Origin of the sequence: Janthinobacterium sp. OK676 (assembly GCF_900103595.1) — a bacterium.
Taxonomy (GTDB): Bacteria; Pseudomonadota; Gammaproteobacteria; order Burkholderiales; family Burkholderiaceae_D; genus Janthinobacterium.
The window spans coordinates 213,579-256,151 of record NZ_FNHA01000009.1 but is presented as its reverse complement, the minus strand read 5'-3'; the positions used below and the strand labels follow the sequence as shown (position 1 = coordinate 256,151).

38 protein-coding genes are annotated in these 42,573 nt (G+C 62.4%); 18 read left to right on the top strand and 20 right to left on the bottom strand.

Features of this window, described 5'->3' with window-relative positions; translation table 11 throughout:
• Nucleotides 1-141 precede the first annotated feature (141 nt).
• Genes BLU39_RS18765 through BLU39_RS18755 form a run of 3 tightly spaced genes read right to left on the bottom strand, consistent with a single transcriptional unit; the run spans nucleotide 142 to nucleotide 5,230 of the window.
• On the bottom strand, nucleotides 142-870 hold the full coding sequence (locus BLU39_RS18765; RefSeq protein ID WP_092715663.1) for an LbetaH domain-containing protein: 729 nt from the start codon (nucleotides 868-870) through the stop codon (nucleotides 142-144).
• On the bottom strand, nucleotides 870-2,024 hold the full coding sequence (locus BLU39_RS18760) for a DegT/DnrJ/EryC1/StrS family aminotransferase (RefSeq protein ID WP_092715661.1): 1,155 nt from the start codon (nucleotides 2,022-2,024) through the stop codon (nucleotides 870-872). The genes BLU39_RS18765 and BLU39_RS18760 overlap by 1 nt, the downstream gene beginning before the upstream one ends.
• On the bottom strand, nucleotides 2,021-5,230 hold the full coding sequence (locus tag BLU39_RS18755; protein WP_092715659.1) for a tetratricopeptide repeat protein: 3,210 nt from the start codon (nucleotides 5,228-5,230) through the stop codon (nucleotides 2,021-2,023). Before BLU39_RS18755 ends, BLU39_RS18760 begins: the two co-directional genes overlap by 4 nt.
• Nucleotides 5,231-5,503: 273 nt before the next feature.
• Here BLU39_RS18755 and BLU39_RS18750 point away from each other — a divergent pair, with 273 nt between their 5' ends.
• The gene (locus BLU39_RS18750) at nucleotides 5,504-6,166 is read left to right on the top strand and encodes an acetyltransferase (protein WP_092715657.1); all 663 of its coding nucleotides are present in this window, start codon (nucleotides 5,504-5,506) and stop codon (nucleotides 6,164-6,166) included.
• 56 nt (nucleotides 6,167-6,222) lie between these two features.
• On the opposite strand, the gene BLU39_RS18745 is transcribed toward BLU39_RS18750, so the two are convergent.
• Nucleotides 6,223-7,899 (bottom strand): electron transfer flavoprotein-ubiquinone oxidoreductase, encoded by a 1,677-nt coding sequence (locus BLU39_RS18745; RefSeq protein WP_175539358.1) that lies wholly within the window; start codon nucleotides 7,897-7,899, stop codon nucleotides 6,223-6,225.
• 251 nt (nucleotides 7,900-8,150) lie between these two features.
• Between BLU39_RS18745 and BLU39_RS18740 the strand changes: the two genes are divergently transcribed.
• Entirely contained in the window at nucleotides 8,151-8,927 is a 777-nt protein-coding gene (locus BLU39_RS18740) for an SDR family oxidoreductase (protein WP_034752351.1), read from the top strand.
• Here BLU39_RS18740 and BLU39_RS18735 read toward each other — a convergent pair.
• Nucleotides 8,924-9,490 carry a PAS and helix-turn-helix domain-containing protein gene (locus tag BLU39_RS18735; RefSeq protein WP_034752350.1) on the bottom strand — a complete coding sequence of 189 codons (567 nt, stop codon included), beginning with the start codon at nucleotides 9,488-9,490 and terminating at the stop codon, nucleotides 8,924-8,926. The genes BLU39_RS18740 and BLU39_RS18735 overlap by 4 nt on opposite strands.
• A 147-nt stretch (nucleotides 9,491-9,637) precedes the next feature.
• Here BLU39_RS18735 and BLU39_RS18730 point away from each other — a divergent pair, with 147 nt between their 5' ends.
• Both BLU39_RS18730 and BLU39_RS18725 read left to right on the top strand, forming a co-directional pair.
• A complete protein-coding gene (locus BLU39_RS18730; protein WP_092715653.1) occupies nucleotides 9,638-10,336 on the top strand; it encodes a CoA transferase subunit A in 699 nt (232 codons plus the stop codon).
• A 21-nt stretch (nucleotides 10,337-10,357) separates the two neighbouring features.
• Entirely contained in the window at nucleotides 10,358-11,008 is a 651-nt protein-coding gene (locus BLU39_RS18725) for a CoA transferase subunit B (RefSeq protein ID WP_092715651.1), read from the top strand.
• Nucleotides 11,009-11,059: 51 nt separating this feature from the next.
• Here the strand turns inward: BLU39_RS18725 and BLU39_RS18720 are convergent, their stop codons facing one another.
• On the bottom strand, nucleotides 11,060-11,470 hold the full coding sequence (locus tag BLU39_RS18720; protein ID WP_092715649.1) for a DoxX family protein: 411 nt from the start codon (nucleotides 11,468-11,470) through the stop codon (nucleotides 11,060-11,062).
• A gap of 236 nt (nucleotides 11,471-11,706) precedes the next feature.
• Nucleotides 11,707-13,044: a dicarboxylate/amino acid:cation symporter gene (locus tag BLU39_RS18715; RefSeq protein WP_254789010.1), complete on the bottom strand. Its 1,338-nt coding sequence runs from the start codon at nucleotides 13,042-13,044 to the stop codon at nucleotides 11,707-11,709.
• 259 nt (nucleotides 13,045-13,303) lie between these two features.
• On the opposite strand from BLU39_RS18715, the gene BLU39_RS18710 reads away from it, so the two are divergent.
• From BLU39_RS18710 to BLU39_RS18700, 3 genes are read left to right on the top strand one after another with little or no spacing between them, the layout of a single operon-like run.
• Nucleotides 13,304-14,185: an alpha/beta fold hydrolase gene (locus BLU39_RS18710; protein WP_092715645.1), complete on the top strand. Its 882-nt coding sequence runs from the start codon at nucleotides 13,304-13,306 to the stop codon at nucleotides 14,183-14,185.
• A gap of 47 nt (nucleotides 14,186-14,232) precedes the next feature.
• Nucleotides 14,233-14,583 (top strand): RidA family protein, encoded by a 351-nt coding sequence (locus BLU39_RS18705; protein WP_092715643.1) that lies wholly within the window; start codon nucleotides 14,233-14,235, stop codon nucleotides 14,581-14,583.
• A gap of 40 nt (nucleotides 14,584-14,623) precedes the next feature.
• Complete coding sequence (locus BLU39_RS18700) at nucleotides 14,624-16,876, top strand: RelA/SpoT family protein (RefSeq protein WP_092715641.1); 2,253 nt, start codon at nucleotides 14,624-14,626, stop codon at nucleotides 16,874-16,876.
• A gap of 75 nt (nucleotides 16,877-16,951) precedes the next feature.
• On the opposite strand, the gene BLU39_RS18695 is transcribed toward BLU39_RS18700, so the two are convergent.
• From BLU39_RS18695 to BLU39_RS18685, 3 genes are all read right to left on the bottom strand, one after another.
• Nucleotides 16,952-17,902, bottom strand: coding sequence for a cation diffusion facilitator family transporter (locus BLU39_RS18695; RefSeq protein WP_092715639.1), 951 nt, complete (start codon nucleotides 17,900-17,902; stop codon nucleotides 16,952-16,954).
• 117 nt (nucleotides 17,903-18,019) lie between these two features.
• Nucleotides 18,020-18,895: a pirin family protein gene (locus tag BLU39_RS18690; protein WP_092715637.1), complete on the bottom strand. Its 876-nt coding sequence runs from the start codon at nucleotides 18,893-18,895 to the stop codon at nucleotides 18,020-18,022.
• Between the two features lie 57 nt (nucleotides 18,896-18,952).
• Nucleotides 18,953-19,552: an FMN-dependent NADH-azoreductase gene (locus BLU39_RS18685; protein ID WP_092715635.1), complete on the bottom strand. Its 600-nt coding sequence runs from the start codon at nucleotides 19,550-19,552 to the stop codon at nucleotides 18,953-18,955.
• Between the two features lie 115 nt (nucleotides 19,553-19,667).
• Between BLU39_RS18685 and BLU39_RS18680 the strand changes: the two genes are divergently transcribed.
• Nucleotides 19,668-20,573: a LysR family transcriptional regulator gene (locus BLU39_RS18680; protein ID WP_092715633.1), complete on the top strand. Its 906-nt coding sequence runs from the start codon at nucleotides 19,668-19,670 to the stop codon at nucleotides 20,571-20,573.
• Nucleotides 20,574-20,589: 16 nt separating this feature from the next.
• Here the strand turns inward: BLU39_RS18680 and asd are convergent, their stop codons facing one another.
• Nucleotides 20,590-21,438 (bottom strand): archaetidylserine decarboxylase, encoded by an 849-nt coding sequence (asd, locus tag BLU39_RS18675; protein ID WP_092715631.1) that lies wholly within the window; start codon nucleotides 21,436-21,438, stop codon nucleotides 20,590-20,592.
• A 285-nt stretch (nucleotides 21,439-21,723) separates the two neighbouring features.
• On the opposite strand from asd, the gene BLU39_RS18670 reads away from it, so the two are divergent.
• The 6 genes from BLU39_RS18670 (at nucleotide 21,724) to BLU39_RS18645 (ending at nucleotide 28,916) form a co-directional block, all read left to right on the top strand.
• Nucleotides 21,724-23,910: a TonB-dependent receptor plug domain-containing protein gene (locus BLU39_RS18670; RefSeq protein ID WP_254789009.1), complete on the top strand. Its 2,187-nt coding sequence runs from the start codon at nucleotides 21,724-21,726 to the stop codon at nucleotides 23,908-23,910.
• A 119-nt stretch (nucleotides 23,911-24,029) separates the two neighbouring features.
• Nucleotides 24,030-25,268, top strand: coding sequence for a DEAD/DEAH box helicase (locus tag BLU39_RS18665; RefSeq protein WP_092715781.1), 1,239 nt, complete (start codon nucleotides 24,030-24,032; stop codon nucleotides 25,266-25,268).
• Between the two features lie 55 nt (nucleotides 25,269-25,323).
• A complete protein-coding gene (locus tag BLU39_RS18660; protein ID WP_092715629.1) occupies nucleotides 25,324-25,941 on the top strand; it encodes an LON peptidase substrate-binding domain-containing protein in 618 nt (205 codons plus the stop codon).
• Between the two features lie 142 nt (nucleotides 25,942-26,083).
• Nucleotides 26,084-26,827 carry a DNA-binding protein gene (locus tag BLU39_RS18655; protein ID WP_092715627.1) on the top strand — a complete coding sequence of 248 codons (744 nt, stop codon included), beginning with the start codon at nucleotides 26,084-26,086 and terminating at the stop codon, nucleotides 26,825-26,827.
• A 96-nt stretch (nucleotides 26,828-26,923) separates the two neighbouring features.
• Nucleotides 26,924-27,916 (top strand): chemotaxis protein CheB, encoded by a 993-nt coding sequence (locus BLU39_RS18650; RefSeq protein ID WP_092715625.1) that lies wholly within the window; start codon nucleotides 26,924-26,926, stop codon nucleotides 27,914-27,916.
• A 52-nt stretch (nucleotides 27,917-27,968) separates the two neighbouring features.
• Nucleotides 27,969-28,916: a cupin-like domain-containing protein gene (locus tag BLU39_RS18645; protein WP_092715623.1), complete on the top strand. Its 948-nt coding sequence runs from the start codon at nucleotides 27,969-27,971 to the stop codon at nucleotides 28,914-28,916.
• Here the strand turns inward: BLU39_RS18645 and BLU39_RS18640 are convergent.
• A complete protein-coding gene (locus BLU39_RS18640; RefSeq protein ID WP_092715621.1) occupies nucleotides 28,913-29,824 on the bottom strand; it encodes a DMT family transporter in 912 nt (303 codons plus the stop codon). The genes BLU39_RS18645 and BLU39_RS18640 overlap by 4 nt on opposite strands.
• Nucleotides 29,825-29,875: 51 nt before the next feature.
• On the opposite strand from BLU39_RS18640, the gene BLU39_RS18635 reads away from it, so the two are divergent.
• Nucleotides 29,876-30,433, top strand: a complete 558-nt coding sequence (locus tag BLU39_RS18635; RefSeq protein WP_092715619.1) for a helix-turn-helix domain-containing protein — start codon at nucleotides 29,876-29,878, stop codon at nucleotides 30,431-30,433.
• Between the two features lie 119 nt (nucleotides 30,434-30,552).
• On the opposite strand, the gene BLU39_RS18630 is transcribed toward BLU39_RS18635, so the two are convergent.
• The 3 genes from BLU39_RS18630 to trpS all read right to left on the bottom strand — a co-directional run bounded on the left by BLU39_RS18630 (nucleotide 30,553) and on the right by trpS (nucleotide 34,671).
• Nucleotides 30,553-31,806 carry a voltage-gated chloride channel family protein gene (locus tag BLU39_RS18630; RefSeq protein ID WP_092715617.1) on the bottom strand — a complete coding sequence of 418 codons (1,254 nt, stop codon included), beginning with the start codon at nucleotides 31,804-31,806 and terminating at the stop codon, nucleotides 30,553-30,555.
• A 35-nt stretch (nucleotides 31,807-31,841) separates the two neighbouring features.
• Nucleotides 31,842-33,431: a pyridoxal-dependent decarboxylase gene (locus BLU39_RS18625; RefSeq protein WP_092715615.1), complete on the bottom strand. Its 1,590-nt coding sequence runs from the start codon at nucleotides 33,429-33,431 to the stop codon at nucleotides 31,842-31,844.
• A 163-nt stretch (nucleotides 33,432-33,594) separates the two neighbouring features.
• Complete coding sequence (gene trpS / locus BLU39_RS18620; protein ID WP_175539357.1) at nucleotides 33,595-34,671, bottom strand: tryptophan--tRNA ligase; 1,077 nt, start codon at nucleotides 34,669-34,671, stop codon at nucleotides 33,595-33,597.
• A gap of 316 nt (nucleotides 34,672-34,987) precedes the next feature.
• On the opposite strand from trpS, the gene BLU39_RS18615 reads away from it, so the two are divergent.
• A complete protein-coding gene (locus tag BLU39_RS18615) occupies nucleotides 34,988-36,940 on the top strand; it encodes a CocE/NonD family hydrolase (RefSeq protein ID WP_092715613.1) in 1,953 nt (650 codons plus the stop codon).
• On the opposite strand, the gene BLU39_RS18610 is transcribed toward BLU39_RS18615, so the two are convergent.
• The 4 genes from BLU39_RS18610 to BLU39_RS18595 all read right to left on the bottom strand — a co-directional run bounded on the left by BLU39_RS18610 (nucleotide 36,937) and on the right by BLU39_RS18595 (nucleotide 40,771).
• The gene (locus BLU39_RS18610) at nucleotides 36,937-37,791 is read right to left on the bottom strand and encodes a DMT family transporter (RefSeq protein ID WP_092715611.1); all 855 of its coding nucleotides are present in this window, start codon (nucleotides 37,789-37,791) and stop codon (nucleotides 36,937-36,939) included. The genes BLU39_RS18615 and BLU39_RS18610 overlap by 4 nt on opposite strands.
• Nucleotides 37,792-37,798: 7 nt before the next feature.
• Complete coding sequence (locus BLU39_RS18605; protein ID WP_092715609.1) at nucleotides 37,799-38,620, bottom strand: substrate-binding periplasmic protein; 822 nt, start codon at nucleotides 38,618-38,620, stop codon at nucleotides 37,799-37,801.
• A gap of 100 nt (nucleotides 38,621-38,720) precedes the next feature.
• Nucleotides 38,721-40,001 carry a TCR/Tet family MFS transporter gene (locus BLU39_RS18600; protein ID WP_092715607.1) on the bottom strand — a complete coding sequence of 427 codons (1,281 nt, stop codon included), beginning with the start codon at nucleotides 39,999-40,001 and terminating at the stop codon, nucleotides 38,721-38,723.
• Between the two features lie 119 nt (nucleotides 40,002-40,120).
• A complete protein-coding gene (locus tag BLU39_RS18595) occupies nucleotides 40,121-40,771 on the bottom strand; it encodes an HD domain-containing protein (RefSeq protein ID WP_092715605.1) in 651 nt (216 codons plus the stop codon).
• Between the two features lie 322 nt (nucleotides 40,772-41,093).
• On the opposite strand from BLU39_RS18595, the gene BLU39_RS18590 reads away from it, so the two are divergent.
• Nucleotides 41,094-41,585, top strand: coding sequence for a chemotaxis protein CheW (locus BLU39_RS18590; protein WP_034752308.1), 492 nt, complete (start codon nucleotides 41,094-41,096; stop codon nucleotides 41,583-41,585).
• Here the strand turns inward: BLU39_RS18590 and BLU39_RS28300 are convergent.
• Nucleotides 41,574-41,801: a hypothetical protein gene (locus tag BLU39_RS28300; protein ID WP_139178366.1), complete on the bottom strand. Its 228-nt coding sequence runs from the start codon at nucleotides 41,799-41,801 to the stop codon at nucleotides 41,574-41,576. The genes BLU39_RS18590 and BLU39_RS28300 overlap by 12 nt on opposite strands.
• 22 nt (nucleotides 41,802-41,823) lie before the next feature.
• Here BLU39_RS28300 and BLU39_RS18585 point away from each other — a divergent pair.
• Nucleotides 41,824-42,573: MCP four helix bundle domain-containing protein (locus BLU39_RS18585; RefSeq protein WP_139178372.1), on the top strand; the 750-nt coding region annotated here is incomplete at its 3' end.

Genomic DNA, 42,573 nt, shown 5'->3' with positions numbered 1-42,573 from the left:
CTCAGCATGGTGTCATTCCTAATTGGGTGGTTACGGTGAGGAGCGACGGTTTATCTGCTCCTACCTGTACAAGACGACCATTCCTTTTGCTTTATTAAATGCCGTGTGGAAATTTATTTTTTGTCTGAGTGGCAAGCTAGTTCAGTCCGCCACGCCGCCATGTTCCGCTTCCCATTGTCTGCGGCTGCTTTTCAGGATGTCGATGACCAGCAAGGCCTTCACTTCGTCGGCGCACAAATCTTCCAGAAACATGGCGTTATTGTTGCGTACCCATTCCAGCGGCATTTCCCACCATGCCAGCTCCAGCAGCGCGGCACGGACTTTTTCCGTGAAGCGGTAACGGATCAGGCGCGCCGGCGAGCCCGCATAAATGCCATAGGGTTCCGAACGGAAATTTGGAGGCAGCAGCGAGCGGGCGCCGATGATGCAGCCGTTTTCGATCACGCTGCCGCCCAGTACCATCACTTCGTCGCCGATCCACACGTCGTTCTTGATCACCGTGTCGGCATACTGTGGCGGATGCGCATTTTTCAATCCGCCGCCGAGGATCGACAGCATGTACGTCGAGATCGTGCGCATCTCGTGCTGGCCATTGAGGATGAAACTCAGGCGCGAGCCTCCGGCCACATAACGTCCCACGCACAGGCTTTGCTGTCCGCTGTCATATTTCACGAGCGAGCCGACGCCGAAACAGGAAGCGCGCCCGATGTAGAAGTGGCCGTTTTCCGGTTCCTGGTCCAGCCAGTCGCGGAAAAATTGATGGGGCAGGGTGCTGATGGCGCCATCCGCGTAGCTTAGTACCGTGAATTGCGCCGACCAGGCATGGTTCTCCGCCACGCCAGAGAAATTGGTTTCGGTGGAAATATGCATCAGGCGATGTTCCGTATCAATTCTTGTTGCAGCGCTGGGGCGGCGATCATGGCGATAATGGTGTCCACGGTTGCCATCTCCAGATCCGGGTAGATGGGCAGGCAGATCACTTGCGATGACGCCAGCCGCGCCACGGGCAGGTTGGCGTGCGCCGCGGACGGCATGCCGCGGTACATGGGGAAGTCGCTGATGAGCGGGTAAAAATAGCGGCGCGCATAGATATCCTGGTCGCGCAGCAGCTGGAACAGGGCGTCGCGCGACAGCGGGTAGCCTGGGCCGACCAGGATGGGAAAATACGCATTGTTGGCGGCTTCGGCATCCCCTTGCTGCACGCAGGTAATGCCATTGATGCCGGCCAGCTGCTGGCGGTAATGGGCATCGATCGCCTTGCGTTTCTGGCGCGCGCCGTCGATGCCCTTGAGTTGCAGCAAGCCGAAGGCGGCATTGATCTCGCTCATCTTGCCATTGATGCCGGCGGCCACGACCGTGACTTCATCGACGAAGCCGAAGTTTTTCAGATGGTCGATGCGTTGCTTGGTCTTGGCGTCGGGACAGACGATGGCGCCGCCTTCGAAGGTGTTGAAGATCTTGGTGGCATGAAAGCTGATCACGGAAAGGTCGCCGTGATTGAGCACGCTGCCGCCCCGATGGCGCACGCCGAACGCATGCGCCGCATCGTAGATCACCTTCAGGTTGTAGTTGTCGGCAATTTTCTCGATGGCTTCGATGTCGCATGGCCGGCCATAGCAATGCACGGGCATGATGGCGGTGGTCTGCGGCGTGATGGCCGCCTCGATTTTGCCCGGGTCGAGGTTCAGGCTGTGCGGCTCGATGTCGGCAAAGACGGGCTTGATGTTGTTCCACAGCAGCGAATGGGCGGTGGCGACAAACGAATACGGCGTCGTGATCACTTCGCCATTGATGCGCAGCGCCTGCAGGGCCGTCATCAAGGCCAAGGTGCCATTGGCGAACAGGCAGATGTGTTTCACGCCCAGGTAGTCGCACAGCGCCTGTTCCAGTTGCTGGTGAAACGGGCCGCCATTGGTCAGGATCTTGTTGTTCCAGATCGTCTCCAGGTACGGCAGGAAATCTTCCAGCGGCGGCAGCAGCGGCTGGGTCACATAGACTGGTTTGTTTTTTTGAGCGCTCATCATAATCCGATCGGCGGGTTGGGCACGGCCACGGGTGCTTCGAATGAGACGGGCGGCAAGCCTTCGCACCAGCGCTGCCAGACGATGCGCAAGCCGTTTTCCAAACCTTCCGTGATCAGCTTGGGTTTGCCCAGGACGGAGCGTTCCAGGCGGTGCCGCATGCTGAAGCGGTAGGCGCCCAGCAACATGGGGTTGGCTGCCATGGCCACGCTCTTGCGCACGAGATCGTCTTCGTCGGTAGCGATGAAGTCATCGAGTTCGACCTGGCGCATGATCATGTTGCCTGCGCGGCTAGGCATGGTCGGGCCGGCCGTCGTGAGCGTGGGCACGCCCATCCACAGCGCATGCAGGGTCGTCGTGCTGCCGCAATACGGGAAGGCATCGAGGCAGATGTCGATGCGGTGATGGATGGCCATGAATTGGGCCATGCCTGTGCGTCCTTCGAAGGTCAGGCGCTCCGGTGCAATGCCTTCTTCCGCAAACCAGGCCGCCAGTTGCGGCGGCGCTTCCGATTTCGGCATGGCCGCCACGATCATTTTGGCATCGGGGATGGCGCGCAGCACCCGGGCCCAGCGCGCGATGACCTGGCGATTGATTTTATTGGTGCGGTTGAAGCTGCCAAACGTGATGTAGCCGTTTGTCAATATGGGTGCGGGCTGAATGCTGGGTGCCACCTTGGAAGGCAGGAATGGCACGCAGGCGGGGAGCAGCAACAGTTTCTCGGAGAACTGGTCGCCCAATGCATCCGGTGGCGTAAAGAACTTATCGCCCAGATAGTAATCGATCGATTGCAGCCCTGTCGTGAGGGGATAGCCGATCCAGCTTGCCTGGACAGGGGCGGGCCTGGCGGCAAACATGAGCAGCCGATTCTTGCCCGTGTGGCCGGACAAATCGATCAGGATGTCGATGCCATCGTCGCGTATCATCTGGCCCAGGTCCGGATCGGACAGGTGCTCTACCTGGCGCCAGTGGGGAATGACTTCCCGCAGGCGTTCCGTGATATCGTCGTTTTGCGGATTGTTGTGGTAGGCATACAGTGACAACTTTGCGCCATCGGCGATATTTTCCAGTATCGGAATGAGGAAGTGCGGCACCGGATGGTTGTGCAGGTCGCCCGATACAAAGCCGACTTTCAAGGTGCGCAGCGGGTCGCGGATGTTGCTGTGCCCCGCATGTCCTTGCGCGATATGCGTTTCAAAGGTGGCGCTGAAGCGTTGATGCTCCGCAAAGAGTTGCTTGGGATTGATGTCGGTGCTATGCGACAACAGGAACAGGTAGTTGCTGAACAGGGTTTCCCACAGCGGGCAGACGGCCAGGCCCTTGCGGCAGGCTTCGATCGCTTCTTCTATCCTGCCGATATTGCTGAACGTGGCGCTGATGTTGACGTAGGCGTCGCGATAGTCGGGATTGATTTCCACCGTCTTGTGATAGCACTCCAGCGCCAGCAGGGGCTCGTTCATGAGTACGTAGCAATTGCCGAGTGCGAAGTGCGCGCGCTCAAATGCCGGATCGATAGCGAGTGCGGCCAGATAAGTCTGCTTTGCGTGTTCCAGCTGCTTCTGCGCTTGCCGCGTCGAGCCCAGGTTGCACAGCGCCGAGATGTTTTTCGGTTCCAGTTCGAGCGCGCGCTCATAGGCCACAGTGGCAGCATCGTATTGTTCCAGCTCTTGCAGGGCAACGCCCAGGTGGTTATGCGTTTCGCTGTCGCTGGAATCGATTTCGAGGGTGCGGCGGTATGCCTCCACGGCCAGGGGATAGCGCTTGATGGTGCTGTAGTAATCGGCCAGCTGCCTGTGGTTCGCGGCATTGTCCGGGGCCAGGTCGATGGCTTGCTGGAAATACTTGAGGGCATTGTCGCGGTCTTCGGCGGCGCCGTAGGCGATCGCGAGCTGGCCGCATGCTTGCGCATCGTCCGGCTGCAGGCGCTGCACTCTGGCGCAGTACTCGATGGCTGCCGTGTAATTCTTCTGTTTGCATTGAAGCAATCCCAGATTGCTCAGCGCCTGGGTGAAATCGCCATCGAGCGCGATTGCCTGTTCGTAGGCGGCGATGGCTTGCTCCGCCTGGCCCAGCGACTGGAGGGCGCGTGCCAGGTTGTTGTGCAGCCTGGCGTCGTCGGGATGCAATTCGATGGCGCGCCGGTAGCTGGCCACGGCGCCCGCGTAGTCCTGGGCCTCATGCAGCGCCGCAGCCAAGTTGGCATGCGCCGCCGTGGTGTGGGGCGCCAGCTGCAGCACGGCGCGGTAGCTGACAATGGCCGCTTGCCATTGCTTCAGGTCTAGCTGCGCGTTGCCCAGATTCAGATAAATTTCCGCGTCGCCCGGCAGCAGGGCCAGCGCGCTTTGATAGCAGGCGATGGCTTCCGCGCTGCGCTGCATGGCTTGCAGTGTATTGCCGAGATTGAAATGGCCTTTGGCGTAATCGGGACGCAGCGCCAGGGCTCGCCTGTATGCCTGTTCGGCCTGTTCCAGCTTGCCTTGCGCCTGCAGTGCCGCCGCCAGGTTGCCGTGCGCCTCGACAAAGTCCGGATTCAATTCCAGTGCGCGGGAATAGCTGTCGATTGCCTGGTCGTACATGCCCCGTTCTTGCCATGCCGTGCCCAGGTTGCCATGCGCTTCGGCATCGTTTGGCGCCAATTGCACGGTTTTTTGCAGTGCCTCGAAGGCATCCTTGCCCTGTAATTGCAAGGCGGTGCCCAGCACGCTCCAGGCAAAATCGGAATCGGGATAGCGCTGCGTCAGGGCGCGGCTGGCCGCTTCGAGTTCCGCATGGTGGCCGGCCTGATACAGCTCAATGACGTGGTGGGTTTCCTGCGCTGTTGGCGTGCTGGCGATGGCCGTCTCGATACGGCTGCGCAAGTTTTGCGACTGTTCGTTGTCGAGACCGCGCGCGATGGCCGCCGTGACGATCTCCAGCGCCTGTTCGCGTTCGCCCGCCTTGAGCAAGCCATCCGCATACGACAGCCAGAACTGGCCTTCATCGGGATTGACCGACAGCGCCTTGTGCAGGTATGGCAAGCCCGCCTGGTATTGCCCCACCTGTCCCGCCAATAAACCCATGTTGTGGTTGGCGATGGCGTGATACGGCTGCGCCTGCAAAATCGCCAGGTAAAGCGCTTCCGCCTCGGCATAACGGCCAGCCTGGTGTTCGGTGATTGCCTGCTGCAATTCGGCGTCGAGGGGCACTGCGGGAAGGGCGTTTGCGTTCATGGGCGGGCGGAAGTTGAAGTATTTAGCAGAGGGAATTGTAACTGGTGGAAGTGCTTCTGAGAAACTTTCCAGGTGGAATTTATCCAGGAATGCTGTCGCAATGCAAACTTGGTGTTGCTGGCAGGTCAAAGCGTGGGGAAAAGTGGCTGTTTTAAAAACCTTGCCGCCGGCTGGACGGGATATCTAGCGCCGGGCTGCTGGTATGATGCCTGGGATTGGCGCCGTCCTTGCGGGATGGCCGCTGCCCGGTATCGTTCACTTTTCAGATCAGATATGCAAAACATTTTAATCATTGGCTCATCCGGCCACGCGAAGGTCGTCATCGACGTCGTCGAACGGCAGGGGCTCTTTCGTATCGCCGGCTTGATCGATGCGTTCCGGACTGTGGGCGAGGAAACCTCGGGTTATCGCGTCCTGGGCGCCGAGTCCGATCTGCCGGCCTTGGTGGAACAGCTGGCCGTGGGCGGGGTACTTGTAGCCATCGGCGACAACTTCGTGCGGGCAAGCGTGACAGCCCGCGTGGCGGCGCTGTGCCCGCAACTGCCATTCGTCAGCGCCGTGCATCCGCAGGCAAGTGTCGCCAGGACCGTGCGCATCGGGGCGGGCAGCGTGGTGATGGCGGGGGCGGTGATCAATCCCGGCAGCGAGGTCGGGCACGGTTGTATCGTCAATACGCGTGCCTCGCTCGATCACGATTCCGTGATGGAAGCATTTTCCAGCTTGGCGCCTGCTGCCGCGACGGGCGGCGGCTGCTTCATCGGCACGTGCAGCGCCCTGGGGATGGGCGCCTTGCTGCTGCAGCGCGTGCGCATAGGCAGTCACTGCGTGGTCGGTGCCGGTGCCGTCGTGACACGGCCCGTGGCCGACCTGTGCGTCAGTTATGGTACGCCGGCAAAAACGATACGCAGCCGGGTGGCCAGCGACAAGTATCTGTAAGGGGATGGCCGCCGCTGCGGAGCAGCGCTACCGCTGCGGCATGCCCCCAAACGGGATTACATATTCGGATAGTTCGGCCCGCCGCCGCCTTCCGGCGTGACCCACACGATGTTCTGCGTCGGGTCCTTGATGTCGCAGGTCTTGCAGTGCACGCAGTTCTGCGCATTGATCTGCAGGCGTTCGGCGCCGTCGTCGTTCTTCACGAACTCGTACACGCCGGCGGGACAGTAACGCGCTTCCGGACCCGCATACGTGGCCAGGTTGACGTCGACGGGCACGCTGGCGTTCTTTAACGTCAGGTGGATGGGCTGGTCTTCCGCGTGGTTCGTGTTCGAGATGAACACGGACGACATCTTGTCGAAGGTCAGCTTGCCATCGGGTTTCGGATACACGATGGGTTTCGACTGTGCCGCCGGTTTCAGGCATTCGTGGTCGCCGTGCGAGTGGTGCAGGGTCCACGGCGCCTTGCCGCGGAAGATCAGCTGGTCGATGCCCGTCATCAGGCTGCCCAGGTACAGGCCTTTCGACAGCCATGGCTTGACGTTGCGCGCCACGTGCAGTTCTTCATGCAGCCAGGATTGTTCGAAGGCGACAGGGTAGCTCGTCAGTTCGTCGTGCTGGCGCTGTTCGCCCAGCGCGCCGAAGGCCGCGTCCGCCGCCAGCATGCCGCTCTTGATGGCCGCGTGGCTGCCCTTGATGCGGCTCATGTTCAAAAAGCCCGCATCGCAGCCGATCAGCGCGCCGCCGGCAAACACCAGTTTCGGCAACGATTGCAGGCCGCCGGCCGCGATCGCGCGCGCGCCGTACGAGATGCGCTTGCCGCCTTCGAAGAACTTGCGGATTTCCGGATGCGTCTTATAGCGCTGGAATTCCTCGTACGGCGACAGGTAGGGGTTTTCGTAGTTCAGCCCAACCACGTAGCCGACCATCACCTGGTTGTTTTCCAAGTGGTACAGGAAGGAGCCGCCATAGGTTTTCGTGTCCAGCGGCCAGCCGCTCGAGTGGATCACCAGGCCCGGCTTGTGCTGGGCCGGGTCGATTTCCCACAATTCCTTGATGCCGATGCCGTACGATTGCGGGTCCTTGCCGGCGTTCAAGTCATACTTGGCCATCAATTGCTTGCCCAGGTGGCCGCGCGCGCCTTCGGCGAACAGGGTGTACTTGGCGTGCAATTCCATGCCCAGCTGGAAGTCGGGACCCGGTTCGCCGTCGCGCTTGACGCCCATGTTGCCGGTCGCCACGCCTTTCACGGAGCCGTCGTCGTTATAGAGGATTTCCGCGGCAGGGAAGCCCGGGAAGATTTCCACGCCCAGGTTTTCCGCCTGCTGGCCCATCCAGCGCACCACATTGCCCAGCGAGACGATGTAGTTGCCATGGTTTTCAAAGCAGGCCGGCACGGCGAAGCCTGGGGTTTTATACGCCTTCGTTTCGGTCAGGAACAGGATGCGGTCTTCCGTCACTTCCGTGTTCAGGGGCGCGCCCAGTTCTTTCCAGTTCGGGATCAGTTCCGTGAGCGCTTTCGGGTCCATGATGGCGCCCGACAGGATGTGCGCACCCAGTTCGCCGCCTTTTTCCAGCACGCAGACGGACACTTCCTGGCTCTTTTCAGCGGCCAGCTGCTTCAGGCGGATCGCGGCCGCCAGGCCTGCGGGGCCGCCGCCCACGATGACCACGTCATACTCCATGGTCTCGCGCGGTCCGTACTGTTCAACTAAGTTATTAGGCTGTGTCATGGTCTCGATTGTTAGTCACTAAATGGGTGGGGGATGAATCTTCGAATAAATTTAAGCACGAGTGTGCTTGTTTTTGGCGAGGATTGCAACTTTGGCGCCATTTTGCGTGACATTGCCCCTCGCCGCAATCTAAATCCGGCCATTTTGTGTAATGATGGCGTTTACCTTGGCTCAAGCGTGGCGCAGGGTATTTTGCCCCTGTGCCAGTGGCACGGCGTAAAGTGTTATCTAAAATAAAACAGGAGTAGCTCGTGGGCATAGAAGTCAATTTCGAGGGCAAGATTGCCCTGATTACCGGCGCATCGAGCGGCCTCGGCGCGCGCTTTGCGAAAGTGCTGGCACAGGCCGGCGCGCAGGTCGTGCTGGCGTCGCGCCGCACCGAACGCCTGAAGGAATTGCGGGCCGAAATCGAAGCCGATGGCGGCGCCGCGCACGTGGTGTCGCTCGACGTGACCGACTTCGCCAGCATCAAGTCGGCCATCGCGCATGCGGAAACAGAAGCGGGCCCCATCGATATCCTCGTCAACAATTCCGGTGTCTCTACCACGCAACGCCTGGTCGACGTCACGCCCGAAGATTACTCGTTCGTGATGGACACCAATCTGCGCGGATCGTTCTTCGTGGCCCAGCAAACGGCCAAGCGCATGATCGCGCGCGCCAAGGGCGACCCGAAAAAACAGCACCGCATCATCAATATCGCCTCGATGGCGGGCTTGCAGGTGCTGCCGCAGATCGGCGTGTATTGCATGAGCAAGGCGGGCATGGTGCACATGACGCGCGCCATGGCCGTGGAGTGGGGCAAGTACGGCATCAACACGAACGCCATCTGCCCCGGCTATATTTCCACGGAAATCAATGAAGATTACTTTGCCACCGAGCAGGGCAAGAAGCTGATCGAAATGCTGCCGAATAAACGTCCGGGCAAGCCGGAAGACCTCGACGGCCTGCTGTTGCTGCTGGCGGGCGAGGATTCGCATTTCATCAACGGCGCCATCATCTCCGCAGACGGTGGCATGAGTACCTTCTAGCGCTGCAGCTGCAGCCCCACCAGCTTGTGCACGAGCTCCGACGATGTCGATGCGGCGAACTTGCGCATCAGCTTGGCGCGGTGCATTTCCACCGTGCGGGGGCTGAGGTCGATCTGGCGGGCGATGACCTTGCTGGTCTTGCCTTCCACTAGCAGGGCGGCGATTTCGCGCTCGCGCGGCGTCAGCTCGGCCGTCACGGGACGTTTCTCGCTGACATCCTCGAACGTCCAGATGCCCGGCCCCAGCGGTTCCTGCGGCAGCATGGCGTGGCCCGTGACGTGGCACCAGAACAATTCACCATTACTGCGGCGCATGATGCGCTCGTCCGAATAGCGTCCCCTGGCGTTCATGATGGGGATGATGCGGTCACCGGTGCGCAGGAATTCGTCGTGCGTGGGGTAGAGTACTTCGAAGGACTGGTCGTCGAGCTGGGCGCGCGCATAGCCGAACATGGCCGCCAGCGCTTCGTTGCAGCTGCGCATGATACGGTTTTCCGACATGCACATGCCCACGGGCGCGTGCAGGAAGATGCTTTCATAATCGATGGCTGACGCGGCGTTCATCTGATACGTATCACTCTCACAGGGGGATTGCCGGCACGGCGCCGGTAGTTCTACGGTATTGTACTTTCCACTCGCGTATTTTATGCTGAGTCGCTGCCTGAGTCATGGACTCAAGACCTAAGCTTAACAAAAGATAGAGGGACACCCATGAATAAAGTTTATCCTGACGCCGCCTCGGCGCTGGCCGGTATCGTCCAAGATGGCCAGACCATCGCCGTCGGCGGCTTCGGCCTGTGCGGCATCCCCGAAGCCCTGATCGGCGCCTTGCGCGATTCGGGCGTGACGGGCCTGACGGCCATTTCCAACAATGCAGGCGTGGACGGCTTCGGCCTGGGCCAGTTGCTCACCACGCGCCAGATCAAGAAAATGATCGCTTCCTACGTGGGTGAAAACAAGGAATTCGCGCGCCAGTACCTGGCTGGCGAACTGGAACTGGAATTCACGCCGCAAGGCACCCTGGCCGAGAAACTGCGCGCCGGCGGCGCCGGCATTCCTGCCTTCTTCACCAAGACGGGCGTGGGCACCATCGTTGCCGATGGTAAGGAAATCCGCGAATTCGATGGCGAGCAATATGTGATGGAACGCAGCCTCGTGGCCGATGTGGCGCTGGTCAAAGCCTACATGGCCGACCGCGCGGGCAATTTGGTCTATCGCAAGACGGCGCGCAATTTCAATCCGAACGTGGCCATGGCCGGCAAGATCACCATCGTCGAAGTGGAAAAACTGGTGGAAGTGGGCGAGATCGACCCGGACCAGGTCCACACGCCGAGCATCTTCGTGCACCGCATCGTGGTCAATGCGAATCCGGAAAAACGCATCGAGCAGCGCACCGTGCGCGCCGATTAAATACAAGATTGGGAGACGATAATGGCTTGGACTAGAGATGAGATGGCCGCGCGCGCGGCGAAAGAATTGCAGGATGGCTTTTATGTGAACCTGGGCATCGGCTTGCCGACCCTGGTGGCGAACTATGTGCCGGAGAACATCGAAGTATTCCTGCAGTCGGAAAACGGGTTATTGGGCATCGGCCCGTTCCCCACGGAAGATGAAGTCGACGCCGACCTGATCAACGCCGGCAAGCAGACGGTGACGGCCTTGCCCGGCGCCGCCTACTTCAGCTCGGCTGATTCGTTTGGCATGATTCGTGGTGGCAAGATCAACCTGGCCATCCTGGGCGCCATGCAAGTGTCGGAAAAGGGCGACCTGGCGAACTGGATGATCCCAGGCAAGATGGTCAAGGGCATGGGCGGCGCGATGGACCTCGTCGCCGGCGTCAAGCGCGTTGTCGTGCTGATGGAACACGTGGCCACGGCCAAGGATGGCACGACGTCGCACAAGCTGTTGAAACAGTGCGACTTGCCGCTGACGGGCGTGGGCGTGGTCGACGTCATCATCAGCGACCTGGGCGTGATCGACGTGACGGAAAACGGCTTGAAGCTGGTGGAACTGGCGCCGGGCGTGACCAAGGAGCAGGTGCAGGCGGCCACGGGCGCGGAACTGGACGTTTCCGCCGTGTAAGCAACGGATATTGCTAGTGAAGCGGGGCGGACAGCGATGTCCGCCCTTTTTTTATGCGCTCGCCTTGCCGCGCAATGCGTCCAGGCTGTAGGCGCCGGCGCCCGCTACCGCGAAGTACAGGAAGGTGAAGCAATACATGACGGCCATTTCGCCGCCGTTCAGGATGGGCAAAAAACCGGCTGGCGCGTGCGCCATGAAATAGGCGGCCGCCATCTGGCCCGACAGGACGAAGGCGACGGGGCGGGTGAACAGGCCGACCAGCAGCAAGGTGCCGCCCACCAGCTCGATGATGCCGGCCGCGCCCATCACGGAAAACAGTTGCAGGCCGTCGAACATGGCCACGTGCGGCGCGCCGAACAGCTTGGCCGTGCCGTGTTGCAGGAAGAGAAAGCCGAGGATGATGCGCAGCAGGCCCAGCAGGCGTGGGCTCCAGGTGGCGTAAAAGGCGGGCGAGAGGGACATGAGTGCTCCATTCAAAAGTGAAGATGGTTCGGTGTCAGGCTTGCATTAACGCAATGTCATTATGCGGGAGCCTGGCGGCGAAAAGTAAGCAGTACTGTAATGGTTTTTCATTCATTGATCATCGTGATAAATATTGATGCATGATTTACTGTGTGTTGATGATGCGATATGGCCCGCGCACAATAAAAAAAGCCCTGCGGATCGCTCTGCGGGGCTTCCAATGGAAAGAGTAGGGCTTATTTGACGATATTGACGCTTGGTGCAACGTAGGCGTCTTCCGTCGGGTGGGTCGGATGGGCCAGCTCGCTGTGCAGCTTGTCCATGTCCAGTTCCTTTTCCCATTTCGACACGACGATGGTGGCCACGCCGTTGCCGACGAAATTGGTCAGCGCGCGGCATTCGCTCATGAAGCGGTCGATGCCCAGGATCAGCGCCATGCCGGCCACGGGGATCGTCGGCACCACGGCCAGGGTCGCGGCCAGCGTGATGAAGCCGGCGCCCGTGATGCCGGACGCGCCTTTCGAGGTCAGCATCGCCACACCCAGGATGGTCAGCTCCTGCCAGATGGTCAGGTCGGTATTCGTTGCTTGCGCAACGAACAGGGCAGCCATGGTCATGTAGATGTTGGTGCCGTCCAGGTTGAACGAGTAGCCGGTAGGCACGACCAGGCCGACGACTGGCTTGGAGCAGCCCAAGCGCTCGAGTTTCTTCATCAGGGCCGGCAGGGCCGATTCCGACGAGCTCGTGCCCAGCACGATCAGCAGTTCTTCCTTGATGTACAGCAAGAAGCGGCCGATGGAGAAGCCCGTGTACTTGGCGATGGCGCCCAGCACGACGAAGACGAACAGGAAGCAGGTCAGGTAGAACGAGCCCATCAGCTTGGCCAGCGGGATCAGCGATGCCAGGCCGTATTTACCGATGGTAAAGGCCATCGCGCCGAACGCGCCGACGGGAGCGACTTTCATGATGATGTTGACCATGCCGAAGATGGCATGCGACAGCTCGTCGATCAGCTTGGTGACGGGACGGCCGCGCTCGCCCAGCAGGGACAGCGAAAAGCCGAACAGGATGGCGATCAGCAGTACTTGCAGGATGTCGCCCTTGGCGAAGGCGTCGACGAAGGTTTTCGGGATGATGTTCATCAGGAAGTCGATGGTCGACAGGCCTTCGGCATGCGTGTATTGCGCGATCGACTTGGCGTCCAGGTGGGCCGGATCGGCGTTGAAGCCGGCGCCCGGTTTGAGGATGTTAGCAACCAGCAAGCCGATGGCCAGCGCGAAGGTGGAGACCACTTCGAAGTACAGCAGCGCCTTGCCGCCCACTCGGCCGATTTTCTTGACGTCCTGCATGCCCGCGATGCCGGAGACCACGGTACAGAAAATCACCGGGGCGATGATCATCTTGATCAGTTTGATAAAGCCGTCGCCCAGCGGTTTCATGTCGACGGCGTTCGAAGGGTAGAACACCCCCAGCAGCACGCCGGCGACGATGGCGAACAGCACCTGTACGTACAGGATTTTATAGAATGGTTTTTTCACGAGTGGTCTCCTCTTGCGGGTTGATGCTGCGATCATCCGCCCATTGCCGGGCCGGCTCAATTGTGGATAACCGCAGATATGCATTTTCGCTATATCGGGTATTGCGCCATGGCGGGCGTGCCAGTAATGTGCTGCGGCGCAGCATTTCAGCCGCGCGCTTGGAGCATTGCCCGCGCTGCGCTACACTGCCGTAGCGTCGCGCGCGAGGCAGCCGGCAAATCGCCGGTTTCTTTGTTTTTTACTACCAAATAACGACGCCGGGCAAAACCGTAGCTCCGGTGTTATAAGGAATGGCATGATCGAAGCGAGCATCAAATCCGTGCAGTGCATTTCCCCCGCAGGCTTGCATACCATGTCCTACAAGGAGTGGGGCGCTGCCGATAATCCGAACGTGCTCGTCTGCGCCCATGGCGTCACGCGCGTGGCGGACGACTTCGACAACCTGGCGCGCGCCATGGCCAGCGATTACCGCGTGATCTGCCCCGACGTGGTGGGGCGCGGGCGCTCGGGCTGGCTGGCCAATCCCCAGTTCTACCGCGTGCCGCAATATGTGAGCGACATGGTGACCTTGCTGGCGCGCGTGCTGGCCAATGGCGAGCGCCAGACGGTGGACTGGTTCGGCACCTCGATGGGCGGCTTGATCGGCCTGGGCCTGGCTTCGTTGCCGCACAGCCCGATCAGCAAGCTGGTCCTGAACGATATCGGCCCGACCCTGGCGCCCGAAGCCTTGCAGCGCATCGGCGACTACATCGGCCAGGACTTGCGTTTCGAAACGTTCGAGCAGGGCGCCAAGTTTGTGCGCGACGTGTCCGCCAGCTTCGGCCCGCATACGGATGCGGAATGGCATAAACTGGCGGTCGATGTGTTGCGGCAAGACAAGGATGGCCGTTGGCGCCGCCACTATGATATGGGGCTGGCCATGCCGTTCCGCTCGGCCACGCCGGAATCGGCGGCCAGCGACGAAGCCATGCTGTGGGCCGCGTACGATGCCGTGCGCTGCCCCACTTTGCTGGTGCGCGGGTCGGAATCCGATCTGCTGTCGCACGCGACGGCCACGCTGATGCTGGGCCGCGGCCCGAAAGCGGAACTGGTGGAAATCGCCGGCGTGGGCCACGCGCCCACTTTCGTCCACGACGACCAGATCGCCATCGCCCGCAAGTTTTTGCTGGGCAAGTAACACAAGTAATACGCTGTACAGATTTTGAAACAACCGAAAGAAGAAGCATGGAAATTACACGACTGCACGTAGGCAAACGCCTCTCCGAAGTAGCTATACACAACAGCACCATCTACCTGGCTGGCCAGATCGCGGAAGACACGACGCAAGGCATCGTCGGCCAGACGCGCGAAGTGCTGGGCCACGTCGACCGTCTGCTGATGGAAGCGGGCAGCGACAAGACTTGCATCCTGTCGTGCCAGATCTACATCGCCGACATGAAAGACTTTGCCGGCATGAATGAAGTGTGGGATGACTGGGTCGCCTCGGGCCACACGCCGCCGCGCGCCACGGTGGAAGCGAAACTGGCCAATCCGGCATGCCTGGTTGAAATCGTCATCATCGCTGCAGAACGTTAAGTTATCACGCTGTTCAGTCATTCAGTTTATAAGGTAATACATGGTTTCCATCTCGGCCCCGAATAGCGCCACATCGGAACAACTGGTAGAGGGCTTGAGTGCGCCGGACAGCGCGCGCGTGCTGGATGCGCTCGCGTATGCCACCGAAGCGTATGGCGACAAGCAGACCTTCGCGGGCCGCTCCGCGCTGGAGTTCGCCATCGGCGTGGCCACCACCCTGGCCTTCCTGCGCAGCGATGCGGAAACGCGCATTGCCGGCCTGATGTTCGAGCTGACCCTGCTGGAACCGGACACGGCGGCCGACATCGAACCGCGCTTCGGCAAGCAGGTGTGCGACCTGGCAACAGGCGTGCGCCAGCTGATCCGCCTGCGCGCGCTGACCCAGGCGCAGCATGGCGGCACGGCCGGACGGGGCAAGAATGCGGCGCAGCAAGCCGTGGCCCAGGTGGAAACCTTGCGCAAGATGCTGCTGGCGATGGCGTCCGACATGCGTGTCGTGCTGGTGCGCCTGGCGTCCTGCGTGACGACCTTGCGCTACTTCGCCGACTTGAAGCTGTACAACGACATGACCTACGAGTACGGCAAGGAAACCCTGGACCTGTACGCACCGCTGGCCAACCGCCTCGGTATCTGGCAGCTGAAGTGGGAACTGGAAGACTTGTCGTTCCGCTTCATCGAGCCGGAAGCGTATAAACGCATCGCCAAGATGCTGGAAGAAAAGCGCATGATGCGCGAGGGTTTCGTTGCCTCGGCGATTTTGCGCCTGCAGACGGAGCTGGCGTCGGCCGGTATCCAGGCGGAAGTGTTTGGCCGCCCGAAACACATTTACAGCATCTGGAACAAGATGCGCGGCAAGGAGCTGGACTTTACGGCCCTGTACGACGTGCGCGCCTTCCGCGTCATCGTTGCTGACGTGAAAACCTGCTACACGGTGCTGGGCGTGGTCCACAATATCTGGACCCCCATCCCGAAAGAATTCGACGATTACATTTCGCGGCCGAAACCGAACGGTTACCAGTCGCTGCACACGGTGGTGACGGCCGAGGATGGCCGGCCGCTGGAAGTGCAAATCCGCACGAATGAAATGCACAGCTTTGCCGAATACGGCGTGGCCGCGCACTGGCGCTACAAGGAAGAGGGCGGCTCGAATTTTGCCGGCCAAAAATACGACGAAAAGATCGCCTGGCTGCGCCAGCTGCTGGCCTGGAAAACCGAGGTGGCCGACGCCGTCGTGGGCCAGGAAGAAATCCAGCGCGAATGGGTGGAAAAGCTCAAATCGGCCACCCTGGACGACCGCATCTTCGTCATGACGCCGCAGGCGCGCGTGCTGGAATTGCCCGTGGGCGCCACGCCAGTCGATTTTGCCTACCACCTGCACACGGACGTGGGCCACCGCTGCCGCGGCGCCAAGGTCGACGGCATCATGGTGCCCCTGAATACGCAATTGAAAAACGGCCAGACCTGCGAAATCATCACGGCCAAGGGCGCGCCGGGCACGGCCGGACCGTCGCGCGACTGGCTCAGCGCCGGCTACGCCGTCAGCACGCGCACGCGCTCGAAAATCCGCGCCTGGTTCCACGCCATTGACATGCAGGAAACCCTCGCCCACGGCCGCGCGCTGGTGGAAAAGTCCTTGCAGCGCGAAGGCAAGACGGCCGTCAACCTGGAAGCCTTGGCGCAAAAGCTGGGCTTTGCGAAAGTCGACGAGCTGTTCCTGTCGGTAGGCAAGGATGAATTCAGCCTGCGCCACGTGGAGCAGGCCCTGCACGACAATGGCGAAGTGGTGGTGCCGGAAGACGCCGTGCTGGTCGGCAAAAGCCGCGCGTCCAGCGTGGAGCAGGGCGCCAAGTCCGGCGTGCTGGTGGTGGGGACGGAAGGCTTGATGACGGTCTTGGCCAAGTGCTGCAAGCCGGCGCCGCCGGACAGCATCGTCGGTTTCGTCACGCGTGGCAAGGGCGTTTCCATCCACCGCGCCACCTGCAAGAATTTCGAGGAAATGCGCGCCAAGGCGCCCGAGCGCGTGATCTTCACGGAATGGGGCAGCACGGGCGGGCACGACACTGTGTACCCGGTCGACATCTTCATCCTGGCCGGCGACCGCCAGGGTTTGCTGCGCGACATCTCCGAAATCTTTTCGCGCGAAAAGATCAACGTCATCGGCGTCAATACCCAAAGCGCCAAGGGCCAGGCCCGCATGACCTTTACGGCCGAGATCAGCTCGACGGCGCAGTTGTTGAAGGCGCTGAATGTGATCAAGGATGTGAGCGGGGTACTTGAGGCAAGACGCAGTTAGACTTGTTGAACCCCAAGTGCAGAGGCTGGGGTCAGACCCTTAGGGTCTGACCCCGGTATTTGCCGTTGGGTTCAATTAATGCGTCTTGTCACCCGCATGCAACCCCGCCATCGCCGCCGTCTCCGGCTGCAAGGTAATATGATCGATACCATGCTTACTCAGTAACATTTTCTTGATCGCCCGCAAGACCTTCGGCCAGTGGTCGAGGTGCTCGATTTCCACGTGACCGATCAGGGCCGGCTGGCCGGGCGACATGTCCCACACGTGCAGGTCGTGCACGGCAATCACGCCGTCCACTTGTTCCACGTCCGTGCCCACCTCGATGTAGTCGATGTGCATCGGTACGCCTTCCATCAGGAAATGGTAGGACTCGCGCAGCACGCCAAACGTCGACTTTAAAATCAGCAGCGACACGAGCACGGACAGCAGCGGGTCGATCTGCATCCAGCCCGTGAAGTAAATGACGGCGCCTGCGATGATGGCGGCGACCGAGCCGAGCAGGTCGCCCATCACGTGCACGAGGGCGGCGCGCGTGTTGACGCTTTGCTTGTCTTTCGATAATACCCACGCCACTACCACGTTGATGGCCAGGCCGATGAAGGCGACGATGAAGACCATACCTCCCTTGACCGGTTGCGGAGCGGAAAAGCGCAGCACGGCTTCGTAGCAGATCCAGCCCACCACGCACAGCATGGCCAGGCCGTTGACGAAGGCGGCCAGCGCCTCGGCGCGGCCAAAGCCGAACGAGTGGCGCGGCGAGGGAGGACGGCGGGCGATCAGCTGCGCCAGCAGGGCCAGTCCCAGCGCGGCCGCGTCCGTGACCATGTGGCCCGCGTCGGAAATCAGGGCCAGCGAATTGGACAGGAAGCCGGCCGCCACCTCGATGCCGGCAAATGACAGGGTCAGGCCCAGCGCCCACGCGAGGATGCTCTGGCTGCGTCCCTCGAACGAGTGGGTGTGCTTGGCGTCGCCTTTCAGGTGGGCGTGCAAATGGGTGGCGTCGTGTTCGGTATGCGTCGGCTGCATGGAATGCTTTGTTGAATGATCTTGCCGTCAGTGTAATTGAAAAGCAACAAAATAGTCGACGCGTAAAAAAACCTGCAGGCCGCGAGGCACTGCAGGTTTTACCTGGAGCAAATAATTTTACTGTGCCGCCGTCTCGCCGAACTTGCCTTCGCGGAAATCCTGTACGGCCTGGAAAACTTCCGCCTGGGTATTCATGACGAACGGGCCATACTGCGCGATCGGTTCGTTCAAGGGCTGGCCCGCGACAAGGATGACGCGTCCGCCTTCGGGCGCCTCGATACGCACGCCGTCGCTGCCCGGCGTGTTGCTGAAGATCGCCATGCGCAGGGCGGGCACGGCCTTGCCGTCGACCTGCACTTCGCCACGGAAGGTGTAGAGGAAGGCGTTATGGCCTGGCGGCAATGGCTGCTCGAAGCTGGTGCCGGCCGGCAAGTTGATATCGAGGTACAGCGGTTCCGTCAGCTCGCGCTGCACGGCGCCCGTCACGCCATGGCTCTCGCCGGCGATCACTTGCACGGCCACACCCGCGTCCGTCGTGTAGCGGGGGATGTCGCTGCTCGTGAAATCGCGGTACCACGGAGTGCGCATCTTGTCGCGCGCGGGCAGGTTCAGCCACAGTTGAAAACCTTCCATCACGCCTTCTTCCTGCTCCGGCATTTCCGAGTGGATCACGCCGCTGCCGGCCGTCATCCATTGCACGCCGCCCGACGTCAGCAAGCCTTCGTTGCCCGCGCTGTCCTTGTGGCGCATGCGTCCCGTGATCATGTACGACACGGTTTCGAAACCGCGGTGCGGATGCTCGGGGAAGCCGGCGATATAGTCGTTCGGCTTGTCGCTGGCGAAATTGTCGAGCATCAAAAACGGGTCGAGACGGCGCTGCAGCTGCTGCGTCAGCACGCGGTTGATCTTCACGCCGGCGCCATCCATGACGGCCTGGCCGGCGATCACGCGCTCGACGGCGCGTGGCTTGTTGACGGTAGTGATGTCGCTCATTGCTTTCTCCTCTAGGCCAGGACGGCGCCAGTGCGCCGCCCCTTTCACTGCTGGGAATTACACCAGAATGGCGTTGATCTCGGCGTCCGCCAGGGCTTGCGCCTTGGCCACGGCTTCCGGACCCATGCCCATGCCTTCCGAATACACGTATTGCACGTCGGTCATGCCCAGGAAGCCGAACATGGTGTTCAGGTAAGGCACCTGGCTGTCGTTGGCGCTGTCGCGGTGCAAGCCGCCGCGGGACAGGCCCACGTAGACTTTCTTGCCCGTCAAGAGGCCAACTGGGCCGTTTTCCGTGTACTTGAAGGTGACGTTGGCGCGGGCAATCGCGTCGAACCAGCTTTTCAGTTGCACGGTGATGCCGAAGTTGTACATCGGCGCGCCGATGACGATCACGTCGGCCGCTTGCACTTGCGCAATCAGCGCGTCGTCCAGGGCGATACGGGCCGCTTGTTCCGGCGTGCGTTTGTCCGCTGGCGTAAACAGCGCTTGCAGGGTCGGCTCGTCGAGCACGGGGTGCGGTGCGGCAGCCAGGTCGCGGCGCGTCAGATTTGCTTCAGGGTTGGCGGCTTGTACGCGGGCGACGATGGCGTCGGCCAGGCGGGTCGAGGCGGAACCGGTGCTGCGGGCGCTGGAATTGATTTGCAGGATGTTCATCTTGTTTTCTCCGTTGTGAGGTGTCTTGCGATGGATGAACTATAGCAATTCCAAAATTGATGCGGAAGCCGTTAAAATGGATAACATTAACCCACCAATGGAACAATGAGGTTGTATGGATATCGATCCCGGAGATCTGCTGCTGTTCGCCCGCGTCGTCGAATGCGGCAGTTTCAGTCGCGCCGCCGTGCGCGTGGACTTGCCCAAGTCGACCCTGTCGCGCCGTATCTCGCTGCTGGAAGCGAAACTGGGCGAACGATTGCTGCTGCGTACCACGCGCAAGCTGGCGCTGACGGAGTTTGGTGCCAGCCTGCTCGAGCATGCGCGCAAGGTGGTCGAGGAAACGGAGGCGGCCGGCGCCCTGGCGCAGCACCGCCAGGCCGGACCCAGCGGCTTGCTGCGCATTTCCATGCCGGCCGATTTCGGCGACACCCTGATGCGCCAGGTGCTGGCCGAGTTCGTGCGCCGTTATCCGGCCATTTCGCTGGAACTGGACTTGTCGGCGCGCCGCGTGGATTTGCTGGAAGAAAATTTCGACCTGGCCATCCGCATGGGCAATTTGCCCGACGATGCCAGCCTGTCCGCGCGCCGCGTGGCCTTCAGTACGCTCGCCCTGTACGCCTCGCCGCAATACACGAGCGTGCACGGCTTGCCCGAGCATCCCGACGATCTGTACGGCCATGATCTGCTCAGCTTGCCCCGCGCCGTGCATGGCCTCGTGCACTGGACTTTGATCCGCGGCAAGACGACGTGGGAGCGCGATCTGCCCGTGCGCCTGCTGGCCAATTCTCCGGAATTGCTGGTGCGCATGGCGTGTACGGGCGTGGGCATCGCGGCCAGCACGGACCGCTTTGCCATGGCCTATGTGGCGACGGGGGAATTGGTGCGCGTGCTGCCGGAGTGGAGTTTTCCGCTGGTTACGGGCTGGGCCGTGTTTCCCGGCCGGCGCTTGATGCCGGCCAAGACGCGGGCATTCCTGGACTTGATGGAAGAGATGTACAAGACGGACGCGCCCGTGTAGCGCGCATCCGGATGCCTTACTTGGGCAGGTTGCCCATGACTTCGCCCAGCTGCACGGGGCCGGCCGGTTGCCAGCTGGCGTTGAATTGCACGGTGTCTTTCGGGAACAGCATGACGACGGTGGAGCCGAGCAGGAAGCGGCCCAGTTCTTCGCCCTGTTTCAGCACGACATTGTCGTTCGCATAGCTCCAGTCGCGCACCTGGCCCGTGCGCGGCGGATTGACGACGCCGTGCCAGACGGTGGCCATGCTGCCGACGATGGTGGCGCCGACCAGGGTCATGACGAAGGGGCCGTTGGCCGTGTCGAACACGCAGACGACGCGCTCGTTGCGGGCGAACAGGCCGGGAATGCCGCGCGCCGTCGTCGGGTTGACGGAAAACAGTTCGCCGGGCACATAAATCATGCGCGTCAAACGGCCGTCGCACGGCATGTGGATGCGGTGGTAGTCGCGTGGGCTCAGGTACAGGTTGGCGAAGCTGCCATGCTCGAACTTGGCCGCCAGGGCCGCATCGCCGCCGACCAGGGCCGTGGTGCTGAAGTTGTGGCCCTTGGCCTGGAAGATCTGGTCCTTGTCGATCGTGCCGAACTGGCTGATGCGGCCATCGACGGGGCAGATGTAGTCGGCCTTGGCCAGCGGGCGGGCGTCGGGGCGCAGCGCGCGCGTGAAAAAGTCGTTGAAGCTCGTGTAGTGCGTGATGTCCGGGTCCAACGCCTCATCCATGTTGACGTTGTAGCGGCCGACGAACCAGCGGATCAGCCGCGTCGTCATGGCGCCGCCCTTGGCGCCCGCGATGCGGCCGGCAAAGTTGGTCAGTGCTCCTTTGGGTAGCAGATATTGAGGCAGGACGGCAAGACGGTCAGACACGATGGGAAGCCTTTGACGGGGTGATGGGAACAATGGTGAAAACGCATTATAGCGGCGATGTGGCGCGCAATGATATGCGCCGTATGCAAGGGGGCGTATCACGCTTCGCCGCCGAATTTAATTTGCCATAAGAAATATTTTCGGGAAACTGCGCTACCCGATAAAAATTGCAGCACAATACGGCGGCCTGTTTTTTAGCTTTTAGCCATTTTTATTCAGCCAACTTTTTTCAGCCAGGTCATGATGCCACGCCGTTGCCTCCGCCTTACCGTTATTTGTTCCGCCGTGTTACTTGCCTGGAATGTCCAGGCCCGGCAAGCCGAAGCGCCAGCCGACGTCGCCGCTTCCACCGCTGCGCCGCTGAAGGCTGACAAGCCCGCTGCGCCCGCCATGCAAACCGTGGAAGTCAAGGGCAGCGGCTATGATCCGCGCCGCGACGATACGGCCAGCAAGATGGTGGTCAGCAGCGAAGAGATACTCAAGTACGGCGACTCGAACGTCACCGACGTGCTCAAGCGCTTGCCCGGCATTACCGTCTCCGGCGCGGCCGGACGCTCGGGCGGCGAAATCCGCATGCGGGGCCTGGGCAGCGGCTACACGCAGATCCTGCTCAACGGCGAGCGGGCGCCGGCCGGTTTCTCGCTCGACACCCTGTCGCCCGACGTGATCGAACGCATCGAAATTCTGCATGCGGCCAGCGCCGAGTACAGCACGCAGTCGATCGCCGGCACCATCAACGTGGTGCTGAAAAAGGCCGTGAAGACGGCGCAGCGCGAGCTCAAGCTGGGCGTGCAGGGCAGTGACGTGAGCTTTTCGCCCAGCGTCAACGTGCAGCTTTCCGACCGCGACGGCAATTTCTCATACTCGATGGCCGGCTCGCTGTTCCGCTACGACTACCATTACGACAATCCCGGCCTGGAACTGGGCTACGCCCCCGATGGCCGGCAAAACCTGCTGCGCCGCACGAACGGCACGGGCGACGGCCGCCCGGAAGGCATCAACCTGTCGCCACGCCTGAACTGGGTGCTGGCCAATGGCGACAACGTGACGGCGCAATTCTTCTTCAATGGCGGGCGCTCGAACCACCGCAACTTCAGCCGCGCGGAAACGCAGCAGGGCTTGCGTCCCGACTACGACACCAACACGGGTAGCTCGAGCAACCACAACGCCTTCGGCCGCAGCGACCTGACGTGGATGCACAAGCTGGCCGGCGGCGCCAGACTGGAACTGAAAATTGGCGCCTCGGCCGCCCGCAATACGTCCGACAGCCTGCAGCAAGGTTTTGTCGACGGCAGCGGCCTGGCGCTCGAGCGCAAGGTGGGCGTGAAGGCGACGGAAAACGGCGTCAGTTCGACGGGTAAATATTCTTCACCCTTGCTGCCCGGCCATGCCTTGTCGATGGGCTGGGATGGCGCCTACACGGAGCGCGACGAAACGCGCCGGCAGCGCGAAGCGGCCCTGGCAGCCTTGGGCGCGCGCCCGCCCGTCAACAGCGACGAGGGTTTCGACGCCACCATCAAGCGCCTGGCCCTGTACGTGCAGGACGACTGGGAAATCACGCCGCGCTGGTCCATGTATGCGGGCGTGCGCTGGGAAGGCATCGATACGCGCAGCGCGGGCGATACCTATGACGAAGTGAATCAGCGCACCAGCGTGTGGAGCCCGTTGCTGCAAACGCTGTGGAAGCTGCCCGATACCAAGGGCGACCAGGTACGTTTGGCCCTGACGCGCACCTACAAGGCGCAGCCCACGGCGAGCCTGATTCCGCGCCGCAATACCTCGACCAACAATAGCCAGACGGACCCTGACCGCGAAGGCAATCCCTACCTGAAACCGGAGCTGGCGCTGGGCATCGACGCCTCGTACGAGCACTACTGGGCCGAAGGCGCCTTGCTTAGCGCGCGCGCCTCGGCCCGCCGTATCGATGGCTACACGCGCCAGGGGCTGCTGTTCATCAATGACCGCTGGGTATCGACGCCCGTCAACGATGGCCGCGCCAATACTCAGACATTGGAACTTGAAGCGAAGTTCCCGCTGCGCGCCGTGATGGCCGCGCCCGTGCCCGCCATCGACTTGCGCGCCAGCATCAGCCGCAACTGGTCGCAAGTCGAACGCGTGCCGGGGCCGGACAACCGCCTCGACCAGCAAACCCCCGTCAGCGGCAACTTCGGTCTCGACTACAAGACGCCGGACGGCGTGCTGACGACGGGCGGCAGCTTCAACTTCCGCAATGGCGGCCCCGTGCGCATCACGGAGCGCCAGAGCGCCTACACCTCGCCGCGGCGCGACGTCGACATTTATGCGCTGTGGAAATTCGATGCGAAGAACCAGCTGCGTCTGGCCGTGTCGAACTTGTTGGCGCAAGACTTCGAAAGCACCACCGCGTATGCGGACGCCAGCGGCACGATAGCCCGTAACAGTATTTCGCCGAGTTCGCCGCAGGCGCGCGCGACCCTGGAAATGAAGTTCTGAGCGCGCTGTTTCTATACTGAAAACCCCGGCCGGCATCCCCGCTGGCCTATAATCTCGGCAATCGCGCGCACGGCCCGTCCGTGCGCGCCACCTTTTACTTTGCCAAGATTGCTTTCCCCATGACGTTTTCCTCCCTCGGCCTGATCGATCCCCTGGTCCGCAAACTTGACGAGCTCGGCTATGCCAAGCCCACGCCCGTGCAGGCGCAAGCGATTCCTGCCGTGCTGGCCGGGCGCGACCTGATGGCCGCCGCCCAGACGGGTACGGGCAAGACGGCCGGTTTCGCCGTGCCACTGCTGCAGCGCCTGACATTGGAAGGCGTGGTGGCGCCCCAGTGCGTGCGCGTGCTGGTGCTCGTGCCCACGCGCGAACTGGCCGAGCAAGTCTATGCCAGCTTCCGCAGCTATGGCGGCAACTTGCCGCTGCGCAGCTTTGTCGCGTACGGCGGCGTACCCATCGAGCCGCAGATCAGCAAGTTGCGCAAGGGCCTCGACGTGCTGGTGGCCACGCCCGGCCGTTTGCTGGACTTGCAGACGCAGGGCGCCGTCAAGTTCGAGCAGGTGCAAACGCTGGTGCTGGACGAGGCCGACCGCATGCTGGACCTGGGTTTCGAGCGCGAGCTCGACTTGCTTCTGATGACCATGCCCAAGCAGCGCCAGACCCTGCTGTTCTCGGCCACCTTCTCGGACGCCATCCGCGCCATGGCGAAAACCATGCTGAAGGATCCCGTCTCGGTCGAGGTGAGCGCGCGCAACAGCACGGTCAAGGCCGTCAAGCAGTCGGTCATCGTGTGCGACAAGAAACGCAAGCCGGAACTGTTTTTGCACTTGCTGAAGAAAAAGCGCTGGGGCCAGGTACTGGTCTTCGTCAAGACGCGCAAGGGCGTCGAGCAACTGGTGGCGACCTTGCTGGAGCAGGGCTTGCGCGCCGATTCGATTCACGGCGACAAGACGCAGCCGAACCGCCTGCGCGCGCTGGCCCGTTTCAAGGCGGCCGAGGTGCAGGTGCTGGTGGCCACCGACGTGGCCGCCCGTGGCCTCGATATCGATCAATTGCCGATCGTCGTCAATTTCGACTTGCCCACCGTGGCGGAAGACTATATCCACCGCATCGGCCGCACGGGCCGCGCGGGGGCCTCGGGCGAAGCGATTTCGCTCGTCTGCGCCGACGAAGTGGAATTGCTGTCGGCCGTCGAAGCGCTGACGCGGCAAACCCTGAAACGCGGCGAAGAACCCGGTTACGAGGCCGAGCACCGCGTGCCGGGTACGTCCGCCGGCGGCACGATCCAGAAAAAAGCCGTGAAAGTGCTGGCGCCAAAGGCGGCGGAGCGGGCCAAGAAAAGGCGCTTCTACAAATAATCGAGGGGGAGCGAGGCGCGCTGCACGGATATGCCATTCGTGCCATCATGCGCTTATGACCTCGATACCTTTGTTCCCGCTCAATACGGTGCTGTATCCCGATGGCTATCTGCCCCTGCAGATCTTCGAGGTACGCTATCTGGACATGATACGCAAGTGCATCATGGGCGAGCAGCCGTTCGGCGTGGTGCAACTGCTGGACGGCACGGAAGTGCGCAAGCCGGGCCAGTTGGAAACCCTGGCGCCCGTGGGCACCCTGGCGCGCGTCGTTGACTGGGCCGCGCCCCTGTCGGGTTTGCTGCAAATCAAATGCATGGGCATGCAGCGCTTTCACATCGTTTCCAGCGAACAGATGAAGCACGGCCTGTGGATGGCGCAGATCGAAACCTTGCCGCCCGACAAAGCCATTCCCATCCCGCAAGAGCAGCAGAACGTGGCCGACGCGCTCGGCGCCCTGATCCGCACCTTGCAGGAGCAAAAGATCCCGCCCGAGCAAATGCCCTTGCAGCCGCCGTTTCGCCTCGACGAGTGCGGCTGGGTGGCGAACCGCTGGTGCGAGCTGCTGTCCTTGAGCGCCATGCAAAAGCAATTGCTGCTGAGCCAGGACAATCCCGTGCTGCGATTGGAACTGGTGCAGGATATGCTCACGGAAAATGGTCTGCTCGAAGAGTAAAACATCCAGGGCCGCATGTTTTCTCATTGTTCCGTTGTGCAATTGCAATTTCTATTGAGAAATACTTTACGCTTTGCCGCCGCTGACATAAGATAATGCCCCTGGGCAAGATTGCCCTGGGCAACATTCAAGAGCACACGACATGGCAAAAGTAAGCGCGGAACAGATCAATGCGGCAATGGAAGCGATGGCGGGCGAAGGCCAGGTCATCACGGTGCGCGCCTTGCGCGAACGGCTGGGCAACGGCGCCTGCCTGGGTACCATCAGCAAGCTCTTGCAGCGCCGCAAGGCCGGTGCGCAGCGCCAGATCGCGGCGGCCGCCGAACTGTCGCCCGTGTTGCAGCAAGCCATCCTCGATTATGTAGGACAGGAATTAAGCGCCAGCCACAGCGCGCATGAAGCCGAGATGAATGACAATCAACAGGAATTGATGGACCTGGCCAGCGAGAACGAGCGCCAGCAGGAAGTGCTTGACCTGCAGGCGGGCGAGCTGGAAACCTTGCGCGAGGAACTCGAGCGCGAGCGGCAAGTGGCGAACCAGGCCCGCACGGACCTGGCCAAGGCGCAGCTGCGCCTGGAAGGCTTGCCGCGCCTGGAAGAGGCGGCCGAGCAGGCACGCATGGACCTGGCCAAGGCGCAATTCAAGCTCGAAGGCATCCCCCGTCTGGAAGAGGCTGCCGAAGCGGCACGCGCCGAACTGATCCAGGCCCAGCTGAAGCTGGAAAGCCTGACGCGCGTGGAAACGGAACTGGCCGCCGTGCGCCTGGAACTGGAAGCGGAACGCGAAGAGCTGGGCGAAACGCGCGCCGAGCTGGACGAGGAGCGCACCTTGCGCATCAAGGCGCAGCAGTTCATCGTCGATCCAATATTCAAGACGCCTGTTTGAAGTCGTTACGTTAGGGGGCTCTGTTAGCCGGCGCACGGAATCGTATTATCAGGCGCGGCAAAATAGTTCAGTGATCCGGGCGCGAAAGGGACAGGCATGGAAACGCTGATCGTCATGGGAGCTTCCGTGGGCGGCGTGAGCGCACTGTCCACCATCTTTGCCGCCTTGCCGGCGGACCTGCCCGCGGCAATCCTGGCCGTCATGCACGTGGGGGCGCGCAACAGCGTGCTGCCCGAGATCCTCAGCAAAACCTCCGCCTTGCCCGTGCGCTTTGCCGAAGAGCGCGAACCCGTGCGCGCGGGGCGCATCCTGCTGGCGCCGCCGGACCGGCACATGCTCGTTGCCAATCTGGCCGGGCAGGCGATGGTCGAGCTGACCCGGGGACCGAAGGAAAACCACACGCGTCCCGCCATCGACCCCCTGTTTCGCAGCGCAGCCGCCGCTTTCGGACCGAAGGTGGTGGGCGTGATTCTCAGCGGCTACCTCGACGATGGCACGGCAGGCTTGCAAGCCATCAAGGCTTGCGGCGGCAGGGCGCTGGTGCAGGAACCGCAGGACGCGGTGGCGCCGTCGATGCCGCAAAGCGCGATCGATCATGCCGAGGTGGACTGGCGCCTGCCGTCCGCCGAGATCGGCCCGGCCCTGCTGGCGCTGGCCAGCGGCACGCCGGCAGCGGCCAGCGGGGCGCAGTCCTTGCCGCCCCCGCCCCTGTGGGTCGCCGTGGAAAACCGTTTTGCCCGGGGAGTAGGGGATATGGAGCAACTGGAAAAAATTGCCACGCCATCGACGTTCACCTGTCCCGAATGCCAGGGCACCTTGTGGGAGCTGCATGGCCGGGAGCCGCAGCGTTTTCGCTGTCACACGGGCCACAGTTTCACGGCGCGGATGCTCGGCGAATTGCAGCATGAAAAGGCGGAAGACGCCATCTGGGCCGCCGTCAGGGCGCTGCAGGAGAAAGAAAAGCTGTACCTGAGCCTGGCAGCCAAGGCCCAGGCCTGGCTGCATCCGGGCACGGCCAGCGAGTATGCGGCCAAGGCGCGCCAGGCGGGCGAGCAGGCCGATGTGCTGAAACGGGCCTTGCTGGCTTAAAATAGCGCACGGTCGCGCCATGCCGCGCGACGCCTGATCGTAAAGAAAGTTTATGTCTGCAGAGAAAAAAGAGCCGCTTCCGCTTGCGGCAGCCCCCATATTGCCGCGCGCGCTGCCGCCCCGGCCGCCAGCAGAATTCAGTTCGCCCGAAGCGGCCCTGGCCCGCAAGCAGGCGCGCGAAGCCAAGGATGCGCAGGTGCGCGGCGTTACCTCTATAGACGCCATGCGCGAGGCCATCAAGCAGGCGGCGCGTGACTTGCCCACCATCACCGAGGTGCCGCGCCTGGCCATGCTGGACGCGGCCGCTTTCCGCGCCCGTGCCGCACTGGGCCTGCCCTTCCTGATGCGCGGGCTGGTGCGGCGCTGGCCCTTATCCAAGCTGGAGCCTCGCGTCTTGCGTGAACAGTTCAGCCACGTGCCCGTGCGGGCGCGGGTGGGCGACTACGTCAACACGGCCTTTGCGGCCGACCGCGCCATGCAGGATATGTCGATGGGGCAATACCTGGACCTGGTGGCGGAGGGCAAGTATGTGCTGCCGCCCTACCTGGGCAACCTGGAATTACGCGAGCTGAACCGTTTGTGCCACTGGCCCACGTATTTCGACAAGATGGGCCCGCCACGTTTCTGGGTGGGGCCGGCCGGCACGGTCACGCCCTTGCATTGCGATTATGATGACAATATCTTCGCCCAGGTGTGGGGCCGCAAGCGCATCTTTTTGTCGCCGCCGCACCACGACGCTTTTCTTTATCCGAGCGAAGCGAACGCCATCCTGTTCGGCTCGCCGTTCGACCCGGAAGCGCCCGATTTTGAGCGTTTTCCCCTGGCACGCCAGGCCGCCATGATCGAATGCATCGTCGAGTCGGGCGACATGCTGTACGTGCCTGCCGGCTGGTACCACCAGGTGCGCGCGCTGACGTTTTCCCTTTCCTCGAACCGCTGGGCCAGGGCCGTGCCGCTGGCACTGCATGGGGAGATGGCGCTGGGGCTTACCGAGGCTTAATCCGATGGCACGATGGCCTTGCCGTCGGCGCGCAGGCGCCCGGGCCGCCATTCGCTGAGGATGCCCGCACAAATGATCAGTATCGCGCCCACAATGGCCAGGGCCGGCAGCCGTTCTCCGGCGATGCGCCCGATCACGCCCGCCCACACAGGCTCGCCCGCATAGATCAAGGTCGCCTTCGTGGCGGAGATGCGCTTTTGCGCCCAGTTCATCACATACTGGATCAGCGCGCTGGCGCAGCCCAGGGCCAGCACGCTGAGGATGAAGGTCTGGCTCAGGGCTGGCGGCGCTTCGCCCATGACGGGCATCAGCAGTACGGCGATCAGGGACGCCGTGGCCAGTTGCACGATGGTCACGCGCAGGATGTGCAGCTGCGGCGAGACACGGCTGATGAGGATGATTTCCAGGGCAATCGCGATGGCGCCCACGGCCGTGATCAGCTCGCCTTTGCCAAACACCATGTTCAGGCCGTCCGTGCCCGTGAGCAGCAGCAAGCCGGCGAACGCCAGCACGACGGCCGCCCACACGGCGGCGTGGGGCCGCTGCTTGAAGACCAGCCATTGCACCAGCGGCACGATGGGCACATAGAAGGCCGTGATGAAGGCGGACTTGCTGCTGGAAATATGCATCAAGCCATAGGTTTGCAGCGCGTAGCCGCCAAAGATGCTCACGCCAATGGCCATGCCCGTCAGCAATTCGGCCTTGCTCAGATGGCGCAGCTGGCCCCGGCAAATCAGGGCGCCGATGCCGGCGGCCACGGCAAATCGGGCAGCCACGAAGGCCAGCGGGCCGCTGACCGTCACGGCATGTTGCACGACGAGAAACGTGCCGCCCCAGATGAAGGTGATGGCGATCAGGGCCAGTTCGGGCAGGCCGAAGGCGGGCGGGGGACTTGCATGTGTTTTCATGGGAGGCTATGCTATGAGCAAAATATTTCCCATCATCATAGGAGCAATATATTGCGCAGTCAAGCCGAGGCCGGTGGCGTACTGGCACACCTGGCCACCAATCTGCGGCGCTTGCGCCTTGCCGCCGGCTTCAGTCAGGAAGAACTGGCACGCAGGTCTGGCCTGAGCCGGCGCATGGTCAATGGCGTCGAAGCGGGCAGCACCAACATCAGCCTGGCCAACCTCGACCATGTGGCGGCCGCCTTGAACGTGGCCTTTGTCGACCTCGTGCAGCCGCCGCAGCAAGCGCACGACAGCCTGCGCGTGCTGATGTGGCAAAGTGCGACGCAGGCCAGCCAGGCCGTGCTGCTGGGCGCGGCGCCCGCCAGCCGGCAGGTGGAACTGTGGTCGTGGACCCTGGCGCCAGGCGAGCGCTACGATGCGCAAGCTGATCCGGCCGGCTTCAGCGAAATGCTCTACGTGCTGGAAGGAACGCTGCAACTCGTGCTGGCGGCGGAAACGAGGCAGTTGGCCACGGGCGATTTTTTCGTCTTCAGCAGCGCGCAAGCATATGCCTACGTGAATGCGGGCGAGTCTACCTTGCGCTTTACGCGCAATGTGGCCAGCTGACGGCGCAATCAGAGCAGGCTACATCCTCCGGCAACAGTATCGGCTGTTCATGGCGGGGACGCTGTCGAGACCGCCGATGGCGTGGGGTTGAAAAAGCGTCGTTATCTAGATGTTCTGTGTCATGCGTCGATATCCTTGGCAGGGTGGCGTTTGGCATGCCCGCCCCGTTGCGCCCGGTAAATGCCCGCGTGGCCGGAAAACAGATAGGCCACGACGCAGGCGAGGGCCGCGTACACGCCGATCTCGGTGCCGAACAGTTCCATCGCCATCAGGGTCGAGGCAATCGGCGTGTTGGCGGCGCCCGCAAAGACGGCAACGAAGCCGATGGCGGCCAGCAGGGTAACGGGCTGGTGCAGTAGCGGCCCCAGCGCATTGCCCAGGGTCGCGCCGATGAAGAACAAGGGCGTCACTTCGCCGCCTTTGAAACCCGTGCCCAGCGAGACGATGGTGAACGCCATCTTGCCGAGGAAATCCCAGGCGGGCAGCGTTTCCTTCAGCGCGTCGGCGATGGTGGGGATGCCCAGGCCGATATACTTGTCCGTGCCGATCAGCCACACGGCAATGGCAACGACGAGGCCGCCCACGAGCGGGCGCAGCGGTGCGTAGCTGATCCAGCGTTTCATCAGGCCGCTCAAGCCGTGCGTGGCTTGCGCAAACACTTTGCCCGTCACGCCGAACAGCACGCCAGCGATCACCATGGCGCCCAAGGTCCAGGCGGAGAGGGCGGGGATCAACGGCACGGCGTAGTGCGTATGGTGAATGTTCAATAATGGCGCCCACAGCAAGCCCACCTGGTCGGCGATGACGGCGGCCAGCAGGCAGGGCAGCATGGCTTCGTAGCGCAGGCGGCCGATGGCCAGCACTTCCAGGCCGAAGATGGCGCCCGCCAGCGGCGTGCCGAAGACGGAGGCAAAGCCGGCGCTGATGCCGGCCATCAGGATGATGCGGCGGTCTTCGTTGTTCAGACGGAACAGGCGCGTGAGCTGGTCGGCCAGCGCGCCACCCATCTGCACGGCCGTGCCTTCGCGTCCAACCGAGGCGCCGAACAGATGCGAGATGACAGTGCCGCCCAGCACCAGAGGCGCCATGCGCAGCGGGATGATTTTTTTCGGGTCGTGGATTTCATCGATGAGCAGGTTCGCACCGCCTTCGACGCTGCCGCCGTAGCGCAGATACAGCCAGCCGACGGCAAAGCCGGCCACGGGCAGCAGCCAGATCAGCCAGGCGTGCGCCATCCGCGTGCGCGTCGCCCAGTCGAGGGCAAACAGGAAGAGTGCCGAGGCCGTGCCGGCCAGCACGGCCACGACCAGGGCCAGCAGCAGCCATTTCAACAGATGCTTTAGTAGATCGGTGAGGGCGCTAAGACGCTGCATCGTGCATCCAGTCAAGGCTGATGGGTGGGAGTTTCCTACAGGCCCAGTTCCGCCACCAGCGCCTGGCCGATGGCCCGCTGTTCGGCCACAATGGCGCGCAGGTGGTGGGGGCGTGTCCTGACGTTCGTCATGACCACGCGCAGCACGTTGGTCGGGCCAGGGTAGCGCGTCGATTCCAGCACCGTGCGCGACACAAAGCTGTGGCCTTGCGCCTTTTGCCGGTTTTGCAGCTTGGCGTTCAAGGTGTTCAGCTGCTTGTTCAGTTCGGTGGCAGCCTCCACCTGGTCGCCGGCCAGCAAGGCCTCCATGCGCTGGCGCAAGTGCGCGGGCACGTAGCGGTAGGTGAGAATGAAGGTATCGGAGCGCGTGACCAGTTCGAAATCCCGCTGGTCTGCCAGCAAGTCTTGCAACTGGCCGGACAGGGTGGCCGCCTGCTGCAGCAAGGTCGTGTAGCCGGACACACCGAGCACCTTGAACGAGGTCCACAGTTTCAAGGCGTCGAAGCGGCGCGAGCCTTCCAGCGAGGTCTGGCCCAGGTCGCCCGAGTTGTCGCGCAGGATGTAGTTGGCGTTGTGCTTCAGCAGGTTCAGGCTGGCACTGTCCTTGAACAGCACCATGCTTTGCGCCATCGGCACCCATAGCAGCTTGTGTCCGTCGATGACGACGGAGTCGGCCAGGGCGATGCCGTCGTACAGCGCGCGGTACTGCTCCGCGATCAGCAGGGCGCCGCCCCAGGCCGCATCGACGTGGAACCAGATGGATTCGCGCGCGGCGATGGCGGCCATGGCGGCCAGCGGGTCGATGGCGCCCGTCTCCGTCGTGCCGGCGATGCCGATCATGGCGACGACCTTGATCTTGCGCAGTTTCAAATCGGCGATCGTGTCTTCCAGCGCGGCCACGTCGATGCGGTTGTCGCGGTCGACGGCCACCAGGTGCAGTGCGTTTTCGCCGAGTCCCAACGTCGCCAGTGCTTTCTTGACGGAATAATGGCTGCGCGCCGAGCCGATCACGGCCAGCCCCGCGTAGCCCGACTCCTGCATGGCGGCGAACAGGCCCCGCTTGCGCGTGCCCGGCAATTGGCTTTCCAGCGCCACGGCCAGCGCCGTCAAGTTGCCCATGGTGCCGCCATTGACGACATTGCCCAGCGCGCCGCTGGTGGCGGCCATGGCCTGCGTGTAGACGCTATCTGCCTGCTGGTAGACCTGACGGTGCAGCCAGCCGAGGATCTGTTTTTCGATCAGGGTCGACACGTACGCCGTCTCGATCTTGACCTGGTTCTGGTTCAGGGTGGCCGTAAACGCTTCGGCCAGCACGCTGATCCACGGCAAGGCCTGCGTCATGTGGCCGATGTATTGCGGGTGGTTCAGCTGGGCCGTATTGGCCAGCACGGTGGTGTCGAGTTCTTGCAGGAAATCTGCCACGGCCATGCCGTGTGCGGGCAGGCTGGTGTCGGACAGTTGCGTCAGCAGTTCCGCATACGGCGTGTGCGGATAGGCCGTGTCGCGTTCGGCGGCCAGCCAGCCGCCCAGCATGCGCAGCGCCTGCCGCAGGGGCGCGGGTGCCTGTTGCAGCGCATCGATGGAAAAATGCTGCTGCAGCAGCTGTTCGATAGCGGAGTCGGTCATTGGCTATGTTTCAATTATGGTGACCCTAATAAAAGTACTGGGGTCGGACCCTGAGGGTCCGACCCCGGACTTTGTTGTTGGGTTAGGCAAAAAAATGGCCCGGCGGAGACGGGATTCTACCCGACTCCGCCTGGGCGCATCAGTTTGCTATTGCCGTCTGTGATCAGAAGTAGTTGAGGCCCAGCGCCGACTTGACTTCATCGGCCGTGCGGGCCGCCACTTCGCGTGCCTTGAACGTGCCTTCTTTCAGCATCTGGATGACTTGCCCCTTGTCCTTGGCGAACTCTTCGCGGCGGGCGCGGATCGGCGCCAGCATTTCCTGCAAGACCACGTCGAGGCGCTTCTTGACGATGCTGTCGCCCAGGCCGCCACGCACGTAATGGGCTTTCATGTCGGCCAGCGCCGCTTTTTCCGGGTCGAACGCGTCCAGGTAGGTAAACGCGATATTGCCTTCCAGGTGGCCAGGGTCTTCCACGCGCAGGTGCAGCGGGTCGGTATAGACTTTTTTCACGGCGGCCGTGATTTCGGCCGGGGTCGCGCCCAGGTTGATGGTGTTGCCCAGCGATTTGCTCATCTTCGCCTTGCCGTCGATGCCGGGCAGGCGGCCGATATCGGGCACCAGCGCCTTGCATTCCATCAGCACTTCGCGGTTGTACATGCGGTTGAAGCGGCGCACGATTTCATTCGTTTGCTCGATCATCGGGATCTGGTCTTCGCCCACGGGCACCACGCCCGCCTTGAAGGCCGTGATGTCGGCCGCCTGGCTGGCCGGGTAGGTCAAAAAGCCGGCCGGAATGTCGCGCTCGAAGCCGCGCAAACGGATTTCTTCCTTGACGGTGGGGTTGCGCTCGAGGCGCGCCACGGTGACGATGTTCAGGTAGTAAAACGTCAGCTCGGCCAGTTCCGGGATTTGCGACTGGATGAACACGGTAGTCTTGCTTGGGTCAATGCCGACGGCCAGGTAGTCGAGCGCCACTTCGACGACGTTGCGGTGCACCTTGTCGATGTCGTCCATATTGTCCGTCAGCGCCTGCGCGTCGGCCAGCATGATGAATTGCTTGTAGCTGTTCTGGTAGCTGACGCGGTCGCGCAGGCTGCCCACGTAGTGGCCCAGGTGCAAAGGGCCGGTAGGGCGGTCGCCCGTCAGGATCACGGATTGCGAAGCGATGGCGGCGGGCGACAGCGGTGCTGCCGGTGCGTCGTTCTGGTCTTGGGTATCTGAAGTGTTAGGCAAGCTCATCAAGTTTCCTTTTGAGCCGCCTGCATCGGGGATGATCCAGGCTGAGCCTGTTACGCCACCGATCGAGGCGGCGTGGATCAAATTCACATCACTATAGAGTGGCCGCGCGGAAGTGAGCGGGACCACCAATTCAAGCAGGCGTGTTGTGACGGGATAAATTTCATGGCGTTATGGTTGCAGTTCGTGCGCGTTCTGTCAAGTTGCGCCCGGATTTATCTGCTGCGCTGCGTCAGAAGCTTGCCTATTGCGGAACTTGCTTTCCGGGTACTATTGCCGTTCGGCCACTTTTGCGTGGCATGAATCATTGGAGAACAGTATGCGCGTGTCGTCCCCCGTCCGGCTCACCGGCCTGGCCCTGGTTATAAGCTCCCTCTTTGCTGCGCCCGCGATGGCGCAAACGCCGAAAACGCCGCCCATGACGCCCGATATCGGCGCCAGGCTGGTGATGCCCGACGTCAATGATTACGTCAAGCGCGTGGTGATGATCCCCATGCGCGACGGCGTCAAGCTGTACACGGTCATCGTCGTGCCGAAAGACGCCAAACGGGCGCCCATCATGCTCACGCGCACGCCGTACAACGCGGCCCGCCGCGCCCAGCGCGCCACCAGCGCCAGCATGCTGGCCACCTTGCCGCAAGGCGACGACACCCTGGTGGAAAACGGCTACATCCGCGTGTTCCAGGACGTGCGCGGCAAGCATGGCTCCGAAGGCGATTACGTGATGACGCGCCCCGTGCGCGGCCCGCTCAACAATACCAAGGTCGATAACGTCACCGATGCGTGGGACACCATCGACTGGCTGTCGAAGAATATTCCGGAAAGCAACGGCAAGGTGGGCATGCTCGGCTCCTCGTACGAAGGGCATACGGTGCTGATGGCCCTGGTCGACCCGCATCCGGCGCTGAAGGTAGCCATTCCCATGAGCGCCATGGTCGATGGCTGGCGCGGCGACGACTGGTTCCACAACGGCGCCTTCCGCATGCCGAGTCTGTCTTACCTGGCGTGGCAGACGAGCGTGCGCGGCAGCGCCGAATCTCCCGTGCTGGGCGTCTACGACGATTACGAAGCGTATCTGCGCATCGGCTCGGCGGGCGATTTTGCGAAGAAATTCGGCATCGACAAGCTGACGTACACGAAAAAACTGTTCGAGCACCCGGCCTACGACAGTTACTGGCAGGAACAGGCGCTGGATAAAATCCTGGCGAAACGCCCGCTGATCGTACCCACCATGCACGTGGTGGGCCAGTGGGACCAGGAAGACATCTACGGTCCCTACGCCACCTATACGGCGATGGAAGGGCGCGACAAGCACAACAACCTCAATTACCTGGCCATCGGCCCGTGGCGCCACAGCGGCGTCAACTATGAAGGCTCAAGCCTGGGCGCACTGAAGTTTGACGGCGATACGGCGCGCCAGTTCCGTGAAAAAGTCATGCAGCCATTCCTCAATCAATATCTGAAGGATGATGCGCCGGAAGCGAACACGGCGCCCGTCGTGTCCTACCAGAGCGGCACGAACCAGTGGCAGCGCCTGCAGCAGTGGCCGCTGGCCTGCGAGACGTGCGACACCAGGCTGACGCCGATCTACCTGCAGGACGGCTCCCGGCTGGGCTTTGCGGCGCCAGCGGGCGCTGCGGATGCGGCCGAAGGCGCCTTCGATGAATACGTGGCCGATCCGGCGAAACCCGTGCCTTTCGTGCCCCGTCCCGTGCGTCTTGGCGATGGCGACCAGTGGAAGCCATGGCTGGTCAGCGACCAGCGCGGCTATGCCGACCGCACGGACGTACTCAGCTATGTTTCCGAACCGTTGAAAACGGCCGTGCGCATCGCCGGCGCGCCGATGGTCAACCTGTTCGCCGCCACCAGCGGCACGGATGCCGACTGGGTCGTGAAACTGATCGACGTGTATCCGGACGAAGTGCCGTCGCAGCCGGCCATGGGCGGCTATCAATTGGGCGTGGCGATGGATATCTTCCGTGGCCGCTACCGCGACAGCTTCGAGCACCCGACGGCCATTCCAGCCGGCAAGGTGGAGCGCTACCGCTTCGCTTTGCCGAACGCGAATCACGTCTTCCTGCCCGGCCACCGCATCGCCGTGCAAGTGCAGTCGAGCTGGTTCCCGCTGTACGACCGCAACCCGCAAACCTTTGTGCCGAACATCTTCCTGGCCCAGCCCGGCGATTATAAAAAGGCGACGCAGCGCGTGTACCACGCGGCAGGTGCCGCCAGCGCCATCGAGTTGCCGATTGCGCCGCTCGACGCCCGCTAGCCGGCGCGCATGAGCACAGCTCCCACCGCGACCAGGGCGATGGCCAGGTAGCGGCGGGGGCTGATTTTTTCGCGCAGGAACAATGCCGCGATGGCGATGGCGAACAAAATCGACGTTTCGCGCAGGGCCGCGATGGCGGCCACGGGCGCCTGCGTCATGGCCCACAGGGCCAGGCCGTACGAAGCGAGCGTGCCGAAACCGCCAAAGGCGGCCAAACGCCATTGCGTTTGCGCATAGGCAAGCAAGTCGGCGGGGCGGCGCAACGCCGTCCACAGCAGCAGCCCGCTTCCGTTCAAGACAAAAATCCACATCGTGTAGGCGGCCGGCGCGCCGGACAGGCGCACGCCGATGCCGTCGATCAGGGTATAGCTGGCGATGACGCAGGCGTTGCCCAGCGCAAAGGCCGTGGCGCGCCCCGTGTTGTTCGCGGTGCCCGTGGCGGGCCGGCGCGCGGCGAGATACAGGCCAAGGATGCCCGCGCAGATGCAGGCGACAGCGCCCGTCTGCATGGCGGACAGGCGTTCGCCGATCAGCGGCCAGCTGGCCAGCGCCACGATCAGGGGCGCGCTGCCGCGCATCAGGGGGTAGGCATGGCTCATGTCGCCGGCCTTGTAGGCGGCAGCCAGCAGGGAATAATACGCCAGCTGCGCCACGGCCGAGGCGGCCAGCCAGGGCCAGCTGGCGGGCGCGGGAGCATCGACGAAGGGCAGCACGGCCAGCGAGATCAGGGCCGCGCCGACGGAGACGAGCACCGTGCTGAGAAAGGTATCCTTGCCCGACTTGACGATGGCATTCCAGCTCGCGTGCAGCAGCGCGGCAAACAGGACGACGGCGACGACGAAACCGGACATGCGGGCCTTAGCGGGGGCGTATGCTCTGGGACAACAGTTCCTGGCGGTGATGACGCTGGAAACCCTCCATCAGGGTGCCCGAGCGACCCGCTTTTTCCAGCAGTTCGCGCAGGATGGCCTGGTCTTCCGCCGTCAGCGACTTGCGCGACAGGTAGGCGCCGCTCATGCCCCACGGCAATTCCGGCAAGGCTTCCAGGCGCAATCGGTCGGCCAGGCCATACACGCGCGCATCGTTTTGCGCCGCGCCGGCCAGGATGGTGGGACTCATGATGGTGGCGTCGATGAAGCCGCTTTGCATCAGGCGCGCCACGGAGAGCGCGTCGACTTCGTAGAACAGGCGTCCCTGACTGCTCAGCTCCTTCGCCAGCGCCTGGTAGGACACGCCATAGTCGTAGCCGCGCACGAGGGCCACGCGCAATTCGCGCCGCTCGATCAGTTCCTGCATGGTGTTGATGGGCGCGCGCGCGCCTTGCAGCGAGATCAGCAGGGGACGATTGCCCATCAGGGGGATGAACAGGCCATGCTGGTCGCGGCGCGGCGTGCTGCTGGCCGGGATCAGCATATCGGCCTTGCCCGCCTCGAACATCGCTTCCAGGCGCGCACGGGGCACGGCCGTGAAGACGAAGTTGCAGCCGAGCTTGGCACCCATGCTGCGCAGCAAGTCGGGATAGATGCCGCCGATGCTGGCACCATTGATCACCACGCTGGCGCCGATGGCGGAGACGGGCACCTGGATGTCGCGCGAGCATTGCGCGCCGGCCAGCGACGGCAGCGCCAGCGCCAGCACGGCCATGGTTCGGCGCCAGGCGCTGGAATAAAAGTCAGTCATACCCATCCTTGCTTGCCATCGAATGCCGGGCATCGGTAACGCCCCGCTGATTATCCCATTCTCGCCTATTTATTTCTCAAATGCAATATTATGCCGGCGCCTACTTTGTGGTGGAAACCATCAGTCTTGCCTGGCGTTGCGCCTTGAAGTAGCGCCAGGCGACCACGATACCCAGGGTTTGCATGATGGCGCACAGGTAGAACGTGCTGCCGATGCGCCAGTCCTGCGGCGGCAAATGGCTCACTTCGCCAAGGATCAGGCTGCCCAGCAAAGGCATGATGATGATGCCCAGGCTGCTGATCGATTGCAGGGAGCCCATCAGTTCGCCCTGTTCGCTGGCGTTCGATGACTTCGAGATGATGCCTTGCAGGGCCGGGCCGGCGGCAAAGGCCAGCAGGTTGCACAGGATCAGCGCATACATCATCCAGCCCTGTGTCGCCATGCCGTACAGCAGGTAGGTGAGGGCGCCCGACGCCATGCCCAGCAGGGACAAGCGCACTTCGCCAAAGCGCTTGATGAGTATGCCCAGCAAACCCGCCTGCACGACGGCCGCGCACAGGCCCACGCAGAACAGGGCGATGCCGTTCTGGCGCGGCGTCCAGTCGAAGCGGAAGTGCGTGTACAGCACCCACGTGGTGTTGAGCATCATTTGCGCGAACGTCATCAGGCCGAAGGCCAGCACGAGGCCGCGGATTTCCACGCGGCGCACCAGTTTGAGCAGGGCGGCAAACGGATTGATGCGCGCGAGGGTGAAGGGCGGGCGCGGACCCGGCTGCAGCGATTCGGGCACGAAGAAATAGCCATAGATGAAGTTGGCCGCCGACAGGCCCGCCGCCACGTAGAACGGCAGGTGCAGATTGACTTCGCCCAGCAGGCCGCCCAGCATGGGGCCGCAAATGAAGCCCAGGCCGAAGGCGGCGCCGATCTTGCCGAAGCTCTTGGCGCGGTTGTCGTGCGTGGAAATGTCGGAGGCGTAGGCGGACGCGACCGACATGCTGGCCGACGAGACGCCGCCGATGATGCGGCCGATGAACAGGCAGGCCAGGTTCGGCGCCCAGCCCGTGGCGAGAAAGTTGACGCCCATGCCGGCCATCGAGTACAGCAGCACGGGGCGGCGTCCCACGCGGTCGCTGATGGCGCCAAGCATGGGCATGAAGATGAATTGCAGCAAGCCGAAGACGGCCGCCATGATGCCGTACCAGAACGCTTGCGCATCCTTTCCGCTGACAAAGTCGCCGATCAGGATGGGCAGCACGGGCACGACCAGGCCGATGCCCAGCATGTCGATGAAGACGCAGACGAGGATGAAATTGAGATTGCCGGCGCGCGCTGGCGCGGCGGCTGACGGGGAATGGCTGTCGGGGCTGATTTTATCGGACATGCATGCTTTCGGCGCGTTGGTGTTGCGCCGGCGCCTTGCAGTTTTCTGCTGGCGCGCGGCGCGATAGCTGAGGCTTGCATTATAGACAGCATGCACGCTGCTGGCTATCGCCACCCAAGTTATGCGCTCATTCCCCATTCGCCCGCAAACGCGGCGCGGAAATTTGTCAGCACGGCCAGCCGCTGTTCTGCCAGCGCGCGGCCGGCCGCCGTCTGCATCTTGCCGGGCAGCTTGTCGAGCTTGGTGACGATATGGTCGAGCGCATAGGCCTTGTCGTCGAGCGGGCGATGCCGGGCCAGCGGATCGCTGCCATGCGCGAGCGCGCTGTCCATGCGCGCGGCCGTATAGAACAGGCGCGCCAGTCCCACGGCGCCCAGTGCGTCGATGCGGTCCGCATCCTGCACGATTTGCGCTTCGATCGTGTGCGGCGGCAAGTCGGCGGAAAAACTGTGCGTCTCGATGGCGTGGGCCACGCCGGCCAATTTTTCCGCCGGGAAATCCAGTTCCGCCAGCTGGCGGCAAGCCAACGCCGCCGCCTGGCGCGAGGCCAGGTGGCGCTCGGGATGATTTTTCGGCAAGTTGACCAGGTCGTGCAGGTAGCAGGCGGCCATCACGGTCAGGGCGTCGGCCTGCGCATGTTCCTGCAGCAGGACACTGGCGTTGCGCCAGACGCGGTGCAGGTGATTGATGTCGTGGGCGCTGTCATCGCCCAGGCCGGCCGTGGCCAGCGCCAGCAGGCGTGGTTGCCATTGGGGAAGCAAAGAGTGCATGGTTCGAGTCGTAAAAAGCAGGGGCCGCCAGTGTGGCATAAAACGCCGCCGCGCGCGGCGGGGAGTCCGCATTGCGGCGTGCCGTATTTGCCACATAAGTTATATCTTTGAAAAGTGTCAACCAGTCGGTCGCTCTTTTTTAGTGCATGTAAAATTTACATGGGGTAACATTGCCGCACGGAAATTAGAGGCATAAGCTAATTGCGAGAAAGTATTTGCAAAAACATACAAGTGAAAGCGATTCCCTCATGGCTTTCACATCCAAGGCTTGCGTGCTGCGTGCCTTTGCATGCGCCCCAGGCGAGTTAACGAAAGGATCATCATGAACACCAATTCCAGCGACACTGGCGCAACCGTTGCCAAGGCTGCCGAATACCTGGCCTTTACCCTGGGCCAGGAAGAATATGGCATCGACATCCAGAAAGTCAGCGAAATCCGCAGCTATGAAACGCCGACCCGCATCGCCAACGCCCCCGAGTTCGTCAAGGGCGTGGTCAACCTGCGCGGCATCATCGTGCCGATCGTTGACATGCGCATCAAGTTCAACCTGGGCACGCCCAGCTATGACCAGTTCACCGTCGTCATCATCCTCAACATCGGCAACCGCGTCGTCGGCATGGTCGTCGACCGCGTTTCCGACGTCACCACCCTGATGCCCGAACAGATCAAGCCGGCGCCGGACATGGGCCGTTCGATCAACACGGAATACGTGATCGGCCTGGGCACCATCGACGAGCGCATGCTGATCCTGGTCGATATCGACCAGCTGATGTCCAGCGCCGACATGGGCTTGATCGAAAAACTAGCCGCTTGATTTTCCCCCGCCGCTCATTTTGACTGGATTTGTCGAAAACAATTGACTCTCGACATTGCTTGGTTTTTCTGCAAGGCGCACGCTAGCGCCTTTCCTGGCGCACGGTTCAGCCGAACCGTGCGCCAGTTTCACTTTGGTTTCACTTTTCATGCCCGTCTTGATAGCGCAGCCACTGAGCGTTCCAAGGGATGCCACCAGCCGTTCGGCGCGCTGCATCAGGGCTTTTTAGGATAGTCACATGAATGTATTACGCAACGTCAGCATCGGTGTCCGCCTCGGACTCGGTTTTGCCGTGATCTTGCTGTTTTCCATGCTCATTACGGGCATCAGCGTCTGGCGCCTGCACGACGTGGCCAGTTCCACGCGCGTCATGATGGAGCAGCCGCTGGCCAAGGAACGCTATATTTCCGACTGGTACGGCCGCATCGACAGCGCCGTGCGCCGCACCATCGCCATTGCCCGCAGCAGCGATACCTCGCTCAGCGGCTATTTCGCCGAAGAATCGAAAGTCTCGTCGTCCAGCTCGGCCGAACTGCAAAAGAAAATCGAGGCGCTGATCGACAAGCCGGAAGAAAAAGCCATGTTCGCGGGCTTGCTGGAACAGCGCAAGGTCTACATCGGTTCGCGCGACCAGGTCTACAAGCTGAAGGGTGAAGCGCAGGTCGACGCCGCCAACGAAGTGTTTGAAAAGACCTTCGTGCCGGCCGCCGCCAAGTACCAGAAGATGGTGCTGGACTTGCTGGAACACCAGCGCGCCAGCATCGACACGACGGCACGCGACATCGACGCCGTCGCCAATACCAGCCGCAACCTGATGCTGGTGCTCGCTGCGCTGGCGCTGGCTTTCGGCGTCGTCTGCGCCTGGGTCTTGACGACCGGCATCGTGCGCCCCCTGCGCACGGCCGTGGAGATTGCCCGCAAGGTGGCCGATGGCGACTTGACGGCGCAGATCGACGCCAGCGCCAAGGATGAAACCGGGCAATTGCTG

Bases quoted from the DNA above. Each gene is read 5' to 3' on its own strand.
- BLU39_RS18690 (WP_092715637.1), bottom strand. From the start codon at position 18,895: ATGAGCGACATCACTACCGTCAACAAGCCACGCGCCGTCGAGCGCGTG.
- BLU39_RS18645 (WP_092715623.1), top strand. From the start codon at position 27,969: ATGTCTGCAGAGAAAAAAGAGCCGCTTCCGCTTGCGGCAGCCCCCATA.
- BLU39_RS18705 (WP_092715643.1), top strand. From the start codon at position 14,233: ATGGAAATTACACGACTGCACGTAGGCAAACGCCTCTCCGAAGTAGCT.
- BLU39_RS18735 (WP_034752350.1), bottom strand. From the start codon at position 9,490: ATGAACGCCGCGTCAGCCATCGATTATGAAAGCATCTTCCTGCACGCG.
- BLU39_RS18765 (WP_092715663.1), bottom strand. From the start codon at position 870: ATGCATATTTCCACCGAAACCAATTTCTCTGGCGTGGCGGAGAACCAT.
- BLU39_RS18755 (WP_092715659.1), bottom strand. From the start codon at position 5,230: ATGAACGCAAACGCCCTTCCCGCAGTGCCCCTCGACGCCGAATTGCAG.
- BLU39_RS18730 (WP_092715653.1), top strand. From the start codon at position 9,638: ATGAATAAAGTTTATCCTGACGCCGCCTCGGCGCTGGCCGGTATCGTC.
- BLU39_RS18590 (WP_034752308.1), top strand. From the start codon at position 41,094: ATGAACACCAATTCCAGCGACACTGGCGCAACCGTTGCCAAGGCTGCC.
- BLU39_RS18630 (WP_092715617.1), bottom strand. From the start codon at position 31,806: ATGCAGCGTCTTAGCGCCCTCACCGATCTACTAAAGCATCTGTTGAAA.
- BLU39_RS18750 (WP_092715657.1), top strand. From the start codon at position 5,504: ATGCAAAACATTTTAATCATTGGCTCATCCGGCCACGCGAAGGTCGTC.
- BLU39_RS28300 (WP_139178366.1), bottom strand. From the start codon at position 41,801: ATGCAGCGCGCCGAACGGCTGGTGGCATCCCTTGGAACGCTCAGTGGC.
- BLU39_RS18685 (WP_092715635.1), bottom strand. From the start codon at position 19,552: ATGAACATCCTGCAAATCAATTCCAGCGCCCGCAGCACCGGTTCCGCC.
- BLU39_RS18700 (WP_092715641.1), top strand. From the start codon at position 14,624: ATGGTTTCCATCTCGGCCCCGAATAGCGCCACATCGGAACAACTGGTA.
- BLU39_RS18595 (WP_092715605.1), bottom strand. From the start codon at position 40,771: ATGCACTCTTTGCTTCCCCAATGGCAACCACGCCTGCTGGCGCTGGCC.
- BLU39_RS18710 (WP_092715645.1), top strand. From the start codon at position 13,304: ATGATCGAAGCGAGCATCAAATCCGTGCAGTGCATTTCCCCCGCAGGC.
- BLU39_RS18615 (WP_092715613.1), top strand. From the start codon at position 34,988: ATGCGCGTGTCGTCCCCCGTCCGGCTCACCGGCCTGGCCCTGGTTATA.
- BLU39_RS18725 (WP_092715651.1), top strand. From the start codon at position 10,358: ATGGCTTGGACTAGAGATGAGATGGCCGCGCGCGCGGCGAAAGAATTG.
- BLU39_RS18625 (WP_092715615.1), bottom strand. From the start codon at position 33,431: ATGACCGACTCCGCTATCGAACAGCTGCTGCAGCAGCATTTTTCCATC.
- BLU39_RS18760 (WP_092715661.1), bottom strand. From the start codon at position 2,024: ATGATGAGCGCTCAAAAAAACAAACCAGTCTATGTGACCCAGCCGCTG.
- BLU39_RS18610 (WP_092715611.1), bottom strand. From the start codon at position 37,791: ATGTCCGGTTTCGTCGTCGCCGTCGTCCTGTTTGCCGCGCTGCTGCAC.
- BLU39_RS18660 (WP_092715629.1), top strand. From the start codon at position 25,324: ATGACCTCGATACCTTTGTTCCCGCTCAATACGGTGCTGTATCCCGAT.
- BLU39_RS18665 (WP_092715781.1), top strand. From the start codon at position 24,030: ATGACGTTTTCCTCCCTCGGCCTGATCGATCCCCTGGTCCGCAAACTT.
- BLU39_RS18720 (WP_092715649.1), bottom strand. From the start codon at position 11,470: ATGTCCCTCTCGCCCGCCTTTTACGCCACCTGGAGCCCACGCCTGCTG.
- BLU39_RS18650 (WP_092715625.1), top strand. From the start codon at position 26,924: ATGGAAACGCTGATCGTCATGGGAGCTTCCGTGGGCGGCGTGAGCGCA.
- BLU39_RS18605 (WP_092715609.1), bottom strand. From the start codon at position 38,620: ATGACTGACTTTTATTCCAGCGCCTGGCGCCGAACCATGGCCGTGCTG.
- BLU39_RS18745 (WP_175539358.1), bottom strand. From the start codon at position 7,899: ATGACACAGCCTAATAACTTAGTTGAACAGTACGGACCGCGCGAGACC.
- BLU39_RS18655 (WP_092715627.1), top strand. From the start codon at position 26,084: ATGGCAAAAGTAAGCGCGGAACAGATCAATGCGGCAATGGAAGCGATG.
- BLU39_RS18680 (WP_092715633.1), top strand. From the start codon at position 19,668: ATGGATATCGATCCCGGAGATCTGCTGCTGTTCGCCCGCGTCGTCGAA.
- BLU39_RS18600 (WP_092715607.1), bottom strand. From the start codon at position 40,001: ATGTCCGATAAAATCAGCCCCGACAGCCATTCCCCGTCAGCCGCCGCG.
- BLU39_RS18715 (WP_254789010.1), bottom strand. From the start codon at position 13,044: ATGATCGCAGCATCAACCCGCAAGAGGAGACCACTCGTGAAAAAACCA.
- trpS (WP_175539357.1), bottom strand. From the start codon at position 34,671: ATGAGCTTGCCTAACACTTCAGATACCCAAGACCAGAACGACGCACCG.
- BLU39_RS18640 (WP_092715621.1), bottom strand. From the start codon at position 29,824: ATGAAAACACATGCAAGTCCCCCGCCCGCCTTCGGCCTGCCCGAACTG.
- BLU39_RS18695 (WP_092715639.1), bottom strand. From the start codon at position 17,902: ATGCAGCCGACGCATACCGAACACGACGCCACCCATTTGCACGCCCAC.